At 43.4% G+C, this 53,574-nt stretch carries 41 protein-coding genes, 1 tRNA gene and 1 pseudogene; 11 read left to right on the top strand and 32 right to left on the bottom strand.

Annotated elements, in window-relative coordinates:
- Positions 1 to 180: 180 nt before the first annotated feature.
- From KCX82_RS10080 to KCX82_RS10070, 3 genes are read left to right on the top strand one after another with little or no spacing between them, the layout of a single operon-like run.
- Complete coding sequence (locus KCX82_RS10080) at positions 181 to 2,508, top strand: xanthine dehydrogenase family protein molybdopterin-binding subunit (protein ID WP_227018332.1); 2,328 nt, start codon at positions 181 to 183, stop codon at positions 2,506 to 2,508.
- Positions 2,505 to 3,335, top strand: a complete 831-nt coding sequence (locus KCX82_RS10075; RefSeq protein ID WP_227018331.1) for an FAD binding domain-containing protein — start codon at positions 2,505 to 2,507, stop codon at positions 3,333 to 3,335. The genes KCX82_RS10080 and KCX82_RS10075 overlap by 4 nt, the downstream gene beginning before the upstream one ends.
- A 2-nt stretch (positions 3,336 to 3,337) precedes the next feature.
- The gene (locus KCX82_RS10070) at positions 3,338 to 3,838 is read left to right on the top strand and encodes a (2Fe-2S)-binding protein (RefSeq protein WP_227018330.1); all 501 of its coding nucleotides are present in this window, start codon (positions 3,338 to 3,340) and stop codon (positions 3,836 to 3,838) included.
- A 372-nt stretch (positions 3,839 to 4,210) separates the two neighbouring features.
- Here KCX82_RS10070 and gltX read toward each other — a convergent pair whose 3' ends face one another.
- Complete coding sequence (gene gltX, locus KCX82_RS10065; protein ID WP_227018329.1) at positions 4,211 to 5,866, bottom strand: glutamate--tRNA ligase; 1,656 nt, start codon at positions 5,864 to 5,866, stop codon at positions 4,211 to 4,213.
- A gap of 183 nt (positions 5,867 to 6,049) precedes the next feature.
- On the opposite strand from gltX, the gene KCX82_RS10060 reads away from it, so the two are divergent.
- From KCX82_RS10060 to KCX82_RS10045, 4 genes are all read left to right on the top strand, one after another.
- Positions 6,050 to 6,610, top strand: coding sequence for an acetylglutamate kinase (locus KCX82_RS10060; RefSeq protein ID WP_227018328.1), 561 nt, complete (start codon positions 6,050 to 6,052; stop codon positions 6,608 to 6,610).
- A 36-nt stretch (positions 6,611 to 6,646) separates the two neighbouring features.
- Positions 6,647 to 7,597 carry a pentapeptide repeat-containing protein gene (locus KCX82_RS10055; protein ID WP_227018327.1) on the top strand — a complete coding sequence of 317 codons (951 nt, stop codon included), beginning with the start codon at positions 6,647 to 6,649 and terminating at the stop codon, positions 7,595 to 7,597.
- A 7-nt stretch (positions 7,598 to 7,604) separates the two neighbouring features.
- Positions 7,605 to 7,979, top strand: a complete 375-nt coding sequence (locus KCX82_RS10050) for a DUF2500 family protein (RefSeq protein WP_227018326.1) — start codon at positions 7,605 to 7,607, stop codon at positions 7,977 to 7,979.
- Positions 7,980 to 8,128: 149 nt separating this feature from the next.
- Positions 8,129 to 8,203: transfer RNA gene (locus tag KCX82_RS10045), tRNA-Glu, on the top strand.
- A gap of 146 nt (positions 8,204 to 8,349) precedes the next feature.
- Here KCX82_RS10045 and KCX82_RS10040 read toward each other — a convergent pair.
- From KCX82_RS10040 to KCX82_RS10000, 9 genes are all read right to left on the bottom strand, one after another.
- Positions 8,350 to 9,699: a saccharopine dehydrogenase family protein gene (locus tag KCX82_RS10040; RefSeq protein WP_227018325.1), complete on the bottom strand. Its 1,350-nt coding sequence runs from the start codon at positions 9,697 to 9,699 to the stop codon at positions 8,350 to 8,352.
- A 513-nt stretch (positions 9,700 to 10,212) separates the two neighbouring features.
- Positions 10,213 to 11,403, bottom strand: coding sequence for an aminotransferase-like domain-containing protein (locus KCX82_RS10035; protein WP_227018324.1), 1,191 nt, complete (start codon positions 11,401 to 11,403; stop codon positions 10,213 to 10,215).
- 30 nt (positions 11,404 to 11,433) lie between these two features.
- A complete protein-coding gene (locus KCX82_RS10030; protein WP_227018323.1) occupies positions 11,434 to 12,684 on the bottom strand; it encodes an adenosylhomocysteinase in 1,251 nt (416 codons plus the stop codon).
- A 217-nt stretch (positions 12,685 to 12,901) separates the two neighbouring features.
- Entirely contained in the window at positions 12,902 to 14,101 is a 1,200-nt protein-coding gene (locus KCX82_RS10025; RefSeq protein WP_227018322.1) for an iron-containing alcohol dehydrogenase, read from the bottom strand.
- A gap of 76 nt (positions 14,102 to 14,177) precedes the next feature.
- Positions 14,178 to 14,726 carry a M48 family metallopeptidase gene (locus KCX82_RS10020; RefSeq protein ID WP_227018321.1) on the bottom strand — a complete coding sequence of 183 codons (549 nt, stop codon included), beginning with the start codon at positions 14,724 to 14,726 and terminating at the stop codon, positions 14,178 to 14,180.
- A 47-nt stretch (positions 14,727 to 14,773) separates the two neighbouring features.
- Positions 14,774 to 15,340 (bottom strand): GerMN domain-containing protein, encoded by a 567-nt coding sequence (locus KCX82_RS10015; RefSeq protein ID WP_227018320.1) that lies wholly within the window; start codon positions 15,338 to 15,340, stop codon positions 14,774 to 14,776.
- A gap of 78 nt (positions 15,341 to 15,418) precedes the next feature.
- Positions 15,419 to 16,687: a polysaccharide deacetylase gene (locus tag KCX82_RS10010; RefSeq protein WP_227018319.1), complete on the bottom strand. Its 1,269-nt coding sequence runs from the start codon at positions 16,685 to 16,687 to the stop codon at positions 15,419 to 15,421.
- A gap of 62 nt (positions 16,688 to 16,749) precedes the next feature.
- Positions 16,750 to 17,310 (bottom strand): LemA family protein, encoded by a 561-nt coding sequence (locus KCX82_RS10005; RefSeq protein WP_227018318.1) that lies wholly within the window; start codon positions 17,308 to 17,310, stop codon positions 16,750 to 16,752.
- A gap of 246 nt (positions 17,311 to 17,556) precedes the next feature.
- Positions 17,557 to 18,717 (bottom strand): hypothetical protein, encoded by a 1,161-nt coding sequence (locus KCX82_RS10000; RefSeq protein WP_227018317.1) that lies wholly within the window; start codon positions 18,715 to 18,717, stop codon positions 17,557 to 17,559.
- 312 nt (positions 18,718 to 19,029) lie between these two features.
- Between KCX82_RS10000 and KCX82_RS09995 the strand changes: the two genes are divergently transcribed.
- Positions 19,030 to 20,202 (top strand): MFS transporter, encoded by a 1,173-nt coding sequence (locus KCX82_RS09995; protein WP_227018316.1) that lies wholly within the window; start codon positions 19,030 to 19,032, stop codon positions 20,200 to 20,202.
- A gap of 87 nt (positions 20,203 to 20,289) precedes the next feature.
- Here KCX82_RS09995 and KCX82_RS09990 read toward each other — a convergent pair whose 3' ends face one another.
- The 11 genes from KCX82_RS09990 to KCX82_RS09940 all read right to left on the bottom strand — a co-directional run bounded on the left by KCX82_RS09990 (position 20,290) and on the right by KCX82_RS09940 (position 37,440).
- Positions 20,290 to 22,137 carry an O-antigen ligase family protein gene (locus tag KCX82_RS09990; RefSeq protein WP_227018315.1) on the bottom strand — a complete coding sequence of 616 codons (1,848 nt, stop codon included), beginning with the start codon at positions 22,135 to 22,137 and terminating at the stop codon, positions 20,290 to 20,292.
- Between the two features lie 91 nt (positions 22,138 to 22,228).
- Positions 22,229 to 24,982, bottom strand: coding sequence for an S-layer homology domain-containing protein (locus KCX82_RS09985; protein ID WP_227018314.1), 2,754 nt, complete (start codon positions 24,980 to 24,982; stop codon positions 22,229 to 22,231).
- 442 nt (positions 24,983 to 25,424) lie between these two features.
- Positions 25,425 to 27,254, bottom strand: coding sequence for a glutamine--fructose-6-phosphate transaminase (isomerizing) (glmS, locus tag KCX82_RS09980; protein WP_227018313.1), 1,830 nt, complete (start codon positions 27,252 to 27,254; stop codon positions 25,425 to 25,427).
- 12 nt (positions 27,255 to 27,266) lie between these two features.
- Positions 27,267 to 28,616 carry a phosphoglucosamine mutase gene (gene glmM, locus KCX82_RS09975; RefSeq protein ID WP_227018312.1) on the bottom strand — a complete coding sequence of 450 codons (1,350 nt, stop codon included), beginning with the start codon at positions 28,614 to 28,616 and terminating at the stop codon, positions 27,267 to 27,269.
- A gap of 2 nt (positions 28,617 to 28,618) precedes the next feature.
- On the bottom strand, positions 28,619 to 29,824 hold the full coding sequence (locus KCX82_RS09970; RefSeq protein WP_227018311.1) for a CdaR family protein: 1,206 nt from the start codon (positions 29,822 to 29,824) through the stop codon (positions 28,619 to 28,621).
- Positions 29,814 to 30,659 (bottom strand): diadenylate cyclase CdaA, encoded by an 846-nt coding sequence (gene cdaA, locus KCX82_RS09965; protein ID WP_227018310.1) that lies wholly within the window; start codon positions 30,657 to 30,659, stop codon positions 29,814 to 29,816. Before cdaA ends, KCX82_RS09970 begins: the two co-directional genes overlap by 11 nt.
- 289 nt (positions 30,660 to 30,948) lie before the next feature.
- Entirely contained in the window at positions 30,949 to 31,479 is a 531-nt protein-coding gene (hpf, locus tag KCX82_RS09960; protein ID WP_227018309.1) for a ribosome hibernation-promoting factor, HPF/YfiA family, read from the bottom strand.
- 665 nt (positions 31,480 to 32,144) lie between these two features.
- The gene (locus KCX82_RS09955; protein WP_227018308.1) at positions 32,145 to 32,930 is read right to left on the bottom strand and encodes a ComF family protein; all 786 of its coding nucleotides are present in this window, start codon (positions 32,928 to 32,930) and stop codon (positions 32,145 to 32,147) included.
- The gene (gene recD2, locus KCX82_RS09950; protein WP_227018307.1) at positions 32,927 to 35,158 is read right to left on the bottom strand and encodes an SF1B family DNA helicase RecD2; all 2,232 of its coding nucleotides are present in this window, start codon (positions 35,156 to 35,158) and stop codon (positions 32,927 to 32,929) included. Before recD2 ends, KCX82_RS09955 begins: the two co-directional genes overlap by 4 nt.
- Entirely contained in the window at positions 35,146 to 36,426 is a 1,281-nt protein-coding gene (locus KCX82_RS09945) for a CCA tRNA nucleotidyltransferase (RefSeq protein ID WP_227018306.1), read from the bottom strand. Before KCX82_RS09945 ends, recD2 begins: the two co-directional genes overlap by 13 nt.
- Before the next feature lie 54 nt (positions 36,427 to 36,480).
- Positions 36,481 to 37,440 carry a 3'-5' exoribonuclease YhaM family protein gene (locus KCX82_RS09940; protein ID WP_227018305.1) on the bottom strand — a complete coding sequence of 320 codons (960 nt, stop codon included), beginning with the start codon at positions 37,438 to 37,440 and terminating at the stop codon, positions 36,481 to 36,483.
- 264 nt (positions 37,441 to 37,704) lie between these two features.
- On the opposite strand from KCX82_RS09940, the gene KCX82_RS09935 reads away from it, so the two are divergent.
- Positions 37,705 to 39,687 (top strand): NAD(+) synthase, encoded by a 1,983-nt coding sequence (locus KCX82_RS09935; RefSeq protein ID WP_227018304.1) that lies wholly within the window; start codon positions 37,705 to 37,707, stop codon positions 39,685 to 39,687.
- Between the two features lie 53 nt (positions 39,688 to 39,740).
- On the opposite strand, the pseudogene KCX82_RS09930 reads toward KCX82_RS09935, so the two are convergent.
- From KCX82_RS09930 to KCX82_RS09910, 5 genes and pseudogenes are all read right to left on the bottom strand, one after another.
- Positions 39,741 to 40,340 (bottom strand): annotated as a pseudogene (locus tag KCX82_RS09930) (alpha/beta hydrolase); the annotation flags it as partial.
- Between the two features lie 143 nt (positions 40,341 to 40,483).
- The gene (locus KCX82_RS09925) at positions 40,484 to 40,963 is read right to left on the bottom strand and encodes a helix-turn-helix transcriptional regulator (RefSeq protein ID WP_319633347.1); all 480 of its coding nucleotides are present in this window, start codon (positions 40,961 to 40,963) and stop codon (positions 40,484 to 40,486) included.
- A gap of 94 nt (positions 40,964 to 41,057) precedes the next feature.
- On the bottom strand, positions 41,058 to 41,216 hold the full coding sequence (locus KCX82_RS09920; RefSeq protein WP_227018303.1) for a rubredoxin: 159 nt from the start codon (positions 41,214 to 41,216) through the stop codon (positions 41,058 to 41,060).
- A 124-nt stretch (positions 41,217 to 41,340) separates the two neighbouring features.
- On the bottom strand, positions 41,341 to 43,626 hold the full coding sequence (locus KCX82_RS09915) for a HAMP domain-containing sensor histidine kinase (protein ID WP_227018302.1): 2,286 nt from the start codon (positions 43,624 to 43,626) through the stop codon (positions 41,341 to 41,343).
- A complete protein-coding gene (locus KCX82_RS09910; protein WP_227018301.1) occupies positions 43,598 to 44,287 on the bottom strand; it encodes a response regulator transcription factor in 690 nt (229 codons plus the stop codon). The genes KCX82_RS09915 and KCX82_RS09910 overlap by 29 nt, the downstream gene beginning before the upstream one ends.
- Before the next feature lie 324 nt (positions 44,288 to 44,611).
- Here KCX82_RS09910 and KCX82_RS09905 point away from each other — a divergent pair, with 324 nt between their 5' ends.
- Both KCX82_RS09905 and KCX82_RS09900 read left to right on the top strand, forming a co-directional pair.
- Positions 44,612 to 45,796, top strand: coding sequence for an SAM-dependent methyltransferase (locus KCX82_RS09905; RefSeq protein ID WP_227018300.1), 1,185 nt, complete (start codon positions 44,612 to 44,614; stop codon positions 45,794 to 45,796).
- 20 nt (positions 45,797 to 45,816) lie between these two features.
- Positions 45,817 to 46,062, top strand: a complete 246-nt coding sequence (locus KCX82_RS09900; RefSeq protein ID WP_227018299.1) for a hypothetical protein — start codon at positions 45,817 to 45,819, stop codon at positions 46,060 to 46,062.
- Positions 46,063 to 46,155: 93 nt separating this feature from the next.
- On the opposite strand, the gene KCX82_RS09895 is transcribed toward KCX82_RS09900, so the two are convergent.
- From KCX82_RS09895 to KCX82_RS09870, 6 genes are all read right to left on the bottom strand, one after another.
- The gene (locus KCX82_RS09895; protein WP_227018298.1) at positions 46,156 to 47,790 is read right to left on the bottom strand and encodes an amidohydrolase; all 1,635 of its coding nucleotides are present in this window, start codon (positions 47,788 to 47,790) and stop codon (positions 46,156 to 46,158) included.
- A complete protein-coding gene (locus KCX82_RS09890; protein ID WP_227018297.1) occupies positions 47,781 to 49,091 on the bottom strand; it encodes a M20/M25/M40 family metallo-hydrolase in 1,311 nt (436 codons plus the stop codon). The genes KCX82_RS09895 and KCX82_RS09890 overlap by 10 nt, the downstream gene beginning before the upstream one ends.
- 79 nt (positions 49,092 to 49,170) lie before the next feature.
- Positions 49,171 to 50,649, bottom strand: coding sequence for a sodium:solute symporter family protein (locus tag KCX82_RS09885; RefSeq protein WP_227018296.1), 1,479 nt, complete (start codon positions 50,647 to 50,649; stop codon positions 49,171 to 49,173).
- Positions 50,649 to 50,888 carry a hypothetical protein gene (locus KCX82_RS09880; protein WP_227018295.1) on the bottom strand — a complete coding sequence of 80 codons (240 nt, stop codon included), beginning with the start codon at positions 50,886 to 50,888 and terminating at the stop codon, positions 50,649 to 50,651. Before KCX82_RS09880 ends, KCX82_RS09885 begins: the two co-directional genes overlap by 1 nt.
- Positions 50,889 to 51,132: 244 nt before the next feature.
- Positions 51,133 to 51,843: a response regulator transcription factor gene (locus KCX82_RS09875; RefSeq protein WP_227018294.1), complete on the bottom strand. Its 711-nt coding sequence runs from the start codon at positions 51,841 to 51,843 to the stop codon at positions 51,133 to 51,135.
- 79 nt (positions 51,844 to 51,922) lie between these two features.
- The gene (locus tag KCX82_RS09870) at positions 51,923 to 53,569 is read right to left on the bottom strand and encodes a sensor histidine kinase (protein WP_227018293.1); all 1,647 of its coding nucleotides are present in this window, start codon (positions 53,567 to 53,569) and stop codon (positions 51,923 to 51,925) included.
- Positions 53,570 to 53,574 lie beyond the last annotated feature (5 nt).

Below are 53,574 nucleotides of genomic sequence, written 5' to 3'. Positions count from 1 at the left end.
CAGAACTCATTTGGTTTGATCTGGAAACTTATGATGCTTCAGCTAAGTAGAAATTAAATCTAACTAACTAATAAATATTCGGATTATAAAATCCATTAGGTAAGTCTTAGAAATAAAGGATAAGAAATAGGTAAAAAGGGAAAATATCAATTAGCTATAGGATTAATAGGAGGGGATTTTTTGAATTTAATCGGAAACAGTATTCAGCGGCAAGAGGCATGGGATAAAGTGACAGGCAAAGCCATGTATACCAGCGATTACATGACCCCGGGTATGTTGTACGCAAAAATAGCAACGAGTCCCCATGCCCATGCGAAAATAGAATCCATTGATATATCAGAAGCTTCCGACGTATCCGGTATAAAAGCCATCGTTACCGGGAAGGATTGCGCTTTCCTTTGCGGAACCATATTAGAAGACCGCCCGCCGCTCGCCGTTGACAAAGTGAGATATTTTGGAGAACCGATTGCCTTAGTGGTAGGCACCAGTGAGCGAGAAGCAATGGAGGCGGTGAATAAAATTAAAGTAAAATACAAACCGCTTCCTGCTGTCAATTCTCCTTCCGAGGCAATAGACAGCAAGGCCCCCCTTATCCATGAAAATTCAGGACAATATAAGAAGTTAGTTAAGGACGTATACCCCGAGCCAAACACAAACATAGCCAATCGGGTTAAAATAAGAAAAGGCAGCATGGAAAACGGCTGGAAGGAAAGTGACGTAATAGTAGAAGCAAGTTTTGAATCGCCAAAATCGGATCATATCGCAATGGAAACAAGAAGTGCCACAGCCGAAATCCATCCGGACGGCAAAGTTATGATAACAGCCTCCTCCCAGGCTCCTTTTTCCGTAAAAAAAATGATTAGTCAATATTTTAACATAGAGGAAGGGAAAGTCATCGTTAAAACGCCTCTTGTAGGCGGAGGATTCGGCGGAAAAGCATCTGAAACCCTCGAAATACTGGCCTGTATAGCGTCAAAGGCTGTCGGGGGCCGGGTCGTTAAAATTACTCATACCAGAGAAGAAGATATGGTGACCGCTCCCTGCCGAATGGGTCTCCAAGCACAGATTAAGCTTGGGGCAACAAAAGAAGGTTATTTGAAAGCTGCCGAATTGACTTATCTGACCGATACCGGTGCTTATTCCGATATCGGACCACGTCTTGCCAAAGCAATTGCCTCAGGCTGTACCGGTCCCTATAACATTGAAAATGTTTGGTGCGATTCCTTATGCGTTTATACCAATCATCCGTATTCTACGTCGTTCCGGGGCTTTGGACATGCCTCCTTTACCTTCTGCATCGAAAGAGCTCTGGACAAGCTTGCCCTTGCACTGGGAATTGATCCATTGGATTTGCGACTAAAAAATGCTATCATTCCCGGAAATACAACCCCGACTCAGGTTACGGCCACATCGAGTAATATGGGAAATCTGGCAAAGTGTCTGGAAAAATTGAAAGAATCAATCAATTGGAATGAAGGTTCACGAATAGATTTAGGGAACAATATCATCAGAGCTAAAGGGATCAGCTGTTTTTGGAAAACCTCCAATTTACCCACAAATTCCATTTCAGGAGTGTTCCTTACCTGTAATTCTGACGGCAGTATCAATCTTAACAGTGGGGTTGTCGAATACGGTCCCGGAATGAAAACTACGTTAGCCCAAATTCTTGCGGAAAAAATGAAAATGAATATCGATAGAATTTATGTGATCATGGAAGTTGATACGCAGGCCGCTCCAGATCATTTGAAAACAGTTGCCAGCATGACAACTTACATGGCAGGCAGGGCCACCCTTCGTGCTGCTGAGGATTTGATCAGTCAGTTTAAGACTGTGGCTGCCGTCGCTTTAAAATGCCCGCCGGAAGATCTTGAAGTCGCAGACGAAAAAGTTTATCTTCGGCAGGATCCCTCGGTCTCTATTGAATTTAAGGAGTTGGTTCATGGATATAAATATCAGGGCGGAAATAGTATAGGAGGGCAGGTTTTAGGCAGGGGCAGCTTCATTATGAATCAGTTAACAGAGCTGAACCAAGATACGGGTGCAGGCCGGCCCGGCCCCGCCTGGGCTGTAGGTGCTCAAGCAGTGGAAGTAGAGCTGGACATGAATGAATACACTTACAGACTCATAAAAGCCGCGACAGTTGTCGATGCCGGAAAGGTACTGAACCCCAAAACAGCCAGAGGCCTGATGACGGGTGGTATGTGTATGGGACTTGGACTTGGAAGCCGGGAAGCCTTTTTCTACGACAATGAAGGAAGAGTTTTAAATACAAGCTTACGTACCTATAAAGTCCTCCATATCGGCCAAGAACCGACTTATCTAGTCGATTTTATTGAAACTCCGCAGATAGATGCCCCTTTTGGAGCCAGAGGAATCGCAGAGCACGGCATTATCGGCATGCCTTCAGCGCTGGCCAATGCCTTATCAACAGCCGCTCAAACCGAATTGGATCATCTGCCGATTACACCGGAAACGATCTGGAAAGCAAAAACAGGAGGTTCACTATGATTCCATTTCCATTCGATTATTATCGGCCCGATTCTATTTCCGAGGCAGTCCGGGCATACCGGGATCTTGATGCCCAGGGCAAAGAACCCCTATACTACAGCGGCGGATCTGAAATCATTTCCATGGCCAGATCGAATCATATCTTTACCAAGGCTGTTATTGACTTGAAGGCGATTCCCGAAAGCCTCGAATTGAAGTATCATGCAGGCAAGCTGGTGATCGGTTCTTCTGTGACGTTGTCCTCCCTGACAGAATCCAACGTTTATCCCCTGATGTCAAAAGCCTGCGGGAGAATCGCAGACCACACCATGCAGTGCAAAATTACAGTAGGCGGTAATGTCTGCGGAACCATCATCTATAAGGAGGCTCTATTGCCCCTCCTGCTATCAGACTGTAGTGTGGTAATTGCCGGTGAGGGTAACCCAAGACATGTACCGATCCATCTTATTTTCAATAAAGAATGGAAGCTTTCAAAAGGTGAATTTATTGTGCAGTTCATAATAGATGGTAAATATTTAGAGCTGCCGTATTTTCATATAAAGAAAACCAAAAATGAAAAAATTGATTATCCGCTGCTTTCACTTGCCGCCTTTATAGATTCAGGGAACATAAAAGCAGCCTTCAGCGGCCTTTGTGAGTTCCCATTTCGAAGCATGGAAATAGAATCCGAATTAAACAAGAAAAACATCCCAGTAGAGGAGCGCATCAAAAATGTTTTCAATCTGTTACCGGCTCCGGTCTTAAATGATATTTCCGGCTCAGACCAATATAGATTATTCGTTTTGAAAAATACTTTACTGAATGTTATGAACGAGTTGGAGGGATAACCATGTTCAAGCTCGAGGGAAAAAGTATTATCACTCTGGATATTAACGGAGAGAAAAAAGATGTAATGGTTGACCCTTCCGATATTCTTTTATATGTTATCAGGGAACAATTGGGATTAACCGGAGCCAAACCCGGCTGTGAAAACGGAGATTGCGGTACCTGTACGGTTTTGATGGACGGATGGCCTGTCAAATCCTGCCTTATGCTGGCAGCAGAAGCCGTCGGCCACCAGATTACTACAGTCGAAGGCCTTAACAACGCCCCGATTCAAAAAGCTTTTGTTGAGAATTGGGGATTTCAATGCGGATACTGTACATCAGGTTTTCTGATGGTCTGCCATGCTTTATCGAACATTCATCCGGATGCTGATGAATACATCATGGAAGAATGGCTGCAATCCAATATTTGCAGATGTACCGGCTATGAAGAAATCCGAAATGCCATCAAAGAGGTATTGAAACAGAATCATTCGGCCTTCAAACAGCTGGAACCGCTGAACTAAACCCAGACGAAAAGAAACCATCTCAGCTGAGATGGTTTCTTTTTTAATAAGAAAGGACAGTTTGAGTGATAGAAAAAGTTTGCCCTCAGGCAAACTTTTCTATCTTGTGTAAATCTTGCAGCAGCTTGAAAATTCAATCCTCGCCGTGCTGTTCTCTGCATTTCATGTAAATCGGCACGCTGTGGGTGAATTTTACTTTTACACGAATCTACAGTTACAGAATATGACTACCAGCAATAAGAAGAAGAACAGTAAGCTGGTATCAATTCCCTCTCCACCAAGGAGTCCACATCCATCTGACATTTTTTAATCACCTGCTTCTTAAAAAATAATTTGTTTGTAGTATAATTTATGAAGAGGTCATTGAATGTGTTACAAAACTTTTTTAATTCTTTCTATTGTATTTTCTTCGCCAAGTATCTGCTGGATTTCCCAAATATCGGGAGACATCAACCGTCCCATAACCGCGATTCGGATTACGGTACTGACATCTCCGACGTGCCCTTTGTACAATTCCGGATTCTTTTTATAGTCCTTCGGTTTTGATGCATAACCATTTTCCGCTGCAATCGTACGGATTTTATCAAACCACTGAGTTTGATCGTCAGTGTGTTCGTAAGAGGCAAGATAAGCTTTGAGTATTGTCTTTGCATCCTCTACACTGACATTTTCAGGATAGCTGTCTTCTATTTCAAAATAATCATCATAGAAGTATTTGATAAATTCAAAAATCTGTTTGGCGTATATCAAATCTTTTCTGGGTTTATCACCACTTCTTCCTAAATCCAGAATCTTGGTCAGATATTCTTCCCGGCCTTCGAATAACACCAGAAGTTCAGGACGATAAGCCCTTGCCCAGTCCGTCATAAATTGAACAAGCTCTGAGGCAGGCAGTTTAACCAGCACATCCTTGCTAATATCATTTAATTTATCCAGGTCAAAAAGAGTTCCCGAATTGCTCATCTTTTCCACAGTGAAAGAAAACTCTTCTGCAGGAGTATCAGGATTCTCCATTCTCCATTCCTCATAATTGGAATTCAATATGGTCAGCAGATACTCGCGTACCGATTTTGGATGATAGCCTTCCTGTCGGTAATAATCCAGTGAGAGTTCCGGATCTTTTCTTTTGGACAGTTTCCTCTTGTTTCCGTCTTCCATTTTCATCAGCTGGGCTGTATGGCAATAGATAGGCAGCGGCCAACCAAGAGTCTGAAACAATTCCACATGAATCGGCAGAGAGGGGAGCCATTCAGCACCTCTTACCACATGGGTCGTTCTCATGAAATGGTCATCCACCACGTGAGCAAAATGGTAGGTGGGGATTCCGTTGGCTTTCAATATTACGACATCCTGATCGTTTTCCGGCATTGCCAAAGTTCCCCGGATCCCATCCTCAACGTAGATCGACTTAAGATCTTCTTCCTTTCCCTCATGGGTTCCCTGAGATCGTAATCTTACCACAAAGGATTCCCCACGGGCCAGCCGCTCTTCAATTTCTTCCATGGTTAAATTTCTGTGTTTTGCCCATTTCCCATAATAACCAGGATTTTCTTTCAGGCTTTCCTGGGTTTCTCGTATGGCCGCCAATTCTTCCTCGGTACAGAAACAGGGATAGGCTTGTCCCCGCTGAACCATCTGCTTTACGTAAGTTTGATAAAGTTCGCCGCGCTGGCTTTGATAATAGGGGCCATAGTCTCCCAGCGAACCATCCATGGTGGCTCCTTCATCGAAGGTAACGCCAAAGAATTCCAAAGAGGAAATAATGGCCTCCACTGCACCTTCAACCTGACGTTTGTCATCGGTATCTTCAATTCGAAGATAGAAAATTCCTCCGCTTTGATGGGCAAGCCGCTCATCAACGAAAGCACCGTATAGATTTCCAAGATGGATAAACCCGGTGGGGCTTGGTCCCAGCCTTGTAACCTTTGCACCTTCCGGAAGGTTTCTTTGCGGATAAACCGTTTCGTATTCCTTCGGGTCTTTGGTTATATGCGGAAAAAGCAACTCCGCTAATTTGTTATAATCCATATTATCGTTAACCTCCATTTTGTTGGATTTGTATTTCTGCTCCATTCATACCTGTAATATTATATACTGTGCCCAATTCTGATTCAACTAAATAAATGATTTCCGTATTGCAGCGAAAAAACATGCATATGATGGTAAGAAAGAATTCAGCTCGTTAAAAAAAGAATTTCAGGAGGCTTTTTTATGGATACCTTGAATCAAAATACAACCCACATTACTTTGGGGCAGATGAATTTAATCAATAAACTTAGAAGGCTCTGGATGCAGCTTGCCATGTGGAGAAGAGCTTTTCTGGTCAGTTCTGCATCAAAATTCGGAGATGTAGATCTGATCGGAGAAAGACTGTATTATGCTCCCCTGGCTTTTAAGGATCTCTTCGAAGTATTCTTCGGGGAAGACATCGCCAATCAAATTCAATATTATCTTACCGGGCAGATCCTCATAGGAGCTGAGATATTGAATGCAGAAAAGGAAGGTGACAGAGAAACGGTGGACGAAGCTACCCAGCGTATGTATGAAAATGCCAATGAAATAGCAGCCTATCTGGCGGAAATCAATCCATACTGGAATGAGGAGACATGGAGAAATCTCTTATATGAGTATTACAGAATCACCATATTGGAGATGGTAACCGTTCTGGCAGGCAGGTATCAGGAGTCCATCACTCTTTATGAAAGCCTGGAAGATCAGGCTTTAAAAATAGCGGATTACATGGCAGAAGGGTTTATTAAATATTTTTGTTAAAGGATGATTTGTGCTATAATGAATGCAGCTAATAAAATGCAAATAGACAGGGGTACGGGGATGAAGGATTACGGCAGCAGCATATACGAAGGACACAATACCGGGAAGAGTAAAGGCATTGATTACAACGCCTTGCGAATAGATCGCGAAAAATGCTTTAATTACAACGTCTTACGAATAGATTGCGAAAAATGCTTTGGACTATGTTGTGTCGCCTTATTTTTCTCCGCTTCAGAGGGATTTCCCAAGGATAAAGAAGCAGGAAGCCCATGTCCGAATTTGCAGATGGATTTTCGCTGCAGTGTGCACGAAAGTCTCCGCGAGAAAGGGCTGAAAGGCTGCAGTGCTTTTGACTGCTTTGGCGCAGGCCCAAAAGTGTCCCAAGTTACGTTTAAAGGGATGGATTGGCGGAAAGCTTCGGAAACTGCAAATCAGATGTTTGAAGTTTTTCTGGTCGTGCGCCAGCTGCATGAGATGCTGTGGTATCTGACACAGGCTTTCTCCCTGGTACAATCACCGCAGATGCAGGAAGCAATTGCTTCTATGCTGGAAGAAACAAAACAGGCTGCTTTACTCAGTTCCGACCAGCTCTTGCAACTGGATGCTGCAGCACATCGAGGAAAGGTAAATCCATTGCTGCAGCAAGTCAGTGAGCTTGTACGCTCTCAATACCTGAGCACAAATGATAGGCGGACAGGCCTATCCAAAAAGCTTCGTCCGGGGGCGGATCTGGTTGCCGCCGATCTTAGAAGCAAGAACCTGAGGGGGGCCAATTTAAGGGGATCCTGGTTGATTGCCGCGGATCTTAGAGGTGTCGATTTAAGCGGGGCCGACCTTATTGGAGCCGATTTGAGAAATACGGATCTGCGGGGAGCCGACCTTTCGGACAGTATCTTTCTGACCCAGGCGCAGCTTAATGTAGCAAAGGGAGATCGTACGACAAAGATCCCGGGTTTTCTTCTTTCGCCGGATCATTGGGAAAGGTAATCCAAAAATGATTTTTTATGAAACGATTTATAAGATATCAGGTATTATATTCTATTTTTTAATATTTTTGGCTGTATTCGCAGCGATCATTAGAAAATGCTGTATGAAATCAAAAGAGAACATACCGGCCAAAGTCTTGTATAAACAGACAGCAACGAATACTTCCTACGATATCGTACAAGGTTTTATGACGACGAAAACAACTTACACCATAGCGTTCCAAACACCATCCGGAACCATTGTCTTATATTCCGGAAACGGGTACTACAATCTTCTGGAAAAAGGAGACAGAGGAAGATTATCCTATAAAGGGAACCGTTTAATCTGCTTTACCCTGACCGACAGGGAAGCCGAAAAGGAACTGATTGATTATCCGAATTGATTATTCGAAAATATAGTTGCAATTTTATGCAAAATGTTTTATTATTAACTATTGTAGGGTTGCTTTCTAAGGTTGGGGGTCCGATTCCGAAGCTGGCTTTAACCGGCAAATTTGATCGTCAACAAGATTGATCCTTTATTATATTGCATGACCCGTTGGTCAAGTGGTCAAGACGTCGCCCTCTCACGGCGGAATCAGGGGTTCGACTCCCCTACGGGTTACCAAGAGAAAAATGCCGAGGCTTTTTATGCTTCGGCTTTTTTCGTTTTTAAGGAGTAGGAGAGTCGAACCCGCAAGGGTGCGAATGTCGGGAGAAAGTCCGATGGACTTTCGAGCAATGAGCAGTCCAAGAGGCCTGAAAAAGGGTAATTTATCTTTTTTCAAGTTTTGCGGCCAGCTTTCGCAGGTTCGCTGCATCTGTGAAAATCTGAGCCATGATTTTTTTATCATTGATCGTTTTGTACTGTGATTCCATTTCTACGATACCGTATTCAAAACCCGCCTCATCCATAATTTCCAAATATGGAATGGGGTCAAAATATTCCGGTGAAAAAACGCCTGCATCCTTCCATACTCCCTTTGCGATAAGTTCGATACCTACCGCAGCTCCAAATCCGGTCTGTGCTACCACAGCCTGCATTTTCCAGTCGTGCATGGAAATTTGATTGTCAAATGGCTGATATATAAAAACTTCTCTGGTTTTTCCATCTTTGATACCTTTGCAATGAACCCCTACACACATCTTGCCCAGCATCTCACTGCCTAGATCCTTGGGCTGGGGAGCAGCTGCCGCTACCACATCCCGGGGAACCACTTCCACACCACTCACATGGATCGGGTGAAGGCTTCTCAATCCCAAAGAACTAATGACCTTCAATGCCTGCACCAGATTATCGTCCAAGGCTATCTTAAAGGTACATTTCTTCAATCCATACTGTTCCAGGTAACGAGGCATCGTTACCGTTTCCTCATGTTCAACCTTGACAAGTGTATTGAGGCCAACTCCTGCGGGCATTTCAAAAGTTTCTTCCCCTGCAAAAGCGCCTTCCACGATAAAACCGCCCTTCTCTTTGTCCCACTCTATATTGGGATTGATACACTCATCAAGAACCGTCCATACATTAAAACCGAATATAATCGTATCCTTATCTGCACCGGGAATGGTTAAATTCCCTCCATCCTTGACATGAATCTCGTGGATTTCATCAAAGAGATATACGGCCGCAAATTTTGCAAAAACGTTGACTACTCCCGGATCAACCCCCAGACAGATGCACGCCATGATGCCTTTCTTCTGCCAATCCTTATGCCTGTCAAAGTTATACTTGGTCATAGGTTCGATATAACTGTTCTCAATACCAAGTCCCAGCTTGGGGTTATCCCTGGGGACTGACCAGGTACCCATATTGCCGTAATTTACGCCCCCCTCATAGGATGCATCAAAAATATTGTTGCAGACGTACGGCGCTGCCGCATCCATAACAAAATCACACTGATACTTTTGAATAAGCGCTACGATTTGGTCCTTCTCCCTGGCGTCTGCGTATTCGGCGACAAACCTTTCGTCTTCCTGAAGATGGCCAACTACCTCCTGTGCCCGGTACAGATCGCAATCGGATACCACGACCTTTTCCAGCCACTTTCCATCGGGATCCCTGGACTGCAGGATTCTCAATATAGACTCACCTACAGCTCCCGCTCCCACCAATAACATTTTCATAGATTTCCTCCTTGCTTTTAAGCGGCATGTCTGCCGAAAGCAGCCTGCCCTACCTTTATTCAGCAGTCTTGGAAGTTAAATATCATTACAAGTATTGCCCGGCACCTGCATTCCTCATTCATTTCCTTGCATAAGTCCTCAGTCCTAATTTCTTTTCAATCAAAGAAGACTTTCAAGGGAATAAAAAAAGGAATACACGCGCCCTAACAATGGCTCATATATTCCTCTGTCCTTTTGCCGGTTGGTTATATCCTCGTTGGCTCCACACTGAAGTGGTCTCTCCAAAGTATCGTCCGATGACCTTCCTTTTGCCTGTCAGTTTCCGCGGAAAAACTGCCACTTTTCCGGTTTGCTTCTTCGGCCCCCCTGTGGAACGGAGTGTCTAGGGTCATCCTCGCCCGTAATATTCAACTGGATATATTATACAATTTATTTCCCTGTTTTTCAAGTATTGAATAGAATTATCTGATATTTTTATTCAATTTTATTCAACAGATTTTTCCTTTTATTTGCTTATTTTTCCAGCAGATATTCCCTGGTAAGACGTCCCAGAATACGCATTCCTTTTCTGATCTCTTCTTCCGACATATTGGAAAAATTTAATCTCATCTCATTGTTCTTGACACCGCTTGGATAAAAGGAACCGCCTGGGATAAAGGCCACCTTCTCCGCATAAGCTCTTTTCAGAAGCTCTCTGGCATCCTTGTTTTCAGGAAGCTCCATCCAGATAAACAAACCGCCCTTGGGAACCACATAATGGGCCTCTTTGGGAAATTCCTGAGCAATGACCTTCATCATAGTGTCTCTTCTTTCCTGATAGAGTTTGGATATTTTCTTGATATGTGCATCAAGATCATGATGCTGAAGGTAATACGCCATCTGTCTCTGGGCAATGGCCGATGAGGATAAATCTGCGGCATTTTTAAGAATCAGATACTTTTCCATAATTTCATGCCTTGCACATAGCCAGGCCACCCGCAAACCGGGACAGAAAGTTTTGGAAAAAGTCCCCACATATACGACCTGTCCTTTTTTATCATAATAGCTCAATGGTTTTTCCAACTGTTCTTCAAAAGAAAGCTCAGAATAGGCAGCATCCTCAAGCACCGCAATATCGTAATCACCGATAAAGTCCATAAATTCTTTTCTTCTCTCAGGTGACCAGCTGCGTCCTGTGGGATTTTGAAAATCAGGGATCACGTATATCAGTTTGACTCTGCTTCCATACCGATCCAAGGCCTCCTTCAACGCATCTATCTGAATTCCGTCGTGATCTGTAGGAACAGCCACCAGTTCTGCTTCATAAGCCTTCAGCGCGTTCACGGCTCCTAAATAGGAAGGGGTTTCAAACAGGATGACATCCCCCTTATCGATAAACAGCATCCCGCTCATATCCAGCGCCTGCTGGGATCCGCTTGTAATGATGACTTCACTTTTATCATACTGCAAACCGAATTTATCCTGCATCCGTTTGGCGATGATTTCTCTCAACGTTCCATAACCACTGGTGGAACAATAGCTCAAAGCCTCTTTCCCCTCATTTTCCAGCACTTTGATAAAGGATTCCTTGATATCCTCTACAGGGTACGTTTCGGGAGAAGGAAAGCCCGCAGAAAAGGAAATCATATCCTCTGTTTCAGTCAATTCCATAGCATTGAGTAGTTCTTTATCCTGTAAAAAGTCCATTCTGCCTGCAAAATTCATTCTCTTATTCGTCCTCCTAGATCTACACGTTTACACATTCCAGCTGCTCAGGTATTTTTCCTGTTCCGGGGTCAGTGCATCAATGGTGATACCCCAAGCTTCCAACTTGCGTCTTGCTACAACATCGTCTATTTCTGCAGATACGTCAATTACTTTGTTTTCCAGATGTCCCCGGTGATTCAGAATATATAAAGCGGATAAACACTGAACGGCGAAGCTCATATCCATGATTTCAGCAGGATGTCCGTCAGCAGCAGCAATGTTTACAAGACGTCCTTCCGCAATGACATTGACCCATTTTCCGTTCTCCAATTGGTATCCCATAATATTTTTTCTGGTTTCCTTCTTTTGAGCCGCCGCCTTCTCCAATTCCTCCATATCCACTTCAACGTTGAAATGGCCGGCATTTGTCAAGATAGCCCTGTCCTTCATGGTCAGCATATGCTCTACCGTAATCACCTTGCTGCAGCCGGTAGCCGCTACGAAGATATCCCCCAGCGGAGCGGCCTCTTTCATGGTCATTGGTTCATAACCATCCATTTTTGCTTCGATGGCTTTCACAGGATCAATTTCCGTTACGATAACTCTGGCTCCCAGCGCGGCAGCTCTCATGGCAATTCCTTTACTGCACCAGCCGTAGCCTGCCACCACAACGGTCTTTCCTGCAATGATTAAATTGGTATTGCGCATAATGCTGTCCCAAACTGACTGGCCTGTTCCGTAACGGTTATCGAATAAATGCTTGCATTGGGCATCATTTACTGCAACCATGGGAAATTTCAGGATTCTTTCCCGCTCCATCGCTTTCAGCCGGATCACGCCGGTTGTGGTCTCTTCGCAACCGCCCCAGACTTCCTCTCCGAGATCAGGCCTTCTATTATGAATCAAACCGACCAGATCCCCTCCGTCGTCAATGATGATGTTGGGTTTATGCTCCAGAGCCATTTCTATGTGTCGTTCATATTCCTCTGCCGTCGCTCCGTGGTAAGCATAGACCTTCATGCCCGTATCGGCCAAAGCGGCTGCGATATCATCCTGTGTGGACAGAACATTGCTTCCTGTAACGGACATTTCGGCTCCGCCTGCGGCCAGTACCTGACATAAGTAGGCAGTTTTTGCTTCCAAATGTACCGATAGCGAAATTTTTACACCTGCAAAGGGCTTCTCTTCTTTCATCTGTTCTTCCAGCCCTCTTAATATAGGCATATTGTTTTTTACCCATTCTATTTTCTGATGCCCGGAAGGAGCAAGGCGAATATCTCTAATTTCGTTTTGTTTCATCATCAATCCTCCTTTTGGTTCTTCTCTTTTTTAGTTCTGTAGAATCAATAAATTAGGCCTTACTGAATAACTGTGAATGCCAGTTATTCAGTAAGCCCTAATTCACGTTATATATCACTATCTAATATATACCACAATTAGGACCATGGGAACAAGTAATTTTCCGAAAGACCTTCTTCTCCGGCAGTCCAATTCGTATACGAATATTCCGTGCTGGTTAAAAATCTACTTGTTTGCCCTCATAAATGCAGTGCAGCAGCTTCTTTAGATCCTCTTTTTCCGCCCGTCTCGGATTCGATCCGGTACAGGGATCTTTGGCAGCATTCTCTGCAATGCCATCCGCCAGTCTGCGGAATTCCATTTCTTCAACCCCTGCTTCCCGTAAGGAGGCCGGAATATTCAGCGTATTGTTGATGGTTTCCACAAAACCGATGAGTTTGTCAACAAGAACCTTTTCCTCTTTTTCTGCCACTCCCATATAGGTTGCGATCTCCGCATATTTTTTCCGTGACGAAACCTTTCCGTTTTTCTGGTATCCATCTGCCTCTTCATTGCTGTTGAACCGGATTACATAAGGCATATAAATGGCATTGGCAAGTCCGTGAGGGATTCCCAGCGCCGCTCCGGTCTTATGAGCGAGACTGTGCGTAATGCCCAGAAGCGCATTGGAGAAGGACATACCGGCCATGCACTGGGCATAATGCATCTTCTCCGCCGCATCCTTGTCGCCCTCATAGGATTTTACCAGGTTAGTGATAATCAGCTTGATGGCATGCAAGGCAAGAGGATCGGTAAACTCAGTGGCTGCTGTGGCTACATAGGCTTCCACAGCATGGGTGAGCGCATCCATCCCTGTATTGGCAACCAATTCCTTTGGCATAGTGGATGCCAGGTCAGGATCTACGATGGCAATATCCGGAGTCAGATTATAGTCGGCAAGAGGATATTTAATCTTCGTCTCATAATCTGTTATAACCGAGAAGGCAGTTACCTCCGTAGCCGTTCCCGATGTGGATGGAATGGCGATGAAGGTTGCCTTTTTTCGAAGTTCCGGTACGGTAAACGGATCTTTGATGTCATCAAAGGTTATTTCCGGATGCTCATAGAAAATCCACATGGCTTTCGCCGCGTCGATGGGAGAGCCTCCGCCGATGGATACGATCACATCAGGTTGGTGTTCCCTCATAAAAGCTGCCCCTCTCATAACGGTTTCGATGCTTGGGTCCGGCTCTACTCCTTCAAAGATATGAGTCGTAAGTCCCGCCTCCCGGAGAAGCTTCGCAGTCTTGTCCAGGAACCCGGTTTTCTGCATGGAAGTTCCTCCCACAACAATGACTGCTTTCTTTCCCTTTACCTCTTTCAAAGTCTCCAAGGAGCCTCTGCCGTAATAAATATCTCTTGGAATCGTAAATCTCATGAAAAAACCTCCTATTCAAATCTACTATAGGAGGTATTGTTTCCAAAAGCGGTATCATTTATCAATTTCCGGCTCCTCAGTCCGCAAGCTCTATTCTCCTGTGATATTCTTTCAACTGCTTTCGCCTTTCTTTATAATCGGGCATTACGGATTGCACCACTGCCCAAAATCTCGGAGAATGGTTCATTTCCTTCAGGTGTGCAAGCTCGTGGACTACGACATAGTCGATCAGTTCCTGAGGTACAAACAGAAGCCGATAAGTGAAATTGATATCACCCTTCGCCGTGCAGGAACCCCATCTCGTTTTGGCCTTGTTCACCCTGATGTTTCCATAGGCAACGCCCATAATACCGGCAAATTCAGCACATCTCCCCTGTAATAGGAGGAGCGCCTGATTTTTGTATTTCCGTTCTTCTTCGGAAGTTAAAAGAATGGTCTTCTTCTCATCCTGGGCTTTTGCAAGACGTCTCTGGGTCTTTTGGATCCAGGCGTCCTTCCCCTCAACAAAACGATCAATGTACGCCTTGCTCACTTTGAGAGGAGCTCTGACTTCCACCCTTCCATCTGGCCGGACATACAGAGCAAGTGTTTTTCTTGAGGAACGGATCAAATCGTATTTTATCATCTTAAAATTCTCTTATCTCTAAACAGTTCTACGGATTACATAACATTTTATTCTGTGAATAGGTCCTTAGTAAAAGGCTGAGCCGCATCTAAATGTCCCATGAGACTTTCAACCGTCTCTCCGTTTACCAGGAACTGTACCTGTTTGATCTCATCAAAGGACTTGGTCAAAGTATCCACAATCTGACTGATAAAGAAGGTTTCACTAAGAGAGCCGCCATTCAGTCCGGAACTATCCAGGTCAACGTAGGCAGTATCTCCTTCCACGGACACCTCTTTGAAGCTGATATCCTTAGTAATCGTGGTATCGTATTCTTCTCCCGGCACTTCTTTCAAGGCTTCCAGGGAAGCCAGATAACCCTGTTCAGAAGGATCCACTGTTACGGTTGTTTCATAAGGCATTAATTTTTCCAGGGATTCGTCTCCCGAAGACACATAGTCCGCATTGGCATAATAGAGAGTGACCGCTACTTCCTGTGTATCATCCTCCGTCCCTTTTCCGGTATCGCCGCCGCATCCTGCAAGGCCGATAGCGCTGAAAACCAGCAGACAGCACAGTATTATAATCAGAAATTTATTGTTCTTTTTTTCGTTGTTGTTTCTATTCGTTCTCATTCCAAATTCCCCTTTCCTCCAGCCACAAAACATTGGGATTCCGGCTCGGCACCGATCGTTAACACTTTCTTGAAACTTCTATTGAATCTCCAAAGGAGGTCTTGACTCATCGATTACCTCAGGAACCTCGAAATAGTATTGTGACATTTCATCCGGTCGTTTATACATCGTATATCCATCCAGATTTACTCTCGGCATTACGATGTTATCCGAGTTAAAAATAATTCGTTTATCATTTCCCACAGGGCAATAGATTTGATAACCCTGATCTATAAGATATCTATACCTCGGATCGTCTTTTTTAAACTTTGCTCCGAAGGGCGATATGTAAATATTGGTCTTGCCTACGTAAGGTGCTATTTTTTGGATCCAGCGATCCGTATCATACTTCATCTGAGCCAACGTAATCGTGCCATCTCTGAAATATCCGTTATGCGTATAGCTGTGGCAGGCAAAGCTCCATCCGTCTGCCTTCAGGGTTTCGGCTATTTTTTTAACTTCTTGCTGCCACTTTTCTTCTTCCGGCAATCCGTCGGTGATCCGGTATCCCAATGCTCCCTGATATCCTGTCAGCGCAATGGTGCCCTTGGCTCCCCGATAGGAGAATTCCGGGTGCTCCGCTACATAATCGTCCAGTATGGGCATGACGTCTCCGTCGCGGGTATTTTTCACTTCTCCCTGCGGAGTGATGACTTCAGTCCATACTCGGCCATCATCCCCCAACACAAGACGGTTGGCAAAACCGTCAGGCTTCATATAGTCGTAATAATTTACATCATCAATGGATATCACCAGAGGGATTTTTCCCGGCGGCAGGTAGATATCCTTCAGCTTTATGTTTTCGGGAGTCTCCGGATCCGGTTCTATGTAATCCTCCAGGGAGTATAATACATAACCCCTTTTTTGAAGGTTGGGAAGCATCTTTTTAAATTCACTGACAGTGGTCATCCACATATTATAGCCTTGTGCCGGATGACCCTTGTTGTCAAAAGCCAGATTCGGATAGATGATCAGGCTGTGGAAAAAGACATGATGAACCGGCCCCTCATATTTTACCAGTGAGGCCTTTGCCTGTTCGATCTCTTCGATTTTCAGGGTTATGGCATCATCGGTTGTTTCTGTTATGATTGACGGATCAGATTTCAGCAATTCTATTGCTTCATCATAATAGTATCCCTGATACAATTTTTCGGCTTCCGAGATTTTATTCTGGATTTTCAGCTCCAGTTCCATCTTTTCTGCCTCAGCTAAAGCCGATGCTGTTTTTGTCTGATTTACAAGGACAGCTCCCATAGCCACCACAGCAACCAGCCCCGCAATAATTGCAATCTTCATAGAATTCTTCAATGTTCCGACCCCCTAATAGTTCTATCTATTACTTGAGACGGCTTTACCGCAGAAAAAGTTCCTCAATGTGGTTCCGGGCTTTCCACAGGCTGATCTATCAGGGGCAACTCATCTGACTTCAGATGAATCCCTCTTAACGGCATAGCTCCTAAAATTGCGATCTGATATTTGAGGCTTGGTTTTTGCCGATGCTCGTTGTACAAATCGATAAATTGGTTATATTTACTGCTTTGAAGTTGGATTTCTTCTTCCATCTCCGAAAGCTCTTGTACCAATTCCATAAATTCTTCATTCTCCCAAAGGGCAGGATGCTCCTTTGTCTGATGCAGGAACCGATCCAGCAAAGGTGTCACAGTTTCGGCTGATTCACTGATGAGTTCACGATCCGTGGAATCGATATAGCCGCCCTGCAAGTCATACATTTCTGCCAGCAGCTCTCTGTCTTCAAAATCATGGGATTCAGCTAATTCCATAAGGCGCAGGATAAATTGAGACCTGCTTTGCAGTAGAGCATCAATACGGGTCCACTGGGTTCTGGCATCATTTTTATGCTTCTGCAGTCTCCCGTAGGCCAACTGCATCCAGGCAAAGATTACCATAATAATACCTAAAATTATATACATCATGACGATTTACCATAAGTTTTTTCACTAATGTTTTATAGATATCAGTGATTACTTCAATTTTCTCCTTCTCTTTAGTTTTGTTAATTTTCTTCTTATAACTGTTAACCCTTTTATTTTAACATTTTTACCAGTGAATAGCGAGTATTTTTAGGATGAGTCTTCTTCTCAGGGTGACTTACTGATAGGATTCTATCAATTCGCTCAGACTATTCTCATAAAGAATGGAATTAGAATGTTATTCTGTTACAGAGGTGTTTGTGGATTAAAATTAATATAATTAAACAGTCCTTGTGCAAAATAATTGCTTGTGTTCTCTGCCTGATCCAAAAGTCTGCTGAAAATATCGATATTTCTGGAATAGTCGCCCATTAAAAAGGTGGTGGATTCATCAATCGTACTGCGAAGATTATTATGTAATCTGTTTCTCCATTCTTCTTCCTCCCAGAAAGGATTGAGAGCGGCAACAAAAGCAGCTCTTTCGTCTGCATTTTGATATAGGCACTGGGTAACTTGATTGATTTTGTCAATATCACCTTCAATTTGGGCCGTTATAAAGGCATCCAGCAAATCTATATACGTATAAAACAACTTCAGATATGCCTCTGTATCAAGATCTACAAAAATTTGCTTCACCGCGTTGACGTACTCAACAGGGACTCGCTGTAATCGGGCATAAACCTCCTCCGTATTACCTAACCCCATATATCTGCTGAGCATATAATTTCTGACCCATGTCACAAGCTCAAACCAAAACATTCTTATGCCGTATATCGTATTCATTTGTTCATAAGTGATACATTGTTCACCTCCCTCAGGCTGAAGGTTAACGGTACTCGCACCGGAGGTGATATAGTTATACAGACCTTCTGCAAAGACATCCCCCATCCTGTTGGTATGAGCCGTAAGACGGTCATAGATTTCTATATCTTTGCTATAATCTCCTGTTATTAACGCATTCGCCGCTTCAATGACATATTGAATATAAGTATCAAACAACGCTTTATAGGAGGCTTCGCTCCAGTAAGGATTTATGGCTTCCAAAAAAACCGCTCTTTCTTGTACATTCCGATATAAACGATCGACACTTTGGTTCATAGCCTCTGTATTTCCTTCTAATTGTGCGGAAATCAGTTCTCTTAATGCGATGGCAAACTCACTTAAAAGCTGGCTGTACTGTTCTGAATAGACACGCCCGAAAACAATCTGCAGCATATTCCCGATGTCCAAAGATTCGCGATATAAAAGGTCAAATAATTCTTCAGCAGTTCCTATCCCAAAATATCTGCTGATTAAAAATGCCCTGGTCCACGTTGTAAGTCTTCTGTAGTAAATTCTCGCATTAAAAATCAAATTCATTTGACTGTATGTAATACATTGAGGATCAAAATCTTTTTTCACTACCATATTTTACTCTCCTTTAGGAATGATCTTAAATTATATTCATAACCCGATGAACTGCCATACAAATGGAAACCCTGCAAAACACTTGCATCTGAAAGTATGCATTTTCAGGTAAGGTTCCAGATATTACTATAGAATTATGCTTATGGTAAATATTATATTCTGCAAAGTATGGGAAAAGAAGATGAGATAATCGACTCCGGTGCAGGTTAGCTTATTATAATGGTCTAAAGAAATCCCGACAAAGAAATGGCCTGAAAATAATGAACCTGATATAATAGAAACATTCATTGAACGGAACGAGGGGGGAGTTTTATGCCGTTTTTTTTATGCATAGGTGTTTTGACTTATTTTTTTTCAGTCTATATGTTTATCCCCATCTTTTACTATTACATAACAGATATTGGGGGAGGTCATATTGAATTTGGGGTGATTATATCTACATCAGCTTTAATAACCTCTTTACTGCAATCATATATTGGTTATCTAAGTGATCGAAAAGGTGTATTAAAGATAGTAGCGCTCGGATGTTTTCTTAGTGCAATATCGTTATTATCGGTAGCTATAGTTTCATCTGCCTGGTTATTAATCGTATTATATGTCTGCCTGCAGTTTGGTATTGGAGCAATAGCACCCGCTCTATATGGTGTTGTTAGTAGGATTAAATTAAAAGATGATAAAAATTTTATACCCTATTATAGATCTATACAAGGTATTGGAGTTATACTGGGGCCATTTATCGGTGGGGTTATTTCAGATGTATCCTTAAAAGCTAACGTTATTATTGCAAGTTTTCTTATCGTTATTGCTTTTATTTGCTTTTATCATTATTTTAAGAAATTGCCACAGATAGATCACTTGAATCCGGAAGAAACTGAAAGGAAAGAGAAAGATGAGAAATCCTCATTCTTCTTTGCTTTAAGAAAAGTATTAATGAATAAAGTATTCCTCTCTATCTGTTTATTATTTCTATTTATTGAATTAGCATATGACTGTATTACATTCAACGTACCTATGATTGGCGAAAGGATGCAAACAGAGACAACTTTGATTGGAATGGCTACTTCAGCTTATTTCTTGACCTTTACTTTATTTCAAGTACCAATAAACAATATTTTGAGAAAAATAAAAGTAAAGGTAGCATTGATTACTATGGGGACGCTCTCCCTTCTTACTAGTACTTTATTTCTTGTGAATTCCTCTTTTTATGTAATTATATTTGCCATGGGACTTAGTGGAATCACAATAGGCAGTTTGTTCACTTATTGTGCAGTTATTTCATCTGAGCTTGCACCTAACTCCGAAAAGGGGTTGTACTTGGGCGTTTTTAATACAATTATGCCTTTAACAGATGTGGCCAGCCCTTTATTTACAGCTCTCCTTTTTGGGTATGCAATAAGATTGCCATTTTATTTGTCTTTTTCTTTGATTTGTGGATTTATCCTTATTGCAGTTCTACAAAAATCGGAGAAATTACCTATTTCGTAAATACTCACTGTATTCTGACTACCAAGAAGGGACACACAGGGTAATCCAAGTTGTTCAGCAAACCTCGAAGAAAATAACTACGCACCCTCAACTTTTCTTAGTTATTAACCGATTTATTGCTATTCCGACTCCCAGCAGGCTGTAGAAAAGTGGCATGACACAGACATTGCTGTCGTAGACCAGGCCGTCAGCCAGAAATCCACAAATGCCGAGAAAAATCCCGAAACCGGCTATCTTGACGAAAGAATCCATTTTCTCTTTGCGATAGATTTTAACGCTTTGTTTCACATAAATTGCAAAGAGCGCCACTAAAGCAATCAATGATACCAGGCCGGTATTGATTGCTGTTCCAAGATACATACTGTGAGGTTTCCTGATGACAGAATCAATATCTCTTGAAAAGCTGGGGCCTGTGTATTTACCTGCAAAATCATCCTGAGGGAAATATGCGGCAAAAGTATCTGCTCCATTACCCCATATCAAAGTGCCCTTTACCAAAGGCAGACTACGGGACCAAATATATCCCCGCCCGCTGCCGAATCCTTCTTTCCCTTTGAAGCCAAAGGTTTCCACCTGGCGCAGGTCTACAAGGGATCCATAGCTCGTCCTATACAAAAGGCCACTATCGCTTATTAAGAAAGGCCACACCATATCCGGCATAGAAACCAGTAAATACTCGTCTTCCCCTTCCAAGGCGAAATTGACTTTCAGGAAATCATAGCGCTGATTAAAGGAATTAGTATCATCAGAGAGCTTAAATTCGATGACTGCCCCATTAACTGAAATCATCACGGAATCCTTGTTTGTTTCAATAAATTCCACCCTTGGCCGTTGAGCAGACTCCATTGCAACGATTTCGCCATAACCATCGGTCGACTCCTCTTCGTCATTGCTTATTTCATGGGACTGGATTTCTGCTTTACCGGTGAATATCGACCGAGTCGCGTTAAAAAGCTCGGGAGCTAGCGTCCCGACGTTGATCAGTGCAAGGACAGCGGTGATCACAATGAGAACTGCAATTTCTTTTTTTCGTCTCAGTATCCTTTCCCCAATGATTATTACTGCAATCAGCATTGAAATCAACAGTCCAAGGATGCCTCCGCTTGAAGCCGCACCGAACATGTTATAAACAAGCAAAGAAAATATCAGCCCAAATACCACTTTGCCGGAGGCTTTTTCACTTGTAAGAAACAGCATCCCCGCAAGAGGAATGATCAGCGTTAAATAAAACGATACATAATTGATGTTGTAAACTGTCTGGTAGATTTCATTTTTATTAAAATAAAATATGACCTGATCAAGGTATTGCCAATAATCATGAGGGATGATAAGTTTTTTCCCAAAATCGGAAGCCAGGAGGTCATGTCCGATGCCTTGGGAGAGGCCTAAAAGACCGAGAATGCAGCTGGCTGTCAGAACGGAATAAATAATAACCTTGACCTCCCATGCATGATTGACGATGTTGATGACATAAAACAACATCACCATGTATGCCAGAAGGACCAGGGTGCCCTCAAATCTGTCTTCCCAGCCAAGCAGAGCAAATTCTCTGTAATCGGAGAAGACATGCGAAATTATTACAAGGGCTGAGTAAACAGCTATTGGTATGTATATGCTTTCCGGTTTAATCCGAATTGTCTTACGAAGAGATAAGGCAGTAAATATGCAAATAGCCGCCGCTGCGACAATGAGAATCGCCCACATCTTATAATAGCTGAAAAAGTCAGTCAGGTACCCGCCCTGCTGATTCCACCAGAACTCCTGCACGGGATTAGGATAGACCTTCATCCGCGTAATGAGAATCACAACGGCAGAAAACAGGATAACCGGCAGCAGCTTGATGAAATCCATCTTGGTGATTTCATATCTGCCGGTTTTGTTATCGATCTTATACTTTTTTATGATATTTAAATTTTTTTGTTTACTTTTTACCATTGTCCTACCGCTCATTGAATTCAATAAATTGTCCCACCAGAGAACGCAACTCCCCGGTAGGACAATGGAATGATATTCTGAAAAAATTGCCTTACGGATTTATCGCGAATGCTATGGACACTTCACCGGTGATTTCCGTTTGTCCAATTATAACGTCCTCTACGCTGATTGTTATGATCGTTGTCCCAAAGGGCATGATGAGCACCCATCCACCATTCATAATAAATTCTTCTGTAAGGTCATTGGTCTTGGAGTAATCCTGATATACCCTGTCCACGACCACTGAGTTGATCCGCTTTCCTTCTATCGCAGAACCCGAGATGTAGAGCGCCTGAGCAGAACCGGCGTTGGTACCGCTCCCTGTTATTTTGTTAGCCAACTCTCCTTCTCCGTTATACAGTGTGTAACGGTATAATTCAACGGTTCCGTTGCCTTTTAAGCCCGCGTCATAGCTGAGATCAGCCCATGTCGGTGCCAGGTAGATATCCGTTGAATCGGACATTGTAAGCCCGTCGGAGGTTTCTATGATGAGTTCGATGGTATGCTTGCCCTCCGTATCATCAAACAAACTGATTTTACCTTTATTTAGATCGATACTGTAATCAGTGTTTCGCACAAGCTCCGTACCGTTATCTTTCACGGTGACCGTTCCGGATCTTAATATATCACCGGATATATATGTTCCGGCAGCGTTTGTCCCGGTTACATTAATGATCATCTTATCTACACCATCATTGTAGACAAGCTCCCGGTCCGGATAAATTACCACGTGTCTTCGTTCAATCTTAAAACTCACGTCATACCGGTTCGTCGTCCTTCCGTCTTCCGCGGCTACGATGACCCTGGCGGTTCCTGTGTTGTTTGCGATATCAACGCCGTTGTTCTCTTCGATCACGGCATTTGACCCTGGAGTTACGACCGGTACAAGATCGATATGTTCATCATTCTTGAAAAAAGGCTCATAAATCGTAACTGCATAGGACGTAGTTGTGGGAGAAAATCCCAGGATAGGCAAATCGATGGCGTCCCCGGTATCATTCGTATAATAGGCGCCAAGGCTCTGCAAAGTTGCGACGGACTGAGCCGGTGTTGCGCTTACAGGCCCGATTATATTTGTATTCTTGCTGCCGCCTGTGGTGGAGCCAGCCGCTGTGACCACACAGTAAATGTAACTGCCCACATCGTCAGCTGTCAGGATATAAGCTGCGCCTGTCCCGTTTGTCTCGATTGCGGTATCCGAAGCTGTGTTGATTGCGCTGCCTGTAGCGCGATACCATTGATAAGAGGCTGTGCCTCCGCTTTTATCAAAGATCGGTACGGCTTTCAGGGATTCGTTTAATTTTGCGGTGGTTTTGTATATGGTGGCGCTGGTCAGGACTGGGGCAGCTTCGGCTCCACTGCTTCTGTCTCTGCTGCCGCTGCCTCCACCGCCGCCACCTGATATCGGTGCGGAAGGCTGGATAGAGGCCCCGGTTTCCTGATTGGTTACCGAGCCTGTTCCTTCGACTGCCTGAACGGTTCCCTCTCCGGTGACCGTGATTTCGGCATCACTAGAGAGAGTTTTTATCTGTGCTTTCTTGTCTATCTCAATATTTGTTCCTGCAGAACCGGAAGTTGCTTCAATCTTTGCGATTCTAGCGGTTTCTGTTGCTACGATTTCTGTATTTTGTGCTTCTGTTTTTACTTCCGTCAATGTACCGGATACGGTTACTTTAGCGCCTTCTGCTTCAGATTGAACGGTCAGAGTTCCGACTTTTGCATCCTTGTCAACAGTTACCGTTGCCTTGGTTTCCACTATGACATTTGCAGCATTGCCCCTGATTTCCACTACTGCTCCTTCACCGATCGTAACGTTCTCATAATTGCCTACCAGTATTACCTCTGTCTCTGCCTGTAAATAGGCAAGTTCAACTCCGTCTGATACGATTCTGAGTGCCCCGTTTCTCTTTTCAACAATGACTTTGCCATCAACTGCGGCTCCGTTGATGATGAGAATTGAATTTTCACCACCTCCGCGAGTAATCATTTTTCCTGTGACGTTTGTACCGTCCAGAGTAAATTCACCTTCTCCGACACCTTCTGCAATAATAAGATCGCCAGATATCTTTGCATCCTTTATTATGACTCCGCCGACTTTGACGATTGCAACAGCGTTTGCTCCTGCCGTCTCAGGTTTTACATCTTCCTTATAGGTTCCTGCCGCCGTGTAATATGCCTTGACGGCATTGTCAATCATAGTTACGACCTGAGCCCTGGTCACATTGGCTTTTGGAGCAAAGCTCCAATCACCCATACCGCCGATATATTTATTAGCTTCCATACCGAAGACCAAAGGCCTGGCCCATGAAGCGATACTGGCTCTATCATTGAATGAAGTTTTTTCTCCACTGTTTTCATCAACTCCGAAGGCACGGGCCAGCATTACGGCAGCTTGCTCCCGAGTTATATTTGCTGTAGGAGCCGCATTACCCTGAGTATCCCCTTGCAGGACCTCTGCCGCATTTGCCTTCAGTACGGCATCTGCGTACCAGGCACCATTTTTAACATCTGAAAACGGGTTGGCCGATTTTGCCTGATAACCCATCAAATTATCCAAAATTACTGCCATTTCAGCTCTGGTAATAGGATCATCCGGACGAAAACCTCTGTCGTCTCCCTTTACAACACCGTAACCTGCCCATTTATTGACGGCTTCCGATGCCCAATGCCCATTGACATCATAGAATTTAATAAGATTCGCTTTTGAGTCTGTACCTGCTGGAGTCTCTGCGAAAACCATCGTCGGTGTCATTGTTAACACTAGACAAATTGCTAAAATTATTGCTGTAACCTTACGTTGTCTCATAAAGCACCCTCCTTGTAAGTTGTTTGCTTCCATTATATACCAATATTTCGATACAGCAAACAAATTTCGATATATTAGTTTATTAATGTAATAAATCATCGATAAATTCAATTTCTTTGATTGTTGGAATAAATAATGCCTTGCAGAGTTGCAGGGCTGAACTGTTACCTCCCTAAGATTATTTGCACTCATGCATCAGGTTCTCGTCCTCTTACCTCTGAAAGCAATAAAAAACGAGATGCTCAAATGAACATCCTGTTTTTATGTGTTGTGTACGGTATATGGAGTCTTTTCAGATATTTCTATTTGTTTACGTCATTATAAAGTATTTTAAAATATTTAAGACATAATAAAACGACTAAAATTTAAATTTATATTTTAGTCGTTTTTAGAATAATTTGTGATAATGTACCCTGATATTTTTATGTGCGATGATTTGCTTTTACTCCACCGTCACCGACTTCGCCAGATTCTTCGGTTTATCGATATCACAGCCTCTCAGCTTTGCAATATCGTAGGCTAAAATCTGCAGCGGAACCACTGACAGCAGCGGTGTGATTTCATCCATGCATTCCGGTATATAGATCACCCGGTTGGACTGTTTTTCGATCTCTCTGTTGTTTTCCTTCGCCAAGCCGATGACATAAGCCCCTCTGGCCTTTACTTCCTGTATATTGGAAAGCATTTTCTCGAAGAGCCGATCTTGGGTAGCCAGAGCGATGACCAGCGTATCCTGTTCGATAAGAGCGATGGTACCATGCTTCAGTTCTCCGGCGGCGATGGCAAAGGAATTGATATAGGAGATTTCCTTTAATTTCAGCGAACCTTCATAGGAAACACCGGAATCCAGCCCTCTTCCGATAAAGAAAACCTGCTCTCTCTTATATAGCTCTTTGGCAATATTCCGGATTTGCTCTTCCTGTGCCAGTACTTCTCTTAATTTATCTGGGACTGCCTTTAATTCCTCAATATATTTGTGATAAGTCGCATCCTCCACAACGCCTTTGGTATAGCCCATATAAAGAGCGATCAAATACAGGCAGACCAGCTGGGTCGTATATGCTTTGGTGGAAGCAACGGCAATTTCAGGCCCGGCCCAGGTATAGAAAACATCATCTGATTCTCTAGCCACAGAACTGCCCACCACGTTTACGATGGATAAAATACGGGCCCCCTTGTTTTTCGCCTCTCTCAGGGCAGCCAAGGTATCCAGCGTCTCCCCGGACTGGCTGATGGCGATAAATAAAGTCTTATCATCTACAAAAGGATCCCGGTAACGGAATTCCGAAGCCACATCGATTTCCACAGGGATCTTTGCCAGCTTTTCAATGACGAATTTTCCTACCAGACCGGCATGATAGGCCGTTCCGCAGGCGACGATATATACTTTATTGAATCGATCCAACTCTTCCTTTGTCAGAGAGATCCCGTCCAGCTTGATCATTCCGTTGTCATCGAGGCGACGGTTCAGTGTTTCATAGATTCCCTTCGGCTGTTCATGGATTTCCTTTAGCATGAAGTGGTCGTAGCCCTCTTTTTCCGCCGCGTCGGCATCCCAGGTTACGTTGAAAACTTCACGCTTTACTTCTTTTCTGTCAGCATTGTAAATTTTTACGTTATTCTCCGTCAGAACTACGGTTTCATTATTTTCAATGAGATAAATCTTTCTTACATGCTTTAACAGGGCTGGGATATCGGAAGCGATAAAGTTACAGCCTTCGCCAAGGCCTACCACCAGAGGGCTATCCTTTCTTACCGCAACCATTTTATCCGGCTCTTTGCTGCAAATGACTCCTATGCCGTAGGCGCCTCTCATCTTTTCCACCGCTTTGTATACCGCATCTACAAGATCACCTTCGTAAAAAACGCTGATCAGATGCGCGATGACTTCCGTATCGGTTTCTGAGTTAAAGGCGACCTGATGTTCTTTGATCAGCCACTCTTTCAGCTCCACATAGTTCTCGATGATTCCATTGTGAACGATGGCTATGGATTGATCCATATTGCTGTGAGGATGAGCATTCACATCGGAAGGTGCTCCGTGGGTAGCCCAACGGGTATGCCCGATCCCGATTTTGCTTTCAAAGTGTTCACCGGCAATAGCTGCCTCCAGGTTGGCGATTCTGCCTTTATATTTTCGTACTTCGAGTTTTCCTTTGTTGAAAATTGCGATACCAGAAGAATCGTATCCCCGGTACTCCAGTTTTTTCAGCCCATCAATAATAATTTCGCTGGCATTGCCATCCCCGATATAACCGACGATCCCACACATATTGTATTCCCCCTATCCAAGTCTTTGCGTAAGCAAACTTGCTAAGCTTTCCGCTAATATTGTTATATTTTCAATATCCTTACCCTCGATCATCACTCTGACCATAGGCTCGGTTCCTGACGGGCGTATGAGAACTCTGCCTTCTCCCGCCATTGTATCTTCCAGTCTCTTGATTTCTTTGCTGATCTCCGGATCATTCATGTATTTTTTCTTGTTTTCATTTTTTATGACCGCATTTCTTAAAACCTGAGGATAGATTGTCACCTCTGCAGCCAGCTCCGATGGATTTTTGCCGGATTTTTTAATTGCCTTAAGTAATTGAAGGGCAGAAAGAATTCCATCCCCCGTCGTGGTATGATTCAGGAATATGATATGCCCTGACTGTTCTCCGCCGATAACGCATCCCGTTTTCAGCATGCTCTCAAGGACATAGCGGTCTCCTACCTGGGTGGTTTCCACACTGCACTGAATTCCTTCGACGGCACGATGGAACCCGATGTTGCTCATAACTGTTGCCGTTACCATATCCCCTGGCAGCGTTCCCTGAGCCTTCAACATTTTCGTACAGATATAGATCATTTTATCTCCGTCTATTAGATTGCCCTTTTCATCTACAGCAATGAGCCTGTCGGCATCTCCGTCAAAGGCCAGACCCAGATGAGCCTGCTCTTTTACCACCCTCTTCTGTAAGTCTTCAGGATGGGTGGACCCGCAGTGTTCATTGATATTGACTCCATTGGGTTCATTGTGGATGGCGATAACCTCAGCTCCCAGTTCCTGCAGAACCTTTTCCGCCACTTTATAGGAGGCGCCGTTGGCACAGTCGATGACCAGCTTATAGCCGTCAAGCTTCTCGTCTATGGTACTTTTCAGAAATTCAGCGTAAAGGGTCAGTGCATCCTCTTCGGCTTCCAGGCATCGGCCCAGTCTGTCGCCTGTAATATGGCTGTTTACATCAATATTTCTAAGTATGATGTCTTCAATTTCATCTTCAATATCATCATCCAGCTTAAAACCTTCTCCGTTGAAAAATTTAATTCCATTATATTCAAAGGGATTGTGAGAGGCAGAAATGACAACGCCGGCATCTGCTTTATAGTATTTCACTAAATATGCAACTGCCGGTGTAGGTAACACCCCAACCTTGATAACGTTGCCTCCCATTGCCAGAATTCCGGCACTGATGGCATCCTCCAGCATATCTCCAGATATTCTTGTATCCTTGGCAATCAAAACTACAGGCCTTTGCTGATCCTTGCTGAGCACAAAAGCCCCGGCTTTGCCAAGATTAAACGCCAGTTCCGGTGTCAGCTCTGAATTGGCCACGCCCCTGACTCCGTCTGTTCCAAATAATCTTCCCATAATTAATCTCCTTCTGTCTGATTTAACATGATGTGAACTTCTTCGGGATCCACTGCAATATGTCCCAGCTGTTTATCGTAACGAACCAGTACCTTGGCCGTGGCGGACAGCAGTGATGCCGTATCCAGGTCAATATAAGGTTCCAAATCTTCTTTCTTCAAGCCCGCAATGACGGCCTCGCTTCCGGAGGCAACTACCGTGATTTGCGGTGTGGTAATCGAGATATTTGCTTCTTCCTCCAGCCCTTCAATCATAATCTCATCTGCCGTATAGGTAAATTGTTTTGTAGCAACGGGTTTTATGGTAATATCCACTGCGATATTTTCATACCCTGAGGCTAGTTCCACCCCATCAGGCAGACCGATTTCCAGCGGTAATTTACTCGTGCTGACAACCTGGCTGATATCCACCGGGCTGGCGGCAACCTCCGAAATCCCCGCGATCAATTCCTGGGGTCCTTTTATTTTTACACTGGAAGGCACCTGTAAATTGGTTACCTCATAGATAGGAGCCACCTGTCCCAAGATTTCCACGCGAAGCGGAATTTCCTTTACGCGGTAGAGCCTGGCTGAAACGTCGATATAGGAGGAAGACAATCTTACGTTGTCTACTACATCACCGGAGTTATTCACAGCTACTGCTTTTGCCTGTATGGTGGAGCCTTCCGCTGTCAGCTTGGAAGCAGACACCTCCGCTTTAATAAAGGCTACGGCACTTACTTCGGATTTTGCTCCGGAAACCTCTACCTGTTCCGGCTGAGTGACGATCTGTCCGGCCTCCACACCGTTTTCAAACTGCCCGATAAAGGCCACCTTGACATCCTTGGCTACCGCTACCAATTCTTCTATGTTTACAACTATTTTTTCAGTTCTGTTTTCTACCGTAATACCGTCCGGTGCGGAAATCACCACCGGAATATAATTCTTTCCGATGCTGTATCCGTATAAATCTGCACTGGCTGTAAAGTCATTGGAGGAAATTTTGGCCAGATCGGCCCGTCTTCCTTCAACAACTACATCCACGGTAAAGTTAATCTCCCCGGAAAGGGCATAACCCTTCGCAGTAAGATTTTCCACATTCAAAAGCTGCACCGGAACATCAGGTATGGTCTGTTTTTTCATGGGATCTTCATTCACCATAACATATGCCCAGAGTGCAATGGCAATTACAAGGGATACAATTTTATAAAAGGTATTGCTATTCGGCATCCTTACGCCTCCTGAATAATAAATTCAAGAAAGGTACTTTTACCTTTTCTTCACTGATCTGGCTCAAGTAAATATTCAAAAGCGTCTTTTCAACGGTCTTAATGTCAAGGAATCGAGAAAGCTTGCCGTCGACGGCAATGGAGATAATTCCGCTTTCTTCCGATACGATGAGAGAGATGGCATCTGAATTCTCGGTAATACCTATACCTGCACGATGTCTGGTTCCCAGATCCTTGCTCAGTGTTTTACTCTGGGTAAGAGGCAGTACGCAGCCTGCTGCAATAATTCGATCTCCTCTTACGATGGTGGCTCCGTCATGGAGAGGCGCTCCCTCATAAAAGAGATTGCCCAGCAGCTCCGTGGAGATCTCCGCATCAATGATTGTACCGGTTTCTATAATATCATTTAAAGCGGTCTCCCGTTCCATGATGATCAAAGCTCCCACCTTGTTATTGGAAAAGAAATCAACTGCTTTAATGATCGCCGCAGTAACCAGCTTTGCCTTCTCTTTATCCAACTGAGCGAACTGCGGCGGGATAAATTTGCTCCTGCCCACATATTCCAGGGCTCTCCTGAGTTCCGGCTGAAAAACAACAACCAGGGCTACAACTCCCAGCTGGAAGGCATTTTCAAGAATCCAGTTCAGCGTATATAAATTAAAGATATCGGAAATGAAAGTGATTGCAACCAAAATCAGCAGCCCTTTTACAAGCTGCTCTGCTCTGGTTTCCCTAATGAATCCCAAGATCTTATAAATAACAAAGCCCACAATGAGGATATCGATCACATCCGAAAATCCCACTCCGGACATGAGATTATTAAAAGTATCTATCATAGATCTCTTCTCCCTTATAACGAATCACTTAGTGATGCAAACAAAACAAAAATGCCTTAAAAATTGCTTCTTTATTGCATTTTTCTTTTGTTTCACATTCACTACTCATTGTACCTAATAAAATGAGGATTTTCAATAGATTTTAAAAGAAAGAGAAACAAAAAGGAGACGGGGTTTTAGAAGCCGTCTCCTATATCAGCTTGCTTAATTTGTGTAACAAATTAAACGGCGAACTTATGCTGGGAAACCACAAATCTCTGATTCATATCTTTCTGTTGTGATAACCATCCTAATAATGTGTTTCCAGCAAACCGTAGGTATTGTCTTTTCGTTTGTAAACTACATTGACACTGTCAGACTCCATATTGAGAAAAACAAAGAAATTGTGTTCCAAAAGTTCCATCTGCATAATGGCCTCGTCCACAGACATCGGCAAAAGGTCGAATTTTTTGGTTTTTACCACACGCATTTCATCTGCTTCCTCAACGGCAGCATCGGGAACCTCTGCAAATAGAAATTCCTTATGATCTTTGTGTTTACGCTGTAATTTGGTTTTAAATCGCGACATTTGGGAGGACAATTTTTCCACCACTCTGTCCACACCATTGTAAGCATCGTTGTTCGTTTCCTCGGCTCTGAAGATGGTCCCCTTCGCATTGATGGTAGCCTCGATTGTTTGCCTGCCCTTTTCCATTGTCAGCGTAACATTGGCTACGATGTCATTGGAGAAGTACTTTCCCAGCCGGTCAAACTTTGTTTCAATGGTTTGTTTCAGATGGTCACTGGCATTAAAATTTTTGCTTGTAATAATAACTTTCATTACGTGCACCCCCTATTGCTTAATAAAATAACTCCATCTAGGTTATTTATACCACTATTTTATACTACAAAACCTATCCCTTTCCTTTTTTCTTTCATAAATTTTATTCTGTAAGTTTTACTTGTTTGTTGTAGATATCTTGACTGTTGATATTGTGGATAAGTCTGTGCATAATTGAAAATCCAAGGTTCTGATAGTGGATATTCTTTTGGATAAAAATCCATATTTTCTGTAAGGCAAATGACGGAGTGGATTTCGAAATCTTTGTATTTTTCAACGTTTACTCCATATTATAATCCCTTTGCAACTATTGTGCCCAAATTTTAGAAATATTATAAATCAGCAAATGGGTTATTTTACGGGTTGTGGATAAATTTTTCCGTTTGCCAAACGGGATCCCAAGACGGCATCTTCAAATCAAGGAAATCAATTAAAAAAATAAAAAAAATCAGATATTGGAATCGCCTGACTGACCTGGTCTTTGCCCCCACACCTGCCTTTTGGTTTTTACCAAAGGACTTACATCTAAGCTACGCCATGATCACTGCCGCCTTGCGGACCAGCTTACGTGGGTCCCTTTGCCCGTAACTAGCCTGGACTTTCAACCACAGACCCAAGCAACTCCAATATCTGATTTTATTGTTTTAAGTGGATTTTTCATTCCTCTATACGGTTCTGTTTGCCCCCGCGGCAAAGACCAGAACGTAAACCCTAAGGGCTCCTGCTGCCAGCAGCACGTCAGCACAGGCGTCGGCAGTACTTCCGGTCGTATAAATATCATCCACCAAGAGAATCTTTTTATTTTTTATTATTGTATCCCATCCCCGGGAAACAGTAAAGGCATTTTCTATATTGGCTCTTCTTTCCACTGCTCCTAAACCCTTCATCGGCATGGTCTCCCGGCTGCGCAGCAGAATATTCTTTCGAAACGGGATTTTCATATACCTGGATAAATGATAAGCCAATATGGCAGCTTGATTGTATCCTCTCCTTTTTTCTTTTCTTTTGTGCATGGGAACAGGCAGAATCAAATCCACGTCCAATTCCTCCGGCTGAATTCGGTCAAACATAATCTCTGCCAGTTTTTCCCCATAATATGCCTTTTCTTTAAATTTAAACCGCAGCAGCATATTTTTTTCCGCCCCGCCGTATTCCGTGCAGGCGAAGCCTTTTTCAAAGCTGTGGCTTGCAGAGCTGCAATCGGTACAGATATCCCAACGATATCCTTCCTTGAGGATCTTGCCGCAGCAGCGGCAGGTTCGCTCATTTGCCCAGTGCAGATTCGTTAGACAATCATCACAAAGAGAATAAGGTCTGCTGTCATCTATGAGGTTATCACAGCAGATGCAATAAATGTTGGAAGGGTAAAGAAGTTCCAACATGCTTTCCCATAATAAACGGCAAAGCGCCCCTGGAGAAGCGGCTGAGGAATCGGTAATCCGCTTTATCATGGCAGCATCCCCAGTCCACTGTCATTCAGAAAGCTTTTCAGCCTGACAGCCAGTCCGGAATAGCGTTCCGTAATTCGGTTGTTTTCCACCATTCCATGCATTTTATTTTCCGAGCCTACCAGGATTACTGCCCGCTTGCCTCTTGTCACAGCGGTATAGAGCAGATTTCTGGTAGCCAGCATAGGAGGAAACCAGGATACCGGCATAATGACGATAGGAAACTCACTGCCCTGGCTTTTATGAACTGTGACAGCATAAGCAAGCTCCAGCTCGTCCAACTGGGTAAAATCGTATTTCACATATCGGTTATCGTCAAAGACTACGGTCAACTCATTGAATTCCAGATCGATGGTATCGATATAACCCACGTCACCATTAAAAATCCCCTGACCTTCCGTGAAGTTTTCAAGTTTTTTCCACTCCATCTGATAATTATTTTTAATCTGCATCACCTTGTCCTTCTCCCGGAAGATTCGATCTCCAAAGGTTTTTTCCACAAGGTCCGGAGCGGGGGGATTCAGGATTTTCTGCAGCTCCTTGTTCAGATTCATGCTTCCCAGCAGCCCTTTTCTGACCGGTGTCAGCACCTGCATGTCCTTGATGGCATCACAGCCCTGATAGTAATCCGGAAGCCGCTTGGCGCAGAGCACTTTTATGGTTTCAAGCATTTCCTTTTCACTGCTTCTCCGAAGGAAAAAGAAATCCTTGTCCTTTTCATTGCAGTCGGGATATTCGCCTTTATTTATTTTATGGGCATTGACTACGATAAGGCTCTCCTTGGCCTGTCTGAAAATTTCCGTCAGTTTAACGGAATAGATGATTTCACTGTTAATCATATCCCTCAGTACGTTTCCCGCTCCAACGGAAGGAAGCTGATCCGCATCTCCTACCACGATGAGTCTGGTACCGGGAGCGATGGCATTCACGAGGCCGTTCATGAGAAGAATATCGATCATGGAGGCTTCATCGATAATAATGGCATCGTACACCAGAGGATCTTCCGCATTCTTTCCGAAACGCATGGTATCCTCTCCCTCGGAATAATAATATTCCAAAAGCCTATGTATGGTGGAAGCCTCATAGCCGGAGGTCTCCGTAATTCTTTTGGCCGCTCTTCCTGTGGGTGCGGCAATGGCTGTGGTAAACCCGCTGTGGTCAAAGATCTTCATAATGGTATTGATAATCGTGGTTTTTCCCGTACCGGGCCCGCCTGTAATAACGGAAACACCATTCTGCAAGGAAGCTTTTACGGCAAATTTCTGATTTTCTGACAAGGTAATGCCCGTTTCGATTTCGGTTGCCGTTATCAGCTGATCCACATTGGAGCTGATGGGCTTCATCGGTGCATTGTTAAGCTTGAGTAAGCACCTGCATACGTTTTGCTCCGCCGCATAATAAGGGGCAAGAAATACAACCCCCCTGCCCTCTAACGTTTCAACCTGTATGTCACCGGAAAAGGCCAGTCCAACGAGCGCTTCATAGACCTGTTCTGCCCCTACCTCCAGCATCTGTGCCGTATTTTCACAAAAGTACTTTTGAGGAACAAAGGTATGACCCTCATTGACATAGAGCCACAGGGAATATTGAATCCCGCTCTGAATCCTGTATTCCGAGTCTTTCCCAATGCCCATTTTCTCGGCTATTTTATCGGCTTTTTTGAAGCCGATACCAAAGATGTCATCAACCAGTTGATAGGGATTCGCCTTTACCGCTTCTATCGTATCAGCGCCATAGACTTTGTAAAGCTTCATGGCATACCCCGGCGAAATGCCAAATTGCTGAAAGAAGAGCGTGATTTCCGCAAATTCTTTATGGTTTCGAAAAGCCTCTGCAATGGAAGCGGCCTTCTTCTCACCGATTCCTTCCACCTCAGAGAGGCGTCCGGGCGAGCGTTCAATGATGTCAAAGGTCTCTTCGCCAAAGCGTTTGACGATGGCAGCAGCCGTCTTTTTTCCGATACCCTTCAGCAGACCCGATGAAAGAAAGCTTTCTATGCCTTCTTTGGAGTTGGGCATTTCTTCTTTGTATTCCGTAAAGCGAAACTGCTCTCCGTAGGTAGGATGCGTCTGCCAGGTACCGTCAAAGGTAAAGGCTCTTCCTCTTTCTACGGACGGGAGATTCCCCACAACGGTAAACTGCTCTTCTTCATTTTCACAGATTGCAATGGTATAAAAATTTTCTTTATTATGATAGATGATTTCTGACAGGGTTCCTTTTATTTGTACCATCTTACTCCTCTCAGCCATGCGCTTATGGGATTTCTGTTAAACTCCTTTGCTTTTCTGAGGAGATCTTTTTGATTGTTTACAGAAGGATTTTTATGAACGACATCAAGGAGCATTCTGAGCATTTTGCCGATCTCTTCTCCCTCTTTCATGCCCATTTCTATAAGATCACGACCTGTAACAGCCAGATCTTCAATAAAAATCGGTTCTTTAAATTTCATGATATCTTCAAATATAATCATTCTGTTTCTGATCTTGTATTCATTGAAGTCGTAAACCTTTCGCTGCTGCTTGGACAGATTCTCCAAGTACTCGTATTGTTCGAGTCCCATTTTACAGATAAACTGTTTCAGCTCTATTCGGTTATTGATGAAAGATAAATCCTCCAGATGGCAAAGAGCATTCCGGAGCATTTTTTCCGTTTCTTTGTCAAACTTCATTTTTTCTATGGCTTTCAGGGCTCTGTCTTTTTCAAAGCAAAGATAGACCAGTCCGATTCGGTACTCCGTATCGATCTTTGCCCTGTCTATATTTTCTGCAAGCTCCGTCAAAGCCCTCAGCTCCGATTTGCCGGCATTTCGGAAGCATTCCTCTCCCAGAATTTCCGGTAGAAGACCGGAAGCCATGCACATTTTCAAGCCTTTGCTGCTGTTCTTTGCCGTTATGATTTTCAGGAATTCTTCCCGTATCCGTTCCGTGCTGACCTTGGACAACAAGGAAGCCTTGCCCTTCATCGCTTCAAAGGTGTTCCTGTCAAGATCAAAATCCAGCTGTGCGGCAAATCGAATGCCTCTGAGCATTCTCAAAGGATCCTCTTCAAACCTTACGGCAGGATCGCCGACGGCTCTGACAAGCCGCAATTTTAAATCCTCTCTTCCTTGAAAGAGATCCAATATGCCTCCTTCCGGGTGGCCTGCCATGGCGTTGATGGTAAAATCTCTGCGGCTCAGGTCTTCCTCGATGTTTGCGGTGAAGATCACTCCATCCGGCCTTCTGAAGTCCGAGTATTGCCCGTCTATTCGGAAAGCTGCAGTATCGGCGGTAATATTTCCTTCCCGAATCCTCACCACTCCGAATTTTTCTCCTATAACATGGGCATCCGGAAAGAGCTCCAGAATTTTATCCATCGGAGCCGACGTTGCAATATCCCAGTCTTCCGGTTCTTTTGCCAGCAGTGTATCTCTCAGACTGCCCCCTACCACATAAGCTTCAAATCCTGCACTTTCTATGGTCCTTAAGATTTTATTCACTTCCTTCGGCAGTTTTATCATCCTACAACCTCCAAGGTATCATTCATTTCTTTTCATTGCTCCCTTTGCAGCAATTTAATTCTTTGGCTTATAGAGCTTTCGGTTATCCAACGTCCAGACTCTGTCGGAAAATCCTCCCGGCTCTGTTGCATCCAGGGCTTCCTGCATGTCATACATTCTAGCATCTATCATATCCAAATAATGCAGAATTTCTGCTTCCGGGAATAACGGTTTTTTGGGGCTGCCAAAGTCGGGCTCATAATGATGGGACAGAATCATATGTTCCAGCATGATGGCCTTTTCTTTGTCGATCTTCAACTCCTCGGTCAATCTGTCGATAACCTTAATCCCTTGCACCAGATGACCCAGCATTTGGCCTTCAAAGGAATATCCCGAAGCCATGCCCAAAACATCCGCCTCAATTTCATTCAGCTTTTCTATGTCATGAATGATGACTCCGGTCATCACCAAGTCCCCGTTTAAATTGGTGTAAACCTGGCAAATACGTTCGGCTGTCATCAGCATCCGTTTTATATGATAGAGAAGCCCTGCCAGCTCCGCATGGTGATTTTTTGCAGCTGCAGGGTAATACATAAGCTTCTCTTTATTATCCTCCAGAATCCGAATGCAAAGCTTCCTGAGATCCTCATCCCCCATGCCTGCTGCCTTGTTATAAATAAAGGCATACATGTCTTCGGCTTTCTCAGGTGCGGATTTGATAAAATCCATCAGATCAATATCATCTGTGGCCACTGCTTTTCTCAGTTTCAGCACTCTTAACTGTCTCATGCCGTTCCATTCCGTCACATTGGCTTTGATTTTAATCACATCGCCATCCTGGATCTCGTTGAGCGACGGCAGTTCCGTATCCGCGACATCCCACTTTTTTGCCGCTATTTCTCCGGTACTGTCACCTAGCATCAAATCTAAGTATTGCTTCTTATTGGAACCAATCTTAATGGCGATTGACTTTACCAGAAAAAAATCCTGTATTTCATCATCGGTTCGAAATCGACCTATGTAGTATTCTTTCATTTTTCAGTATCCCCTTTCCATACTTGGATTACAACCATTATATACTATTTTGTCTTGATCTATCAATATCTAATACCTGCCGCCCAGCCTTTTGCACCTCGATGTTATTTTCCATCGTACCTTAATGCCATTTTCCATTTATTTACAATAATAGCACGCAATGTAATGTATTGTCAATCCGGACCCTGCTTTTCCAAGAGGAATTTCCTTTTATTTTCTATTTCTTTTGTATATAATATGGATAGTAAATGGAGGGTAATCAAGATGAGTAAAATTGGAATTGTTCGTATTGCTGCCGTTACACCGGAGCTGAAGGTGGCCAATACGGAATTTAATACAGAACAAATGATCAAATGCACCAAAGAAGCAGTAAAACACGGAGCCGGCGTCATCCTCTTTCCTGAACTTTGCATTACAGGCTATACCTGTGCAGATCTGTTTTATCAGGAATTTCTTTATGCAAAAAACCTGGAGGGTTTAAAAAAAATAGCAGAATACTCGAAAAAACATACCGCTGTGGTAGTCGCCGGATTTTACCTGCGCCTGGAAAATAATTTATATAATTGTGCGGCTCTCATCCAGGGCGGAAATATTATGGGCATTGTTCCAAAAATGTTTATTCCAAACGCCAAAGAATTTTATGAGGCCAGATGGTTTGCATCAGGCATTCGCATTATAGAAAGTATCAAATCCGTACGCCTTTTCGGTCAGGAGATCCCCTTCGGCCAGCTCATCTTCCATGATGAAGAAAATGAATTGAAGTTGGGAATCGAAATCTGTGAAGATCTCTGGGTTCCCATCACGCCTGGGACACACCTTGCTTTAAACGGTGCTCATATTCTCCTGAACGCTTCTGCAAGCAATGAAACCGTAGCCAAGTCGGAATACCGCAACAACCTTGTTTTACAGGAAAGTGCAAAAAATATCTGCGGTTATGTTTATGCCTCCTGCGGCGTTCATGAGTCTTCAACAGATCTGGTCTTTGGCGGACATAGGATCATCGCAGAAAACGGTACCATACTGGGGGAAAGCAGTCTCTTCGAAAGGAAAAGTTCTATTACCTACGGAGATATCGACTTTGAGAGAATCAAATTCGAACGTACCTTTGGACAGAATTTTGAAGAATGCGCTTCTGCCTTCAGCAGCAGAGTTGCCTGCATTCATGTGCCCCTGGCACCGATCAGAGTCTTCGATACGGAAAAGGATACCTTGATTCGTAAATATCCGCAGAATCCTTTCGTGCCCGACAATCCGGAAAAGGTTGATCTTCGCTGCAGGGAAATTTTCAGCATTCAATCCTCGGGGCTGGCCAAGAGAATGGAACATACCCGATCCAGCAAAGCCGTTGTGGGAATCTCAGGAGGGTTGGATTCTACCCTGGCACTGCTGGTTTGTGCGGAGACTTTCAAGCTGATCGGTAAGGATCCCCAGGATATCATAGCCGTTACAATGCCCGGATTCGGTACCACGGGTAAAACCTATAACAATGCCCTGACCATTATGAAGCTCCTCGGTGCTGAAGTAAGGGAAGTTCCGATAAAGGATGCTGTGATGCAGCATTTTAAAGATATCGGGCAGAATCCCGATGTTCACGATGTCACCTATGAAAATTCACAGGCAAGAGAGAGAACCCAGATCCTCATGGATATTGCCAACAAAGAAGGAGGCCTGGTCATCGGTACGGGTGACTTATCTGAGGTAGCATTAGGCTGGAGTACGTATAACGGAGATCATATGTCCATGTACGGAGTGAACGGCAGCGTTCCGAAGACCCTTGTAAAATTCGTAATCAAATGGGTCATGGAGAATCGGCTGTCCGGCAAGAAAGAGGACAAGAGCTTTAGTTCGGACAACGCCTTGCTGAAAAAGACGCTTCAAGATATTATGGATACTCCTATATCACCGGAACTGCTTCCTCCGGACAAGGAAGGCATGATCGCTCAGAAGACCGAAGATACCGTTGGACCTTATATCCTCCATGATTTCTTTCTATATTACACCATCCGATACGGAATGCCGCCTAAAAAGCTGCTTTACATCGCTAAAAACGTATTCGTACGGGACTATACGGAAGAATTTATCAAGAATTGGCTAACTGTGTTCTATCGCAGATTCTTCTCCCAGCAATTTAAACGCAGCTGTATTCCTGACGGTCCGAAGGTTGGATCCGTCAGTCTTTCCCCGCGGGGAGACTGGCGTATGCCAAGTGATGCGGACTCAAATTTATGGATCGAAGCATTAAAGTGAATAAACGCTTCTATTTCCTTACAGACTTCAATGCAGGAGCTGCTTTGAAAGATCAAATGGCCCCCTTTGGGCAATTTCAATAATGTTTTATCGGCGCAGACTTTATGATGGATAAAGTCTGCGCTTTTATGATAAACGGTATCGTCATCCAACGTCTGAATCACCATGGTTCTGCAGGTAATATTCTCGAACATGGCTTTGGTTTTAGTCAATAATTTCTGAAATTCCAGCATGGAGGAAAGAGGCTTGCCCTCTGCGGCCTCCCAATACTTTTTCCCGTAAACAGGAAAATCCGTAATCATATTTGCCATAATGCGATAAGGATTCCAATAATAGATGGGGGTATTGACGGTAATCAGCGCCGAATAGCCGTATTGCCAAAGATTCGCCGCCAGCAGTCCTCCCATGGAAAACCCTATTACAATGATCTTTTTTCTATTTTTTAATAAGGCTAAATAAGCTTGCTCCGCACAAAGTATCCAATCACGATAGGATACTCTTGAAAGCGCTTCTTTGGTTTTACCATGTCCCGGTAAAAGGGGGCTTTCCACCAGATATCCCTGACTGGAAAAATAGTCATATAAAGGTCTCACTTCCTCCGGCGTCCCCCCATACCCATGAATCAGCAAAATCCCAAATTCTTCTTTGTTCATCCCAAACCCCTCCATTGTAAAAAAAGTGAAAATGACGGAATCATCGCCGAAAGCAATATTTCCCGCATAATGACAAAAGTCCATTTTAGTGTAATTTTACACTAAAATGGACTTTGCGTCAACGAACTTATCACATTTATTTTTTACTCTTCTTTTTCTACGAACCCTCGGAGAGTATTTTTCATCTTTTCCAGTTCAAAGGAGGCGCAGATTCTTCTGTCTTCCCTGTCCAGAATTCGGTAATGCTGAGATATGATATTCTGCTGTATTTTATAATGACCGCTTTGCTCAAGGGTCTTCCACCAGACTTTACCTCCCAGAGTTTTAGGATAATCAGGCTCTTCCCCTTCAAAAGCCAGAGCTAAAATGATATCCGTGGTATCTCCCCCAAAGGCCGCATTCAGGATTTCACTTCTTGCAAAGATCGTACAGAGTGCTACGGCTCCGGTCCAACCGAGAGAGGAACGTCCCTTTTCGATCTGTACCAGAGTTTTCTTTGAAATACCTAGGATTTCTGCCATTTTCTCCTGATTAAAATCATATTCCGCACGGACCATCCGAAGGCGTTCATCCACTTTCCCAATAAATTCGTTTCTTTTCATACCAACATCCTTTGCAGTCATGATGATGCTTGCTTACGATTTATAAGCGATAACACGTGTATATGAAAACAATCACCCCATTGATAACAGGGTGATTTTTTTAATTTTTATTATGCTATTTTAATTCGAAGTCTTCTTTTCCTGCGCCGCACAGCGGACATTCGAAATCATCAGGCACATCAGCCCATTTGGTTCCCGGAGCGACTCCTTTTTCTTCACAGCCATTTTCCTCACTGTAAATGTACCCGCAAATTTTGCATTCATATTCTGCCATAAAATAATCTCCTTTCCTGTACTTTTGTGATTACGGCCTCAGGCCCCGCCGGTTTGGCAAGGCCTGCTGTGCCTTTTCTATATTATACCATGTTTCTGATGTTTTAAAAGGGCAGGCTGAAAAATTAATTCTCCGGATTATCGGAATACGTATCCAGCATAACAATGGCCTTAAACAGATCTCCATCAATTACAATGTCAAACCAACCGTTCTGAAGTCTCACCAAATCCTTTGCAATGGCAAGGCCAAGTCCGCTTCCTTCCGTGGTTCTGGATTCATCTCCCCGCTTGAAGCGCTCCATCAGCTCTGCCGAATCGATATTGAGCTCCGTCTTTGAAATATTTTTCATTTCCAGAATTACCATGGAAGCTTTCCCATTCGTTCCTGCCTGTTCTTTCAGGTTCAGGTAGACTCTGGAACCTTCCAGGGCATATTTCAGCACATTGCTCAGCAGGTTTTCCACCACTCTCCAGAGAAGAAGTCCGTCCGCATTTACATAGTATTTTTCCTTCTCCGCAGTGATTTTGAATTCAAGGCCGGAAGCTTCGATCCGTTCTCCCATTTCTCCAAGGCCCTGATTGATCAGAGACAGGAGTTCCACCTTTTCAAATCTGACGGGAATGGCGCCGCTGGAGGCTTTGGCCGCATCAAACAGATCTTCTGTAAGCTTCTTCAACCGGCTGCTCTTTTGATCCAAAATCTCAAGATATTTCGGTGCGTCCTCACAATCCAGCCCCTCTTTTTTCAGTAAATCGATATAGGTAATGATGGAGGTCAACGGTGTTTTCAGATCATGGGATACATTGGAAATCAGATCTGTTTTCAGCCTCTGATTTTTTAGTTCATTCTGGATCGCTTTATTGGAAGCCTCGGATATTTCATTGATTCCCTGAGCCAGAACATCCAGTTCCCCTTCTCCCTGCAGCGGTATTTTGTAGGTAAGATTTCCGCTTTTCACCTCATTGACACCCTTTTCGATTTCCTCAAATTTTTTCACCCATTTCGGGGCCAGAGCCAATATGACAATAGCTACCACTGGTGCCAGCACCATCGTTGCCGAAAGAAGACAGATAGCAAGGGTAATTAGTACCACCTTCCTCATCAGGCTCCCCCCGTAATACAAAGCCTTGACTCCGTACCACACTGCATAGACTGCGTTATAAATAACCGAATTCTTTAAAAACCTTCCTGATTTCAGATTTCTCACACAGGAAAGGATAAATGCCAGCCCAATGCCTGCTGATCCCAATCCCACAACGGCTGCCAGGAAAATGGTGACAAAGATGGAGCCTCCGAATCCGTAATAATATCCGCCGAAATAAACACCGTAACGCAGCGCCTCCAGGCATAGGTTTAAAAAGGTCAGGCCTCCGCCAATAAAGAGAACACCTATAATAAAAAGTTGAATTTCAGTAAGCAGCTTATCGATTTTATAAACAGTAATCTCCCCGTTTTTATTCTTCCTTCCCGTTGTCACGATAAGGTAAACCAGCGAGACAAGGGAAAGCAGAGCACAGATTACAACCACCGGAACCCACTGAAGGATATCGGCCCTGGCTTCCGCATAGGCAGCTTCTTTTTCGTCTAAGTAGTGTTCATCGAAGGAGAAATATACCTTTAATGCCTCATTATAATGTGCGTGCAGCGTCTCCTCCAGATTTCTGTCAAAGTACTTCATCCCAGTATTCGGTATTTCCTGTGACGAAGGAACTTTGTTCAGAGTGTCATTTTCGTAAATAAAATATGCCGGATCTTTTGTAAACTGCTTGCTGTCTATTGCCGATTCCGTTGTATTCAGATTGGTCACCACGTTCACCCCATCTGTAGCGTAGAAAGAAAATCCCTCTATTTCTTTCAATGCTTTCTGATACGATCTGAAGGCACGCAAGTCGTCCATGATCAGCGATTCACTAATCCTGGTAATCTCTTCCTGATGGTCATTCATAAAACTCTGCCGAACTGACGGGACCTCAAAATCAGCGCCATACTTCTCCGAGGGATTCTGCCCTACAATGGTAATTGTTCTGGTTTCCCCATAACCGTTATCCACATTTTCATACGCCTCATAGGAATATGTAGTCTCATAAAACAGGGTCCTGATTGCATCTTCCATTCTACCATCGCTAATGGTCTTTCCGCTTTTAATATATTCTTCACTCTTAAATCGATCAATTAAATAGAGAATGTTATCCAGCTTCATTTGATATTCCCGCTGAAAAGATGCACTTTCATAATAATGATTATAAAGGATAAGTTCATCCACACTGCCGGAAAACACCTCGTCCTCTGTCGCTGCCTTTATCGCTACTGCTCCGGCAGACAATGCGCCGATGAACATCACCACGCAAAGGATAAATGCTGCTGTTGTAAATATTTTTTGCTTAGGAAAGCTTCTCAATTTTATATCCAATTCCCCACACCACCTTTAAGTATCTCGGTTCCTTCGGATTGATCTCAATCTTTTCCCGAATTCTCCGAATGTGTACTGCTACGGTATTTTCCGGATTATAAGAGGGTTCGTTCCAAACAGCCTCATAGATTTGATCCATGGAAAACACCTTTCCTGCATTTTCTGTCAATAATTTTAAAATTCCGTACTCTATGGGGGTGACAAGTACCTGTTCTCCATCCAGCGTGACGGTTTTAGCCTCGTCGTCCACCATCAATCCCCCTGATTTAAAAACCCCGGTTTTTTTCTCCATGCTCCCAAGGTTTACGTACCTTCTCAATTGTGATTTTACTCTGGCAATAAGCTCCAGCGGATTAAACGGCTTGGTGATATAATCATCAGCGCCGATATTCAGGCCTGTGATCTTGTCATAATCCTCTGATTTCGCCGAAAGCATAATAATCGGAATATTTTTTTCTTCCCTGATTTTCATGGTAGTCCTCATGCCATCCAGCCTTGGCATCATGATATCCATCAGTACAAGATGAATTTCCTCTTTTCGTATCACATCAAGAGCTTCTATCCCGTCGTAAGCCTTGAAAATCCCATACCCTTCATTTCTCAGGTACACCTCGATGGCATTTGCGATTTCCTTGTCGTCATCGCAGATTAAAATGTTCATATCTTCCGCTCCTTTCCAATAAAATAGGCACCCCCTTTTTCCAGTCTTACTTAGAGGATACCTTATTATTCTTAACAAAAAGTCTTTGAATTTCTTACGAATTTATTAATAACGAGGCGAAAATTTGTCCCCGTTGAAATGTACACATTAAGAAAATTTTTCTGCAGTCGAAAAATTCTCCACGATTGCGTCATCATTATACTATGAAAATTGGAGATTTTCAAGGAAATAAATACCTTAAATCGACTTGCAATTTGATTTAAATAGGAATAGGATAAATTTAACAGTTTTTTTTAACAAAAGAAAAAGGAAGGATGTGATAAAATGATTTTTGGTATTGAAAAGGGAAAAGTGTTGAAATATCTTGAACAAATCAGCAATATACCCTTTACGGTGAAGCTTCCTGACGAAGAACCGATCAAGGTAGGGAACGGTGAATCCCAATTTACCGTCACGGTAAACCGCCCGCTTAAGAAGACGGATTTGCTGCACAGTACGTCTCTGGCTTTAGGTGAGGCTTACATGAATCGAGATATTGAAGTGGAAGGCGATTTGTTTGCCGCTCTCAATATTGCATTAAGTCAGATTGAGAAATTTGCAGTGGATTCCCATTCTCTAAAAAAGCTGCTTCACAGTTCTACCAGCGCGAAAAACCAAAAGAAAGAGGTTTCCTCCCATTACGATATCGGCAACGATTTCTATTCCCTTTGGCTGGGAAATACCATGAATTATTCCTGCGCCTACTTTAAAAATGAGAAGGATACTTTGGATGAGGCTCAGGAGAATAAAATCGATCATATTTTATCCAAGTTAAACATCAAGGATGGAATGAGCCTGCTGGATATCGGCTGCGGCTGGGGCTATCTTCTCCTGGAGGCAGCAAAACGCCATCATATCCACGGCGTAGGAATTACGCTGAGCGAAGAACAGGCAAAGGGATTTCAAAAGAAAATAGAAGAAGAAGGTTTGCAGGATCATCTGGAAGTGAAAATTATGGATTACAGAGAACTGAAAAAATCTGATCTGACCTTTGATCGTGTCGTAAGTGTCGGGATGTTGGAGCATGTAGGACGAGCCAACTATGAACTATTCTTTGAAAATGTGGATGCGGTGCTGAAGCCCCAGGGCCTTTTCCTGCTCCATTACATCAGTGCGTTGAAAGAACATCCGGGAGATCCCTGGATTAAAAAATATATTTTCCCCGGCGGCGTGATTCCTAGCTTGAGAGAAATCATACAGATCTGCGGTGATCACAGATTTTATACCCTGGATGTGGAAAGCTTAAGACAGCACTACGTAAAGACATTACTTTGCTGGAGGGAAAATTACCTGCAGGCAATGGATCAGGTTAAAATGATGTTTGACGATCAATTCATCAGAATGTGGGAGCTCTACCTGTGCTCCTGTGCGGCTTCCTTCAACAACGGAGTCATCGACCTTCATCAAATCCTATTGTCCAAGGGACCGAAAAACGACATGCCCCTTACCAGATGCCATCTGTACGAGTAATCAAATAGGAGGGAGAATCTATGAAAAAAAAATACAGGTTACTATGGTTCCTCATACTAATCGGATTTGCTGCCATTGAGTTTCCGGGAATTTTCTATATTAACCGTATAGAACCGCGAATCTTAGGTTTACCCTTCATTTATGGTTTTACCTTGATTGTCTGGCTGTATTTATGCATTCTCATGTATGTCGGCTATAAGTTAAAGTGGGGCTTTACAGAGAAGCAGCATAAAAATATCTTAAATAATAAAACGAATTCAAAGTAAAAAAATAGTTTTTAAAAATTTATATGAGCCATAGCTGAATAGCCATGGCTCATCAATTCCAGCCATCCCGAATTGATTTTCTTGCGGATACCGCTATTCGGATTCTTTTCGATAAACGATATCCCCGTCAATGATTGTCATGTCCACGGTTATCTCTTTGATTCTGTCAGATGATACCTTTAAAAGATCGTCGGACAGGAGCACCAGATCTGCAAGTTTACCCGCTTCAATAGAGCCTTTTCGATCCTCCTCAAAGCTTGCATAAGCGCCGTGATAAGTGAACATTCGTAAAGCCTCCTTCACCGAAATCCGTTCCTTCAGGTTGATCATCTGGCCGGTCTGGGTCTCTCGATTCACAGCAAGATGCATGTTTAGAATGGGGTTCGAAAAGGTGATGGGACTGTCGCTGCTTCCCGCCGCAAGGATTCCTCTGTCAAAATAGCTTTTATTTGGAAACATTCTATAAGCCCTTTCCTTTCCATAGTTCACCATATAGCCGTCACCGAATTCATATAGGAATATGGGGTTGGGAATTGGAATAATACCCGTTTTCTTGATTCTGTCTAAAAGCTCATCATTGATCATGGCACAATGTTCTATTCTGTGGCGATGGTTTTCTCTTGGAAATTGTTGCAAGGCCTTTTCGATTGCACTTACAATCATGGTGACAGCCTTATCTCCCACCGCATGAGAGGTAACCTGCCAACCGGCTTTATGAGCCCTTATAATAATATCATCTACCTGTTCCTGGGTCATGCTCAGGATTCCTGAGTCACCGGGATTGCTGCAGTACGGTTCTATTGTGGCGGCCGTCGGACCGCTGCTGCTGCCGTCGATCATCACCTTTACAGGCCCTAACCGGAAATGGTCATCTCCGAATCCTGTATGAAGTCCCATATGAATATACTCTTCAACAAAGCTGAGATTCTCCACAAAAGAAAAAATCATAGCATAGAGTCTGAGCCGAAGCTTCTTTTCCTTTACGGCATCCTGGATTGCACTCATTTGAACTGCTCCGTAGCCGCCGGAATCATGAACCGAGGTGATGCCCTCCCTGATCAGAATATCGTTGGCGGCACTCATGGCATGGATTAATTCTTCTCTGGAAAGCTGTGAGGTTTTCAGAATTTGCATGTGGGCATTTTCTCTCATTACTCCGTTAATCCTGCCATGCTCTCTATCCATCACTCCCCCTTCAGGATCTGATGCATCATCCGCTATACCGGCAGTCTTCAGACTTAGAGAGTTATGGGCGGAAATATGTGCACAGACTCTGGTCAGAATCACAGGATGCTCAGGAGCAGCCTCATCCAAATCATATCGATTGGGATGTCTTTTCTCTGTCAGCTTGGAATGATCATAGCCCCAGCCCCTGATCCACTGGCCCTTGGGGGTTACTTTCGCAGCCTCTTTGATTAGCCTTTTGATATCTTCAATAGAAGTAACACCTGGTGATCTGCAGTCAATAGCAAGCGAATTTGCACCAAGTACGGCAGTATGCAGGTGAGAATCGATAAATCCGGGAACCAGGCTCCTGCCTTTCAAGTCTATCAGTTTTGTGTTTTCTCCGAAAAATTTCAGCGCCTCATCATCAGAGCCTGCATAAATAATTTTATTGTCTTTTGTCGCCACGGCAGAAACAACAGAATCCTTGTGATCTACCGTTAATACGCTGCCATTGTACAATATTATATCTGCCTTCATGGAAACCTCACCCTTTACTCGCATTGAAACACCTCCTTCGGCAATTGTACCAGCCTAAGGAACATGGACACATTTCCAACCAAACTTTTTTCCAGATAATCGATTCTCACTTTTTCTATGGGCCGGTGAATATAAAACTCCTGCATCCCGGAATATCCGATTACAGGTTTCTTCATTCTGGCACCCACCGCGGGGATATCCGTGCTGAAGCTCCAATAACCGAATTGGGGTATCTGACCGGCATCTTCCAATCCCTTTGCACAGGCCTGGACAAAAGGGTGCTCCGCCTCAATTTTCCATACTTCTTTTTGGCTTTCTATGGCAGCAGCCGCTCCGGTATAAGCTCTTCTCTCTGCAGAATTTACCTTTACAGCCGCTTTGAATTCTTCGTCCTCTTCCGACAGCCGGTCAATAATGTGTTGTATTTCCGCAATGGCACCCTCTACAGTTTCTCCCGGCACCAATCTTCGATCGTAGGTAATATGGCACTTATCGGGAACGATGCACAGAGCTGCCGGTTCACATTCTATAATCGTTAAAGCAATACCTGACCTTCCGAGATCTTTGTCTTCGTGTCCGTTGGACCAGACTGCTTTCTCAATTTCCAAAATTAGTTTGGCAGCTTTCGTAACGGCATTTACCCCAAGCCAGGGAGAACTGCCATGACAGCTGGAACCAAAGACCGTAACTTTCAGTTCGACTCTGCCTCGATGTCCCAGCATAATTTTTAAGCTGCTCGGTTCACAATTCACCATTCCGTCTATATGGATACCTTTTTCAGCGAAGGTCTCGTCTAGAAGCTTGAGCATACCCAGCATCTCACCGTTTTCTTCCATGGAAACCATCGAAATAATAAAAGTTCCCCTGATTGGGCAGCCTTCCTTTCTCAATTGAACCAGAATACCGCCAGCATACACCTGAGCTGCCGCTCCGCCTTTCAGGTCCGCCGAGCCGCGGCCATGGATCACCGGCACGATTTCTTCCAGGGTAAGATTTTGATCAAACACGGGGCATTCATCAATTTCCGCACCATAGGGGTCATATCCTCCCCACTCCAGACGGTCTCCCGGATCTACGTGATCAAGATGGCCATTGTACATAATGGCAGGACCCGGTTCGGTTCCCCGAATCACCCCTGTGATATTGCCCCAGCGATCCCGAAACACTTCATCGTATCCGAGAAGCTTCATTTCCTCAAGAAAAAGCTCCGACACGGCCTCTTCTTCACCCGGCAGGGATGGTGTTCTGATTAGCCTCTGACAGAATTCAATCATCTGAGGGTTGAATAAAGCAGAGATTTCCTTTACTTTCTCTATTTCTATCATGGTCAGCCTCCAATTCATGTCCACTCCGAAACATGATCTGAAGGAGCTTATACCAAGCTCCTTCAGATTCCAGCTTTATTTAATATTTTTTATTATAGAAATCATCATATTGTTTATCCAGCTCATCTAACAACTCCTTTGGTCTGGCTTTTGTCACGCTGCTTACTGCAAAGAATACCACGATGTTGCAGAACAGGGAGAGCAGACCGCCGCCGCCGAAGGCAAAAGGTCCGGGGATTGTGCCGGGTACAAAGGTGAATACGATGAGAAGGATGGTACCTGCCAATATGCCCGAAATAGCACCTGCAACCGTTGACTTCTTCCAGAACAGGGCTCCCACGGTAGGTACGATGACCTGGGCAGTTCCTGCAAGTGCCACAAGTCCGATATTTACCAGCAATCCAGGGACATATAATGCCATGACATAGGCAACAGCCGAGAGGATCAGGATACACCATCTGCCAACCCATACAAGCTGTTTTTCACTTAAGTTCTTATTGATATAAGTCTTATGGAAGTCTACCGTATAGACTGCCGACATGGAATGGATCTGGGAATTGGCTGTGGACATGGCTGCTGCCGCTCCGCAGGCAATGATAAAGGATGCCATTACAAAAGGCGCATATTTGTAAAGGATAACAGGCAGTACTTTATCGGTCTGTTCAATGGCAGGTTCTAAAATGACAGCAGAATTTCCTACAAGCATGGAGCCTATATAAGCAATAGCTGCAAAGCCTAAAAGGAAGGGCATTAAATTGAACAGCTTTGCTGATTTTACCGCATACATACGGGTCCATAGCTGTGGGCCCATAAAGGATCCGACAGGTGTTATGATAAACATGGCAAGCCATGCCATCCAGGCATTTTCCTGCAAAGCCAGATTTTCAGGCTTCACTTCCCTGAGCTGTTCAAACATTTCCGTAGGATCACCAAGAAGATTCGCTATGTAGATTCCTCCGTAAATCATTCCAAAGAATAAGAGCACTCCGTAGAAAATGTCTGTCCAGGCAACCGCTCTTAAACCTCCGGACCATACGTAAATAATAATGACAAGATAGAATAATAGTGCTGCAAATTTAAAGTTAATAATTCCGCCGGAAGCGACTTCGATGAGATAAGCACCGCCGGTCAGCTGAATTTGCAGATAAGGTAAAGTAAAGATTAACATAATGATGGCAACGATATTTCCTAAAGCTTCCGAGCCGTACTGATGCTTAAAGAAGTCTTTCGGAGTGATGTAGTTATTGGTTTTACCCAGAAACCATACTCGCTTTCCTACTACGAAATAAAGGATTCCAAATAAAATATTCCATGCGATAGCAGTCCAGTAAAGAGGTCCTTTTAAATAAAAATAGGAGTTGGATCCCATGAATGCAAAGGCACTCCACCAGGTTGCAGCAACGGTAAAAAATACGGCTACCGAACCCATTCCTCTTCCTTGAACAAAGAAGTCCTCTGTCGTAGGTATGGATTTTCTTCCTGCATACGCTCCCATAGCAAGGGGGATCAGCATAAATAAAGCAATAATCAATAATGCCGCAATATTGGTTCCAGTCATTACTTGTCGCCTCCTTCTCCTTCGGGGTGGCCCCATCCTGTTTTATAGGCATAAAATAATACGATGCACATATAAGCCCACCAACACAAGATATAGCCATAGATGAACGGAAGACCCAAAAGGAATGGATCCGCCATTTTGTGGAAGAAGAGTACCCCCGGGAATTCCATTGCTAAAAAACCGATCAGCAGCAGGACCCAGATAAGTTTCGTCTTACCTGTCATTTTTCGTTTTGACATCTAAATTCCTCCTTCAAAAGTTTATTTTCAGTCAATTCTGAATTATCTATAATTTACATTAGTTTTATACTGAATACGATTTAGGTTCTCTAAAATAAACTTAAGATTTTATTTAGATTGCCTTAAGGCCTTTTTATTAGAAATTTCCGGATAAAAGAAAACGCTCAGAGGATCTCTATGATCGCCTGAGCGCTATGAGTGAACTCTTGGGCATCCAATTTGTCAGAAATCGGCTGCCATGTTGCTATGTCCGTTTTAAAGAATTATTAAATTTATAGCCAACCCCTCTAACATTAATAATATATTTTATGCCGCGCTTTTCCGGTTCTATCTTTTTTCGAATATTGCTAATATATACCATAATCGTTCGGCTGTCGCCCTCCAAGCTGTCTATCTTCCACACCATTTCAAATAGCTGGTCCATACTGAAAACTCTTTTGGGATTTTCAATCAAAATAGCCAAAATATCAAACTCCTTCGGCGTAAGATTGACTTCCGCATTATCCAGGAAAACCTGATGGGCATCCAGATCCACATAAAGCCCTTCGTAATTGTAATTTCGGGCTTTTTTCGGCGGTGAAGCCAAGATCCGATTTCGTCTTAAATGCGCTTTTACTCTTGCAATGAGTTCCCCTGATTGGAAAGGTTTTGTGATATAGTCATCCCCGCCGGCCGACAAGGCGATAATTTTATCGATTTCCTCCGATTTACAGCTTAAGAATAAAATAGGGCACTGAGTTTTTCTTCTCAATTCCAAACATAAATCAACTCCACTGATATCCGGAAGCATTACGTCAAGAATAATCAGTTCCGGTTCAATCTCATCGCAAATGCGCAGAGCGTTCTCCGCATCATAGGCCGTATAGGTTTGATACTGCTCTTTTTCCAAAAATGATTTTATTAAAGTACAGATTTGCTTTTCGTCATCTACGATCAATATTTTTTCACTGGACATATGGGATTCTCCTCTCCATGTCTATATCTCATTCCGATTAACATCCTGCTTATCTTCTCTTTTATTTTTTCTTCTCCAATCAGCCTTCCTGTGAATAAAGAGGGATAGTAAAAACAAAGATACTTCCTTTCCCTTTATTCGATTCCACTTCTATCGTTCCTTTATGTGCCTGTATAATTTGTGCCGAAAGGCTAAGTCCCAGCCCGCTGCCCTCTTTTGATTGGGAGGCCTTGGTCTTGCCGCGGTAAAAAGCTTTAAAAATATAAGGTAGATCTTCTTTGGGAATCCCTACTCCTGAATCTATGATTTTAAAGATGATTTGCTCTTTCTTTTCATCCAGGCTGCATTGACAGCTGATGCTGCCATTTGCAGGGGTATGGTTAATTGCATTATGCAGCAGATTCCCGAATACTTGCTGAATGCGCTTGATATCTACCAAAACCTCGTACTTCTCATCTTTCAGGCGATCTTCTATCATTGTGGTGTAATGGATGCCGGTATTCATCAGATCATGCTTATGCTTTTCTTCCAGAAACCGGTATAAACTATATACCTTTGTCTGAATAAATTCGAAAGAAAATTGGTTGGCTTCCATTTTACTCAATTGAAACAGGTCATCCACCAATTTCTGCAAAAATACGGCCTTTGTGGATATCAAATCAATGGCATTTTTTTTATCTGCTTCTTCTAGATATAAATTGTTCTGAAGGGCTTCGGCATAACCGACAATGTACGTAATCGGAGTTTTCAATTCATGAGATATATAAGAGAGCAGTATCTGCTTGGATTTTTTCGAATCCAGCATTTCTTTTTCAACCATTTTTCTGTCGGTGATATCACGCAAAATCCCTTCAACAGCCGTCAGCTTTCCTCCATAGAAAATCGGTGTGTTATGAAACTCAAGGTAAATAAATTCACCATCCTTTCTTTGCCACCGGATAAAGTTTTTATTTACCGAAACTGCCTCTGAAGAAAATGCTCTTTGAATGATATCCCTGTCGTCCTCATGGGTAAGCTCCAGATACAGCTTTGGGTTTCGGTAAAAATCACTTTGCTTGTAGCCGACGATATTCTCCACCGAAGGACTGATAAAAGAAAATCTCGGGAAAGGCCGCAGGGTATAGTAAAAAATAATATCCACCGCTTTTTCAGCCAAAGCGTATAAATAATCATCCCTGATTGCCAGATTGATATTCCAGATTTTCTGATGCAGGTACGTCATGGTGAAATTCAGAAGCAGGAGGAAGCAAACGTCCGCATAAAGCACCGAAAAAGAAAAGTTCTTCACAATTATATTGAGACTGCAATACAGCTGGAATATGCTGCCTGCCGAAATGATAAAAGCAGTCCAAATTTTTACCCCGAGAGAAAATCTCCATTTACTGAATATGGTAAACAGGATCCCGCCGTTTAGAACGATTTGATAAAGATAAAAGGGCAATGCAATGATCAGCTGTTCTGAATTGCTTACTCTCAACACGGCGCTGTAAATAATCAACAATAGAATATATCGTTCCCAAAATTTTTTGATCGGGATATTGTCAATGGCACAACAGGCAGAAAACACAAACCACAAAGCATAGACGCTGAGGATATTGAAAAGAATCGCCAGCATGGATTCTGCAACTTCTGATGGTATGAGTCGGGAAAAAATCAGAAACAGAATAAAAATATCTGCCATATAGAACAGGCAGCTTCCTATCCATAATTTTACAAATTTACTCATCTGCG

Origin of the sequence: Sinanaerobacter chloroacetimidivorans (genome assembly GCF_018128545.1) — a bacterium.
In the GTDB taxonomy this organism is placed as follows: Bacteria; Bacillota; Clostridia; order Peptostreptococcales; family Anaerovoracaceae; genus Sinanaerobacter; species Sinanaerobacter chloroacetimidivorans.
Note: the sequence above shows the minus strand (reverse complement) of the source record. Positions and strands in the feature narration are given on the sequence as shown.

Bases quoted from the DNA above. Each gene is read 5' to 3' on its own strand.
- KCX82_RS10075 (WP_227018331.1), top strand. From the start codon at position 2,505: ATGATTCCATTTCCATTCGATTATTATCGGCCCGATTCTATTTCCGAG.
- KCX82_RS10070 (WP_227018330.1), top strand. From the start codon at position 3,338: ATGTTCAAGCTCGAGGGAAAAAGTATTATCACTCTGGATATTAACGGA.
- gltX (WP_227018329.1), bottom strand. From the start codon at position 5,866: ATGGATTATAACAAATTAGCGGAGTTGCTTTTTCCGCATATAACCAAA.
- KCX82_RS10060 (WP_227018328.1), top strand. From the start codon at position 6,050: ATGGATACCTTGAATCAAAATACAACCCACATTACTTTGGGGCAGATG.
- KCX82_RS10055 (WP_227018327.1), top strand. From the start codon at position 6,647: ATGCAAATAGACAGGGGTACGGGGATGAAGGATTACGGCAGCAGCATA.
- KCX82_RS10050 (WP_227018326.1), top strand. From the start codon at position 7,605: ATGATTTTTTATGAAACGATTTATAAGATATCAGGTATTATATTCTAT.
- KCX82_RS10040 (WP_227018325.1), bottom strand. From the start codon at position 9,699: ATGAAAATGTTATTGGTGGGAGCGGGAGCTGTAGGTGAGTCTATATTG.
- KCX82_RS10035 (WP_227018324.1), bottom strand. From the start codon at position 11,403: ATGAATTTTGCAGGCAGAATGGACTTTTTACAGGATAAAGAACTACTC.
- KCX82_RS10030 (WP_227018323.1), bottom strand. From the start codon at position 12,684: ATGAAACAAAACGAAATTAGAGATATTCGCCTTGCTCCTTCCGGGCAT.
- KCX82_RS10025 (WP_227018322.1), bottom strand. From the start codon at position 14,101: ATGAGATTTACGATTCCAAGAGATATTTATTACGGCAGAGGCTCCTTG.
- KCX82_RS10020 (WP_227018321.1), bottom strand. From the start codon at position 14,726: ATGATAAAATACGATTTGATCCGTTCCTCAAGAAAAACACTTGCTCTG.
- KCX82_RS10015 (WP_227018320.1), bottom strand. From the start codon at position 15,340: ATGAGAACGAATAGAAACAACAACGAAAAAAAGAACAATAAATTTCTG.
- KCX82_RS10005 (WP_227018318.1), bottom strand. From the start codon at position 17,310: ATGTATATAATTTTAGGTATTATTATGGTAATCTTTGCCTGGATGCAG.
- KCX82_RS10000 (WP_227018317.1), bottom strand. From the start codon at position 18,717: ATGGTAGTGAAAAAAGATTTTGATCCTCAATGTATTACATACAGTCAA.
- KCX82_RS09995 (WP_227018316.1), top strand. From the start codon at position 19,030: ATGCCGTTTTTTTTATGCATAGGTGTTTTGACTTATTTTTTTTCAGTC.
- KCX82_RS09990 (WP_227018315.1), bottom strand. From the start codon at position 22,137: ATGGTAAAAAGTAAACAAAAAAATTTAAATATCATAAAAAAGTATAAG.
- KCX82_RS09985 (WP_227018314.1), bottom strand. From the start codon at position 24,982: ATGAGACAACGTAAGGTTACAGCAATAATTTTAGCAATTTGTCTAGTG.
- glmS (WP_227018313.1), bottom strand. From the start codon at position 27,254: ATGTGTGGGATCGTCGGTTATATCGGGGATGGCAATGCCAGCGAAATT.
- glmM (WP_227018312.1), bottom strand. From the start codon at position 28,616: ATGGGAAGATTATTTGGAACAGACGGAGTCAGGGGCGTGGCCAATTCA.
- KCX82_RS09970 (WP_227018311.1), bottom strand. From the start codon at position 29,824: ATGCCGAATAGCAATACCTTTTATAAAATTGTATCCCTTGTAATTGCC.
- cdaA (WP_227018310.1), bottom strand. From the start codon at position 30,659: ATGATAGATACTTTTAATAATCTCATGTCCGGAGTGGGATTTTCGGAT.
- hpf (WP_227018309.1), bottom strand. From the start codon at position 31,479: ATGAAAGTTATTATTACAAGCAAAAATTTTAATGCCAGTGACCATCTG.
- KCX82_RS09955 (WP_227018308.1), bottom strand. From the start codon at position 32,930: ATGATAAAGCGGATTACCGATTCCTCAGCCGCTTCTCCAGGGGCGCTT.
- recD2 (WP_227018307.1), bottom strand. From the start codon at position 35,158: ATGGTACAAATAAAAGGAACCCTGTCAGAAATCATCTATCATAATAAA.
- KCX82_RS09945 (WP_227018306.1), bottom strand. From the start codon at position 36,426: ATGATAAAACTGCCGAAGGAAGTGAATAAAATCTTAAGGACCATAGAA.
- KCX82_RS09940 (WP_227018305.1), bottom strand. From the start codon at position 37,440: ATGAAAGAATACTACATAGGTCGATTTCGAACCGATGATGAAATACAG.
- KCX82_RS09935 (WP_227018304.1), top strand. From the start codon at position 37,705: ATGAGTAAAATTGGAATTGTTCGTATTGCTGCCGTTACACCGGAGCTG.
- KCX82_RS09925 (WP_319633347.1), bottom strand. From the start codon at position 40,963: ATGACTGCAAAGGATGTTGGTATGAAAAGAAACGAATTTATTGGGAAA.
- KCX82_RS09920 (WP_227018303.1), bottom strand. From the start codon at position 41,216: ATGGCAGAATATGAATGCAAAATTTGCGGGTACATTTACAGTGAGGAA.
- KCX82_RS09910 (WP_227018301.1), bottom strand. From the start codon at position 44,287: ATGAACATTTTAATCTGCGATGACGACAAGGAAATCGCAAATGCCATC.
- KCX82_RS09905 (WP_227018300.1), top strand. From the start codon at position 44,612: ATGATTTTTGGTATTGAAAAGGGAAAAGTGTTGAAATATCTTGAACAA.
- KCX82_RS09900 (WP_227018299.1), top strand. From the start codon at position 45,817: ATGAAAAAAAAATACAGGTTACTATGGTTCCTCATACTAATCGGATTT.
- KCX82_RS09895 (WP_227018298.1), bottom strand. From the start codon at position 47,790: ATGCGAGTAAAGGGTGAGGTTTCCATGAAGGCAGATATAATATTGTAC.
- KCX82_RS09890 (WP_227018297.1), bottom strand. From the start codon at position 49,091: ATGATAGAAATAGAGAAAGTAAAGGAAATCTCTGCTTTATTCAACCCT.
- KCX82_RS09885 (WP_227018296.1), bottom strand. From the start codon at position 50,649: ATGACTGGAACCAATATTGCGGCATTATTGATTATTGCTTTATTTATG.
- KCX82_RS09880 (WP_227018295.1), bottom strand. From the start codon at position 50,888: ATGTCAAAACGAAAAATGACAGGTAAGACGAAACTTATCTGGGTCCTG.
- KCX82_RS09875 (WP_227018294.1), bottom strand. From the start codon at position 51,843: ATGTCCAGTGAAAAAATATTGATCGTAGATGACGAAAAGCAAATCTGT.
- KCX82_RS09870 (WP_227018293.1), bottom strand. From the start codon at position 53,569: ATGAGTAAATTTGTAAAATTATGGATAGGAAGCTGCCTGTTCTATATG.